Below are 57,671 nucleotides of genomic sequence, written 5' to 3' on the forward strand. Positions count from 1 at the left end.
AGCAAAGCAGCATAAAGCGTGCTCAGACGCTCAGAAACAAAAAACGGGGCTTATAGCCCCGTTTACCTACCAACGTAATCTTAGCGAGTACGTGGGCAGATTTCTTCTTCAGAGAAGAAGTAAGCAATTTCACGTGCTGCTGACTCAGGTGCGTCAGAACCGTGAACTGCGTTTTCGTCGATTGACGCAGCGTAGTCTGAACGTAGTGTACCTGCAGCTGCATCAGCTGGGTTAGTTGCGCCCATGATTTCACGGTTAGCTAGAACTGCGTTTTCGCCTTCTAGTACTTGAACCATAACAGGACCAGACGTCATGAAGTCTACAAGTGCGCCGAAGAAAGGACGCTCTTTGTGTTCTGCATAGAAGCCTTCTGCTTGCTCTTTGCTCATGTGGATCATCTTAGATGCCACGATGCGAAGACCTGCAGATTCGAAACGGTTGTAAATTGCACCGATTACGTTTTTAGCTACCGCATCAGGCTTGATAATCGAAAAAGTACGCTCAAGAGCCATGTTCTCTCTCCAAACAAATAGTGTGTGTATCTTTAAAATTTTGGCCGCGAATTATAGGCAATAAATAGCAGCTTGACCAGAGCCTTTATCAAATCAGATATAAAGCACTGTTTTTATGCGTAAATGTAGGGAAAGGATAGTCTGTTAGCGATGACAATATGATGACAGCGTACAGAATATTTTGCGCAGTACGTGGTTACCGGCAAATGTATCTGCACCCTGCCTTTCTATGAAACCCTAAAACGGCGTAAAGAAACCAACGCTTAAAAAGTTAAGCGTTGGCTTTTGCTAATTCTTGAATTTTACCCACGATAGCGCGTAAGCCATTACCGCGAGTTGGCGTTATATGACGCTCTAGGTCTAGTGCTTCAAAATAGCCGTCGATATCAAATGCTAAAATATCTGTTGGCGTTTTGTCATTATAAGCAGCAAGTACTAACGCAAGTAAGCCTTGAACGATAACGGCGTCGCTGTCCACGTCAAAGTTGATTTTATTGCCGTCATAAGACTCCACCAACCAAACGCTGCTCTGACACCCTTTGACCAAACGCTCGGGGGTTTTAGCATCTTCAGGCAAGCCCGGAATAGATTTCCCTAAATCAATGATGTACTGATAACGCTGTTCCCAATCGTCGAAGAACGCTAAATCATCAATAATTTCGTCACTGCTAGGTAGTTGCATTGCTATTTCCGCTTAATTTGTTTGAAAAGTTTTGTCATTAAATTTCACTGCGTGGATGATTAGAAGAACAGACCCGCTTCAAGCTGTGCTTCTTCACTCATCATATCACGGGACCATGCAGGGTCGAATACAAGCTCTACGTTAACGTTTTTAACATGGGGAACCATGGCAACGCGGTATTCAACATCACCAACCAATACTGGGCCCATACCACAGCCTGGTGCGGTCAGGGTCATATCAATATTAACGCTGCTTGTGCCTTGGTCAATTTCAACTTTGTAGATAAGACCAAGGGATACAAGGTTGATAGGGATCTCAGGGTCAAAGATAGTTTCTAACGCATCCCACACTTGCTGCTCACTAATGTTGCCATCTTCTGGCGCGTCAAAGCTTAATGTCATCGCCTTACGGCCAATAGCACCTGCATCAGTACCGTCGATGCGGTACATGTTGCCGCGCCACGTTACCGTATAGTTACCACCGAGCTCTTGGGTGATATTCACAAACTCGCCTTCAGGGATCACGGTAGGATTGCCCGCTGGAACCAAGCGCGCTTTACAATCGCGCTCGGTGGTCACCATTTTTTGCTTCATAAACTACTTAGTACTCTTTGTTCTACCACTGATGGCCTATTACGTGATACTTAGCCTACGTTAAAGCTTTCACCGCATCCGCATTCATCAACCACGTTGGGGTTGTTGTATTTAATGACACCGTTCACACCTTCTGTAACGTAATCAATTTCTGTATTACGCAGTAGGTCGGTGGCATCTGCAGCCACGGCTACGTTAAGTACTGGCGAAATTTCAACAATTTCGTCATCGGCTTGCGCACTATCTGCGAAATCAAGCACATAGGCGTAACCTGTACAGCCGCTTACTTTTGTCGATAAACGAATTAACTGACCAGGCTTGTCTTTAAGCTTACTTTCGAAATGCTTAACGGCACTGTCAGTTAGCGAAATGAGTTTTGTACTAGGTACGAAAGTTTCAACACTCATAATGCCTCCTTAGGCCAACATCATTTTTGCTTTTTTAAGCGCAGCAAATAGGCTGTCTACTTCTTCAAGCGTATTGTAAATTGAGAACGACGCACGGGCAGTACCCGGAATACCAAAGCGCTTCATTAGCGGCTGTGCACAGTTATCACCGGTACGGATCGCAACGCCTTGTCTATCGAGAATGAAGCCCACGTCCGCTGGGTGCGCACCTTCAAGTAGAAAGCTCAGCACGCCTACCTTGTTAGGTGCCGTACCGATTATCCGCATACCGTCAAACGCTTCGGCCTGCTCGGTAGCATAGGCAAGCAGCTTTTGTTCATGTTCATGCAAAGCATTGACATCAAGGGCACTAAACCAATCTACTGCAGCCCCCATACCAATGGCACCTGCGATGTTTGGCGTGCCGGCTTCTAAGCGATTTGGCAACGCCCCCCATGTGGCTTCATGGTAGGTCACGTCTTTAATCATCTCGCCGCCTACCTGCCAAACAGGCCAGGTTTCTAGCACCTCTTTTTTGCCCCACAGACAGCCAATGCCTGTTGGACCGAATAGCTTGTGTCCCGAAAATGCGTAAAAATCACAGCCAATGTCTTGTACGTCAACACTGCCGTGAGCAATGCCTTGTGCGCCATCAACCAGCACCCATGCGCCTACCGCTTTTGCTTTTTCAGTAAGCAGTTTAATTGGGTTCACCGTACCTAGTGCATTCGATACGTGAGGAAACGCCACCAGCTTAGTGTTTTCAGACAGCAGTCTATCGAAAGCGTCTACGTCTAACTCTCCGCTGTCGAAAATAGGTACAACATTTAGCGTTGCACCAGAACGGCGACACGCTTGTTGCCAAGTAACCAAGTTTGCGTGGTGCTCAAGTTCAGTCACCATCACTTCGTCACCTTCGCTAAGAAGTTGACCAAGGCCATTAGCCACAATATTAATGGCTTCTGTTGTGCCCGACGTCCAAATAACTTCTTCACGGGCATTTGCGTTAATGAACTTTGCAACGCTGGTACGTGCATTTTCGTAACGGCGCGTTGCTTCATCCGATAAATGGTGCGCACCGCGGTGCACGTTTGCATTCGTCCCCGTGTAAAAATCTACTAAGGCGTCGATAACGGCCTGAGGTTTTTGTGTTGTTGCCGCATTATCTAGGTAGACCAGCGGCTTGCCGTCTACCGTTTTAGATAAAATAGGAAACTGGGCACGAAGTGCTGCAACGTCTAAGCTCATTTCACCTCCATTTGGGCGAAGCGCTCACTTAAAATTGGTGCTAGCCATTCACGGACTGCCGCATTAGGCACGTCATTTATAAGCTCTTGAATGAAGCCAAAGTTGAGCATTACCAGTGCTTTACTACGAGAAACGCCGCGGGTAAGCATGTAATACAAGGCTTCTTCTTCAATTTCAGCAACCGTTGCACCGTGAGCACATTTTACGTCATCAGCATAAATTTCAAGCTCAGGCTTGGTGTTGATAACGCCGCGGCGAGATAGCAACAAGTTGCGGTTGTTAAGTTCAGCCAATGTCTTTTGCGCGTCACGATGAATATGAATACGACCATTAAACACGGCACGTGCTTTATCGCCTACAATCCCACGCGCGTTTTCTTCTGTTGTGCCATTAGGCATCGCGTGCTCAATGGTGGAGTGAAGGTCAAATAACTCGCCTTCCGCCAGAAGATAAATGGCATTCATTTTCGCATCGGCAAATTCGCCGGCGTGATGAATATCTACATCTAAACGGGAAAGCTCGCTTCCATAGCCCACCATGGTGCTGTTAAGCGTAGTGCGGTTATGAAGCTTAAAGTGGCTGCCGCCTAATTGCTTAGCTTTGCCAGTAAACATAGCAAAACGATAGTGTTCTAGATGTGCATCATCAGCTAGGTCATATTCAGCAAACGCTGTGGTTAAGCTTTCCGCATCGCCAAAACCTTGCTCGATAACCGTGGCGCTCGCGCCTTCAGCGACCTTCACCACCACACGCGTATGAGCATCAACATTTTGCGACGCCATGTTCACAATGCGCACTGGCGTGTCGATTTTCACGCCTGCTTCAACATTAATAAATATACCGTGTTGGCACAGCGCATCGTTAACTAGGCCAAACATATGACGGGTTGGTTTAACCTGACCGTATACACTGCTAATTGCTTGCTGCGTGGCAGTATCATCATTATTAAGTGACGTGATGCTCATGCCCGCTGGCACATTTAGCGTGTTAACCTGCGTGACCAAGACACCGTCTACAAATACAAGGTCGATAGCATTTAGGTTATCGATAGCAGGTACCGGTAAACTGTCTGCCTGAACCGCTTGCTTAGCTTCACGCTTTTCAACGGGTGTTAGCGGCGTAAAACGCCAGCTTTCGTTTCTACGGGCTGGCCAACCATCGGCTTTTAACTTTTCTAAGGCCTGCTGACGCACGGGCGCTAGGTAATCGGAGATTTGCGCCGCATCAATGACCTGTTCTAGCCATTGACTCATGCTTCAGCCTCCTCGTACGCTTTACCTAGGAATGCGTATCCGCTCTTCTCGACTTCTAGCGCAAGTGACGCGTCACCGCTTTTCACGATTTTGCCATCGGCAAGAATGTGAACAAAGTCAGGCTTGATGTAGTCTAGAAGACGCTGGTAGTGGGTAACAACAATGAAGCTACGCTCACCGTCGCGCTGGCTGTTAACGCCATCGGCAACAACCTGAAGTGCGTCAACGTCAAGGCCAGAGTCTGATTCATCAAGAATACAAAGTTTTGGCTCTAGCAAAATCATTTGCATGATTTCGTTACGCTTCTTCTCACCACCAGAGAAACCTTCGTTCACACCGCGTTTCAAGAAATCTAATGGAAGCTGTACTTGCTTACACGCTTCTTTTGCTTTCTTTAAAAACTCAGCAGCAGTTAATGGCGCTTCGCCGCGCTGTTCGCGCATAGCGTTAACTGACTCTTTCATGAATTCCATATTGCTTACGCCAGGAATCTCAACGGGGTATTGGAACGCAAGGAAAAGGCCTTCGCGGGCACGCTCTTCTACTTCAAGCTCTAGTAGATCTTTACCGTTAAGCGTTGCTTCGCCTTCGCTTACTTCGTAACCGTCACGACCAGATAGGACGTAGCCTAGTGTACTTTTACCGGCACCGTTGGGGCCCATGATAGCGTGTACTTCACCAGGTTTAACTTCAAGGTTAAGACCTTTAATGATGTTCTTCTCTTCCACGCTGGCATGTAAATTCTTGATACTAAGCATTGATTACCCCACTGAACCTTCAAGACTAATTTCGAGCAGCTTGCCGGCTTCTACGGCAAATTCCATTGGCAGCTCTTTGAATACTTCTTTACAGAAACCGTTAACAATCATAGAAACGGCCTTCTCTGTGTCTAAGCCACGCTGCTGACACAGGAATAATTGTTCGTCGCTCACCTTCGATGTTGTTGCTTCGTGTTCAACAATCGCAGAAGGGTTGCGGCTTTCGATATACGGGAACGTGTGCGCGCCACATTTGTCACCGATAAGTAGCGAGTCACACTCGGTGAAGTTACGTGCACCGTCTGCGCGAGAGCCCATTTGAACCAGCCCGCGATAGGCGTTATTGCTGTGACCCGCTGAGATACCTTTAGAGATGATGGTCGACTTGGTGTTTTTACCCACGTGGATCATCTTAGTACCGGTATCAGCCTGCTGGCGACCGCGAGTTAGCGCTACTGAGTAGAATTCACCTACACTATTGTCGCCTTTAAGTACACAGCTTGGGTACTTCCACGTAACCGCAGAGCCCGTTTCAACCTGCGTCCACGAGATTTTGGCATTAGTATGCGCTACACCACGTTTTGTCACGAAGTTGTAGATACCGCCTTTACCGTTCTCGTCACCTGGGTACCAGTTCTGTACCGTTGAGTATTTAATTTGCGCATCGTCCATTGCCACTAGCTCAACCACTGCCGCATGCAGCTGGTTTTCATCGCGCTGTGGAGCGGTACAACCTTCAAGGTAGCTTACATAGCTGCCTTCATCAGCAACAATCAAGGTACGCTCGAACTGACCGGTGTTCATTTCGTTAATACGGAAATAAGTAGAAAGCTCCATTGGGCAACGTGTGCCTTTTGGAATATAAACAAATGAACCGTCAGTAAATACAGCGCTGTTAAGCGCAGCAAAGTAGTTATCTGTGCGCGGCACTACCGAACCAATGTATTTCTTTACAAGGTCTGGGTACTTCTGAAGCGCTTCAGAAATTGGGCAAAAGATCACGCCCGCTTCTTCAAGCTTATCGCGGAACGTCGTAACAACCGATACCGAGTCGAATACCGCATCTACCGCAACACCTGCCAGCATTTCCTGCTCGTGTAGAGGAATGCCCAGCTTTTCATAGGTGCGAAGTAGCTCAGGATCAACTTCATCTAGCGACTTAGGCTTATCTTTCATACTCTTTGGTGCCGAGTAATAAGAAATGGCCTGATAATCGATTTTCGGATAGTCGACATGCGCCCAATCTGGCTCTTCCATTTCTAGCCATGCATGATAAGACTTCAAACGCCATTCAAGCATCCATTCAGGCTCGTTTTTCATTGCTGATATGCGGCGGATAACCGACTCGTCCAGGCCGCTTTCAAACGTTTCCGATTCGATTTCTGAATAGAAACCCGCATCGTACTTTCTTTCTAACGCCTGTTCGATCTGTTCACTCATGTTGGGATCTCACTTGTTTGCCTGCATTTGCTGCCACTAACCTTTCTACTTAACTGGCAAATAAATCACCCCACGGTCTTGGTAATTTATATAGACTTTCAACTTCAACAACGTCATTTATTTGGGTTTACGCCCAAAAGAGTTGCCAAAACTGCCAGTTACATTGCGGACAGCCTAAAATTTTGGTGCCGTAGTATATAATACCCGACTATTTCACTCAAATATTCAGCCATTAATTTATGGCCACTTACGCGTTTTAAACGCTGCTTGAAGGTCAATTTCCTTTAAACGCGCATTAATTTTCTTCCACATTCACTAAAATAAAAAAGAATGCGCTAACACTAACTACGCTTTGCCTACTACAAAAACCCGCGCTCAACGACGGTATAGGCGTTTATGCTGAAACCGCTTGGCGCAGTCTTGTGGTTACATCCACTACTTTTTGTATTACGTAATCGATGTCTTCTTGGGTCGTAAAACGCCCCACGCTGAATCTAATTCCTGCATGCGCCAATTCGTTGCTGCGGCCAATCGCTTTCAGCACATACGAAGGCTCTAGACTCGCTGACGTACATGCCGACCCAGAAGATACGGCAATATCATTTAAGCCCATCATCAAGCTTTCACCGTCCACACCCGCAAAGCTCACATTTAAAATACCCGGGATACGCTGTGTTGCGTGCCCATTTAAATAGATATCGTCGAGCTGTTGAAGGCCTTGCCACAGCGATTCACGCAGCGCTAATATGCGCGCACTATCCTCTTCTATTTTTGAAGAAGCTAGCGCGATGGCTTCACCCATTCCAACAATTTGGTGGGTGGCTAATGTACCCGACCGCATACCGCGCTCGTGGCCCCCGCCATGAATTTGTGCAACCAGATTGATTTTAGGACGGCGACGCACATATAGTGCCCCCATACCTTTCGGGCCGTATATCTTGTGCGCCGATATAGACAGCAAATCGATAGGAAGCTCAGCTAAATCAATGGCAATTTTGCCCACACTTTGCGCACCATCAACATGAAAAAGAACGCCTTTATCACGACAAAGCTGGCCAATAGCTTGAATGTCTTGGATAACGCCAAGTTCATTGTTCACATGCATCACCGACACCAGAATAGTGTCGTCGCGCAACGCGTTTTCGAGATCATTTAAATCAATTAAACCGTTTGGCAATACTTCAAGATAAGTAACTTCAAAGCCTTGGCTTTGTAAGAACTCACAGGTATCCAACACCGCTTTATGTTCGGTGTTAACGGTAATAATATGTTTGCCTTTATTGGCATAACCTTGGGCGACGCCTTTTATAGCAAGATTGTTCGATTCAGTGGCCCCCGAAGTAAAAACAATTTCTCTCGGGTCGCAATTAAGCGCGTCGCTGATTTGATTTCTAGCAACATCAACCGCCTCTTCTGCCATCCAGCCGAAGCGATAGCTACGAGAAGCTGGGTTACCAAAGTTGCCATCCAGCGTTAGGCATTTTGCCATTGCCTCGGCCACACTTGGGTCTACCGGTGTTGTTGCTGCGTAATCTAAATAAATGGGTGTTGATAAAGCCATGCGTTACTCAATACCAATTTAAAGTTGGATACTAACTTCAATATCTTTGGTGATATGACGAAGTGAGGCATTACCGTCTTGACGGTCGGCTACCTCTTGCACATCACGCTTTGCCATTAATTCGCCCAGCGTAATTGAATTTAAAAACGCCGCAATGCGATCACTTAGGTCTTGCCACAAGCTGTGCGTTAGACAGCGATCGCCGCCTTGGCAGTCTGCTTGTCCTTGACAACGTGTCGCATCAATGGACTCGTCAACGGCGCGAATGACTTCGCCTATCGCAATTTTACTTGCTTCACGGCCTAATAAATAGCCACCGCCAGGCCCGCGGACGCTGTCTACCAATTGCTCTTTACGCAATCGAGAAAAAAGTTGTTCAAGGTAAGATAAAGAAATTTCTTGTCGTTCTGAAATGTCGGCAAGAGGCACTGGACCACGCTTTGAATGCAAAGCGACATCAAGCATTGCGGTAACCGCATAGCGCCCTTTAGAAGTGAGTTTCATTGGATTCTCCCGCCGTTTTATAGTGCGAGAATTTTCACATACCCGACTAAAATGGTCAAGTATAAGACCCAGTAAATTAGTCAGGTATTATTGATTCGAGTAATCGCTTTTGTATATCAAGGCTTTCGTTTCAATTAAGCCCCATCCAAATAAGCACTAATAGACGCTAATAGACGCCAAATTTGCGTGGTCTACGCTAAATGCTTAGAAATCGTTTATTCTGCAGATAAATGATAACGTCGACTATAAGCCTATTTGTTCGCATTTAAGTGAATATGAGCAAGAATACTGTCTGCTATCCGATGTGATTGGACGGTATCTATTTGATGGCGCAACCCACGCAGTACTTGATGTTTAGCACCTGATATAGCTCTGGCTGTTGCTACACCGCCACTGGGATGCACCATGCGATCAACATCTCCGTGTATCACTAATGTTGGGGCTTTGACATTTTGAAGCATTGGCGTTCGGTCGCCGGATTTCATAATAGCACCGATTTGCCGGAACATCGCTTTTGCATCACTTTTGCCACCATTGCGCTGCCATGCCAAACGCGCATACTGATGCCATTGATTTACGGCTCCCTTTGCAGCTACATCGCCAATATGCGTCATCATTGCTTGGTAGTTTTTAACTGCGTCTTTTTCACTTGTTGGTGCTTTTGCTCTTGCTAAACGCCATAACGTTGAATACGACGGTTGACCGACTTTTCGACTCCCAGTGGTAGAAAAAATAGACGTCATAGATGTCACTTTTTCTGGGTGAAGGCTAGCGAGAGTTTGCGCAATCATCCCTCCCATAGACATTCCTGCGATATGTGCGCTTGTTAAATTTAACGCCTCTAACAACTCTGCAGTATCTTCAGCCATCCGTTCAAGTCCATATGCACCTTTCGGCGACCTTCCTCTTAACTGCTGTAATAGGCTGGGATGCGGTGTGTCGCTGCGTACTGACCTTCCTGCATCACGATTGTCAAAGCAAATAACGCGAAATCCACTAGCAACTAAACGCTCAATAAGCGCGTTTGGCCAATAAACCAACTGAAGACCTAAACCCACAATAAGTACAATGGTATCGGTATTTCCGACACCATGCTCGGCATAGCAAAACCTATCACCGCTTTTAAGCGTTACGTATTGCTCATGATGCTGGGCTAAACTCATTTAAAGCTCTCGTGATTTAATAAAAGTAAGTGTGCGTCTATTAAAATTTCTATTCAAACTTAAGCGCTGGGTCGTCTACACGGCCTTTCCGAAAAATTTTCACGTCTTGTGCATAATTGAACGACATAGACCAAGGAAACTGCATGCCTTGACGTGGCAATTGTTCTAAAGAGCGTTGGATGTAGCCAGCGCCAAAGTTTAGTAACGGTTGTGTTTCCATATTTGGGTCTGCTACAGGTGTACACTGTGTAAAGCCGTGCTCTTCCATATGATTGAGCAATCGCGTGAAATGTTCACATAAAAGGCCAATTTTTAGTGTCCACGATGAAGCTGTATAGCCCACCGCAATAGCAAAATTAGGCACGCCACTGAGTAACATACCTTTATACGTAACACATTCTGGCAGCGAAACAGCTTCACCATCAATTTTTGGCACTATCCCTCCTAGAGGCAGAAGGTTTAATCCAGTGGCTGTTACTATAATATCTGCTTCAATATGCTGGCCCGAATCAAGTTTAATGCCGGTTTCAGTAAACGTTTCTATAGTATCTGTTGCAACCGACGCCTTACCTTTCGAAATTGACTCGAATAAATCTCCACCCGGAACTGCACACAGTCGCTGCTCCCAAGGATTGTAAGGTGGGTTAAAATGTATATCTACTGGATACCCTTCGGGTAACATTTTTGCATTAAGACTGCGTATTATTTTGCGCGCACGATGCGGAAAGCGCTGACTAAATGCGTACACCCAACGCTGTTTCGCTATGTTAAACCAACGCGCAGCTTTAAACGCTGTATCCTCGCTAAACCACGCGCGTAAATGTTTTGCGATTGGATCATCTACGGGAACAGGTAATACGTAGGATGGCGTTCTTTGCAGCATAGTCACGTGCGATGCGCTTTTCGCTAGTGCGGGAACCAGCGTTACCGCCGTTGCACCGCTTCCGATTACCACTACGCGTTTGTTTTCGTAGTCCAGATCTTCAGGCCAATGCTGTGGATGTACAATCTGACCGTTAAATTGTGATCGCCCTTTGAAATGTGGTGCATAACCTTTATCGTATCGATAATAACCCGAAGCGTTAAATATCCATCTGGCGGCAATGTGCTCATGCTGCCCACTCTCTTCTGACTTTAACGTAACCCGCCAATAGTTTTTATCGCTTTGCCAATCTATATCTACCACACGAGTTAAAAAACGTATGCGCTCTTTAATACCGTTTTCAGCCGCGGTTTCTTCGACGTAAGCCTTTATTGAACGACCATCAGCAATGGCCTTTTGCTCTTTCCAAGGTTTAAATTCGTAGCCGAAGGTGAATAAATCAGAATCTGAGCGTATTCCCGGGTATTTAAATAAATCCCATGTGCCGCCCAAATCACCGCGGGCTTCTATAATAGTATATGAAAGGTCAGGACATTTTTTTTGAATGTGGTAGGCGCAGCCGATACCCGAAATTCCGGCTCCAACAATTAGTACGTCGAGTAACTGCACTGTATCTTGCATAACGTCCCTGAAAAGTGATGATCAACCTCTCATCTCAATGTAAGTTGGCGTTATGCACGAGTCAATGTGCTTGTTAATGTTTTGTAAAAACAAGCCTTTGTGAATTTTTACTATAAAAGGGTGAAGGTTCTCTGCCTTTTCACCCGAAAATAGTATGCGGAATTAGAGTTAAATAGCGGGGTCGAAAGAAGAATGAGCCTTCTCTCGCTCTTGGGTTTCCGTTAGGTCGAAACCCGTTTCTGCGAAATCTTCAGCGCTAATATTGTGTAAATTATCGGTACACACATCGCCACCTAGCGACTGAATGACCTTGCACATCTCTTCCACTTTGGTGTCCATTTGGTGCATATGCTCTAGCATTATGCCCATCGCATTGGCCACAGGATCAGGGTTATCTGGCGCGACAGCATAGGCATCAAAACCATATTTCTGGGCAATTTTATCTCGCTCAGAGTTTACCGACGCATTCATCTCTTTTTGCTTCGAGATAATGATACGACCGGGGATCCCCACCGCCGTAGCGCCATCAGGAATATCTTTTACGACCACAGAGTTAGACCCTACTTTAGCGTTTTCACCTATAATAATAGGCCCTAACACTTTGGCACCAGCCCCAACTACAGCGCCTTTTTTAAGGGTTGGGTGGCGCTTACCTGCTCTCCAGCTAGTTCCTCCAAGAGTAACGCCGTGGTAAAGGGTGACATCATCGCCAATTTCTGCGGTTTCACCAATGACCACACCCATACCGTGGTCGATAAATACCCGTCGCCCTAACGTGGCACCAGGGTGAATTTCAATCCCCGTAAGCCAGCGGCTAAAGGTTGATAAACTGCGTGCCAACCATTTCCATTCAGCCTTCCATAGTTTGTGACTAATGTGATGCAGCCACACTGCATGAAGGCCGGGATAGTTGGTTAGCACTTCAAAGGTGTTTCTGGCCGCTGGGTCGCGATGAAATACACCTTGAATATCATCTTTTATACGGGCGAACATAGTGTTTACTCTTTTTCTTCTATTGCTGGTGCAGGGTCTGCGTCGCCTGAGTTAGCATTCTTCACCGATTTATCGATAGACGCCAATATACCGCGCAATATATTAAGCTCTTGAGACTCAGGACGCGCTCGGTTAAACAAGCGGCGCAGCTTAGTCATAACCACACCCGGGTGACTTTTGCGAATGAACGAGGTGCCTTCCAGCGTGGTTTCCAAATGCGTATAAAAACGCTCTAAATCATCATTCAGTGGATATTCTTCCTCAACACTTGGATAGGTTTCGCGATTTAGATAGGCCATGCGAATTTCATAACAAAGGGTTTGCACTGCTGCTGCTAAATTAAGTGAGCTGTATTCGGGGTTGGCTGGAATACACATATGGAAGTGACACTGCTGCAGCTCTTCATTAGTTAAACCACTGTTCTCACGCCCAAATACCAAGGCTACCGGGTACTTTTCTACTTCTTGGACCAGCTTCTCTCCACAGTCGCGCGGGCCTAACATCGGCCATGAATGAGTGCGAGAGCGTGCAGACGTCCCTACTACCAAGCCACAGTCTTTAACTGCCTCTTCCAGCGTGCTTACAATTTTCGCATTAGCAAGTACATCGCCAGCCCCTGCCGCCAATGCACTGGCTTGGCCGTCTGGCTCATTTACTGGGTCGACAAGATATAAGCTGCTCAGCCCCATGGTTTTCATAGCTCTTGCTGTAGAGCCGATGTTTCCCGTGTGAGACGTGTTAACTAAAATAATGCGAATATTCTCGAGCATGCGTGTAATACCTACGTACTTATTTGGATAGCGTCTTTAATTCGATAATACGCGCTTTTGGCACACTATCTTACAGACATTAATACCGTGAAGTTTAACACAGCGGCAGTATAGATGGCTATTCACGCTATTGTGCTGGGATTTCATTTGCATCGCGCATGGATTCTGGTAGACTCCGCCCGTTTTCGAAAACAACTAGCTATTTTTTGTACAGTTAGTTTGTTTCATTGGTCTTTTACAATTGGTGGTTTATCTATGCATCCTATGCTGAATATTGCGGTGCGCGCTGCGCGTGCGGCTGGAACAGTTATTGTTCGTGGTTTTGAAAAACATAATGAAGTAGCAACAGAGTCAAAAGGCTTAAACGACTTCGTTACTCAAGTTGATAAAGAAGCAGAACAAGCAATTATTGCCAAAATTCAGCAGTCTTACCCGAACCATTGCTTCCTAGGTGAAGAATCGGGTGAAGTTTTGGGCACAGAAACTGATTATCAGTGGATCATCGATCCACTAGATGGCACCACTAACTTTGTAAAAGGCATTCCTCACTTTGCCGTTTCAATTGCACTTCTTCACAAAGGTCGCTTAGATCAAGCGGTTGTTTTCGACCCAATTCGCAGTGAACTATTCACCGCGAGCCGTGGTCAAGGCGCGCAGCTTAACGGTTATCGTATTCGTGCTTCTAAGCCTCGTGACCTTTCTGAAACCATTATTGCTACTGGCTTGCCGTTTAAGAACAAATCTCAATTTGGCGAGTATGCACTAAGCCTTAACAAAATTTTCCACGAAGTGGGCGACATTCGCCGCGCAGGTAGCGCAGCGCTAGACCTTGCTTACGTTGCAGCTGGCCGCCACGACGGTTACTGGGAGCGCGGCATTAAATCTTGGGATATCGCAGCAGGTGAGCTTATTGTTCGTGAAGCTGGCGGATTGGTAACAGACTTTAAAGGCGGAAACGACCCGCTTCACAAAGGCGAAATTGTTGCTGGTAGCGTGAAGGTTGTTCAAGGCCTAGTTAAGCATCTTAAGTAAATCGCTTTTGAGCAATTAAATAGTAGAGGCGCTATGTTTGTTTTCAATTAACGCCTCTTTTACCAATATATGCTATACGACTTTTCTTAACAAGAACCTACCTTTTAAATTTTTAAACGTGAAGTTTTTTCCGGCTTTAATTGCGGGCCTTTCAATAATCAAAAATGTGATTGTAGACACTGCCACAACAACAAGAGAAACTATTGGAAGGAATAAAGCATACTCACTTAAGGTTAAATTTGATATTTCAGTTGGTGACCAATAAGTGAAAATAAAGTACAACACTACTCCATGTAATAAATAGATACTGTAACTGATTTCACCGAGAAGTACTGAAGCTCTTAAGGATAGTATTCCAAATATGCTGTTACCGGAGGCGACTAATATGAATAAAATCGCCATTAAAAACACGTGAAAGGAATCAAGCGTATTGGGGTAAGTTAGCAGAATAGCTACTAACAAAAGGCTTACGGTTGAAACCAATACGTGATTGTATTTCGAGTTAGCATTAATATAAAGAGAGAGTGGATAGGCTACAGATCCTATAGCAAAGTATATTAAATATTCAGATGAAACATAACCTACACGAATTGGATTTATGTAAGTATAAACTGCAATCAACCCAAGAAAAGCAAGTCCTAACTTTCCTACAAAACGATTGAAACAAAAAATAACTGGCAGCAATAAATAAAACAACCATTCGTATTTTAACGTCCAATCAACACCAGCAATAATTGTCTTGGTATCTGAAATGTCGTTTATAGTTCCCCCTATAAAAAATATCCACTTAACATATTCTTTTAATAAATCTATAGCTGACACGTTGACTTCAAAGTTTGAAGCTAAAAATACGAATAACGATATAACGCATAGTGAAAATAAATACAGCGGGTATATCCTAAATATTCTTGATTTATATAGAGAGAACCAATTTATAGTGCGGTCTTGACTTATTATACGAGAGAAGAAAAGGAATCCCGTGATCATAAAAAATATCGCCACCCCTACTTTTCCTAAGTTTTGAAAAAAATTTTCAGGTGGGCGCTGCCACACTTGGTTCAATTTCCAATAATAGGTAATCACGTAATGGTGGAAAAAAACAGATAACGCGAGGTACCCCCGTATGCCATCGATGGCTCCAAATCGATTATCTCTATCAGAAAGGTAGGAAAATCTCTTCGTTTTACTTAATACAAAGCCAAGCACTATACATGCAAGGAAAGACAATATGGTTATTAGTAAAACTTTTAAACTCTCCATGCCTTATATTCCTTCGAGTTGAATGGTTCATCGATTAAAACTTAGGAATACATTAAAGTTTTAATAAAATAAAGTTGTATTTTCATACTTTTTAAAAGCTAAAAAAAACCGCACTCTACATAGTGCGGTTTTCTCTTTGTATATTTTTATTTAAGGCATAGGATCTAAATCTGCGCCTTCCTTTTCCACTTGTGGTGGCATTAGGTCTTCTTTACTAATACCCAATGCAAGTGCCACTGAACTTGCGATATACACCGATGAGTAAGTACCTACCACTACACCAAACAGCAATGCTGTTGCGAAACCGTGAATAAGCGCCCCCCCCTTGTAGAATAACGCAACCAATACCAACACCGTGGTTAATGAGGTGATAATAGTACGGTTTAGGGTTTGCGTTAGCGAGATGTTGATAATTTCAACAGGCTCACCTTTACGAATTTTGCGGAAGTTCTCACGAATACGGTCACACACAACGATGGTATCGTTAAGTGAATAACCAATTACCGCTAGTACCGCTGCAAGTACCGTAAGGTCAAATTCGATTTGAAGTACTGAAAACAAACCCAGCGTAAGTATAACGTCGTGAGCGAGCGCCGACACTGACCCTAGAGCGAATCGCCATTCAAATCGCATTGCGACATAAACCAGAATACACAAGAGTGCGACTAGCATCGCAAGGCCGCCCTGCTCAGTAAGCTCTTCACCTACGTTAGGACCTACGAACTCGATACGACGCATATCAACCTCAGTACCGTCAGCGCGCAGCGCTGCTAGTACCTGCTCACCAATAGTCACGGCTTTAACGCCATCACGAGGGGCAATGCGGATAAGTACATCCTGGCTGCTGCCAAAATTCTGTACTATGGCATCTTCAAAATTTGCTTCGTTTAGTTGGGCGCGAATGCCTTCTAAATTAGCGGCATCTTCATAGCCAACTTCAATTAGCGTACCGCCAGTGAAGTCTAGCCCCCAGTTAAGGCTATTAACGCCTAGCGACACGAACGAACCTAAAATGAGTACCGTTGATAACACCATCGCAGGAATGCGAAGGCGCATAAAATTGACGGTATCGGATAGTTTTAATAATTGCATGTTACTTCCTTAAATCGCCAATTTCTCTACGCGTCGACCGCCCCATACTGCGTTAACAATAACGCGCGTAACTAGGATTGCAGTAAACATCGACGTTGCTATACCAATCATCAGCGTAATCGAGAAGCCTTTAATTGGGCCTGTGCCCACGGCAAACAGAATTAAGCCTGCAATGAAAGTGGTAATATTAGCATCTAGAATGGTAGAAAAAGCACTGTCGTAACCCTGATGAATGGCATGCTGTGGGCTGCGGCCGTCACGTATCTCTTCTCGAATACGCTCAAAGATAAGAACGTTTGCATCTACTGCCATACCAACGGTCAGTACAATACCTGCCATACCTGGTAGCGTAAGCGTTGCGCCAGGGATCATCGACATAATGCCTACTATCATAACCAGGTTTGTAATCAGAGCGATGTTCGCTACCACACCAAAGGCTTTGTAATAAATCAACATGAAAACAAGTACCGCTGCCAGACCATACATAATAGCCTGCATGCCCAGCTCAATGTTTTCTTTACCCAAGCTTGGTCCAACCGTACGCTCTTCAACAATTTGAATTGGCGCAATCAGTGCACCTGCGCGAAGTAGCAACGCTAAGTCACGGGCTTCTTTCGGTGAATCAAGACCTGTAATTTGGAACTTGCTACCCAGCTGCGCACGAATAGTCGCAACCGAGATCACTTGCTCGTGTTTTTCAAATACTAGCTTGCCGTCTTTGTTACGTTCGCCGGTCGACTTGTATTCGATAAACACCGTAGCCATTGGTTTACCAATGTTCCCACGGGTTGAGCGAGACATCTTATTACCGCCTTCAGAATCAAGCGAGATGTTTACGTTCGGAAGCCCATATTCATCAACACCGCTATTCGCATCAATAATATGGCTACCGGTAAGCATAATGCGCTTTTCAAGCAGCTGAGGAATGCCTTGCTGATCTTCAATCACTTGAGAGCCAGGAGGAACGCGGCCGTTCAATGCATCACGGATGTCGTTCTTCTGGTCTAGCATGCGAAATTCTAGTGTTGCTGTGGCATTAAGAATCTCTTTCGCACGGGCGGTGTCTTGAATACCTGGAAGCTGCACAACGATGCGATCAGCACCTTGCTTTTGTACAAGCGGCTCAGCTACGCCAAGTTGGTTAACACGATTACGAATAATGGTAATGTTTTGCTTAACCGCGTTGTCGCGAATTTCTTGAAGCTTGCTTTCAGCAAAAACAGCGCGAAGCGTTAAGTCGTCCACTTGGTTAAAGGTAAGGTCGCGGCTTTGGTTACGCAAAAAGAACTCTGCCTTGTCTAGTGTATCTTCATCGCGGAAGCTAATGTCGATATGATCGTCAACCTGCTTTACACCGCGATAGCGAATGCCTTCTTCGCGTAATGAAGTACGAAAACCACCCTCTGCATCTTCAAGAGACTTGGTAATAACCTCGGTCATGTCCACTTCCATTAGGAAGTGAACACCACCGCGAAGGTCAAGACCTAGCTTCATTGGCGCGCCACCTAGGCCTTCAAGCCATTCTGGCGTGTCAGGGGCAAGGTTCATAGCCACGTAGTAGTCATCACCAAGCGCCTTTTCAAGCGTTTCACGCGTAACAAGCTGGGTGTCAGAATCCGAAACGCGAACTAATATTTGTTCGTTCTCAAACTCAACACGTTTTGGAGAGATATTCTTTTCACTTAGCGCGGCTTTTACTTGTTCCACAGTGGCGTCAGTTACCACAGCGTCACGGCCTGCTGAGATTTGTACGGCGTGATCTTCACCGTAAATGTTAGGAAGCGCATAAAGTGCACACATTGTAACCACAATGAGTGCACTCAGTACTTTCCAAATAGAGTTTTTGTTTAGCACTGGATAATCCTTTCGTGCCAGTACCGGGAAGCGTCCCGGCCCCGGCGATTGTTACTTACAGTGACTTCATTGTGCCTTTAGGCAGCACAGCAGTTACTGAAGACTTCTGAACAACGATGTTGTTTGAATCGTTAAGTGCAACTTCAATGAAGTCTTTTTCTTCTGACACTTTAGTGATTTTTCCAACCAAACCACCTTGTGTTAACACTTCATCGCCTTTGCCTAGTGAAGATACTAGGTTTTTATGCTCTTTTACGCGCTTAGCCTGTGGGCGGTAAAGCAAGAAGTAAAAGATTAAACCGAATACAGCTAGCATGATGATCATTTCCATGCCGCCACCTTGCGGCGCACCAGCAGACTGTGCGTAAGCGTTAGAGATAAATAGGCTCATAAAATTCCCCAAATATTATCGTTGTTATAGTGCCGGAACCGGCAACCCTTTTTGTTCATAAAATTCTTGTACAAACTCATCAAGCGTACCTGCGTCAATCGCATCGCGAAGACCCTGCATCACACGCTGATAGTAGCGAAGGTTATGGATGGTATTTAAGCGCGCACCCAAGATTTCGTTACACTTGTCCAAATGATGTAGATAAGAGCGAGAATAGTTTTTACAAGTGTAGCAATCACAATTCTCATCTAATGGCGAGGTGTCGTTTCTGTGTTTCGCATTGCGAATCTTCACTACGCCTTCAGTCACAAACAAGTGACCATTTCGCGCGTTGCGCGTGGGCATTACACAGTCAAACATATCGATACCGCGGCGCACAGACTCAACCAAATCTTCAGGTTTACCCACGCCCATTAAGTAGCGAGGTTTATCTTCCGGTATTTTAGGCGCGGTATGATCAATAATGCGGATCATATCTTCTTTCGGCTCACCGACTGAAAGACCACCAATGGCGTAACCGTCGAAGCCAATCGCTTCAAGGCCAGCAAGTGAAACGTCGCGCAGACCTTCGTACATACCGCCTTGAATGATACCAAACAGTGCTGCTGGGTTATCGCCATGGGCTTCTTTACTACGTTTGGCCCAACGTAGCGACATTTCCATTGAAACGCGCGCTTCTTGTTCAGTAGCGGGGTACGGCGTGCACTCATCAAAAATCATCACGATGTCAGAGCCCAAATCGCGCTGAACTTCCATCGATTTTTCAGGCGTAAGTAAGATCTTTTCGCCGTTTATCGGAGAGCGGAATGTTACACCTTCTTCGGTAATTTTACGCAAATCACCCAAGCTAAACACTTGGAAGCCGCCAGAATCCGTAAGGATTGGCTTGTCCCAATTCATGAAATCATGCAGGTCGCCGTGCTGGCGAATAATGCCTGTACCAGGACGAAGCATCAGGTGAAACGTATTTCCAAGACAGATGTGTGCACCGCTGTCTTTTAATTCTTCAGGGGTCATTCCCTTAACAGTACCGTATGTACCTACGGGCATGAACGCTGGCGTTTCAACAACACCGCGTTCAAACACCAAACGACCGCGTCGTGCTCGGCCTTCGGTTTTTAACAACTCAAATTGCATGTGAAAGCATTCCCACTTTGGTGCGCTTTTGCGCTGGGTATAAAAATAAATTGGCGGCGATTATACCAGTAATTCGGCTGAGATCATGCCCCGTATCTATGTTTATCTGTAACTAAGCTGGAAAGGCCTGCAAAATACCGATTTACATGCCCTGTATCGTGGACGAATGTGCTTAGGCGCGCTCAATAAACATAGAATCACCGTAGCTAAAGAATCGATATTCTTTCTCAATCGCTTCTTGATAGGCATTCATCACGTTGTCTTTACCTGCAAATGCGCTAATTAACATCATTAGCGTGGACTCTGGAAGGTGAAAATTGGTGAACATTGCGTCTACCACTTTAAACTCAAAACCAGGGTAGATAAAAATCTCAGTATCTTCGTTAAATGGCGCAATAACTTCCTCGTCACCGCGCTCTGCGCTTGCTTTTGCCGCTGATTCCAAAGAGCGTACAGAGGTTGTACCCACTGCAATAACGCGTTTACCGTTGGCTTTTGTGGCTAGAACAGCGTCAACGACGTCTTGCGGTACTTCGGCGAACTCTGCGTGCATCTTGTGCTCTTGAATATTATCAACGCGCACAGGCTGGAATGTACCCGCGCCGACGTGCAAAGTTACAAAGGCCAAATTCACGCCTTTTTCTTTTAACGCAGCCAGTATTGCATCGTCAAAGTGAAGCCCTGCAGTAGGCGCTGCAACCGCGCCCGGCTTTTGATTGTAAACGGTTTGATAGCGCTCTTTATCTGAATTTTCATCGGGACGGTCAATATAAGGAGGTAGCGGCATGTGGCCATGGGCTTCTAGCAGCGTTAATACGGTCTCATCGTGGTCAAACTGTAAAATAAATAGCGCATCGTCTCGCCCTGTCACTGTAACATTCACTTTTTCTTCAAGAATAAGCCTAGTTCCAGGTTTAGGTGCCTTACTCGCGCGAACATGTGCTAGCGCAGTATTATCCGACGTAATACGCTCAATAAGCACTTCTACTTGTCCGCCAGTTTCTTTTTTACCAAGTAATCGGGCAGGAATAACCCGCGTATTGTTGAACACCAAGAGGTCGCCTGGCTCTACAAATTTCAGCATGTCAGCGAACATCGTGTGCGCTACATTGCCAGTCTTCCCCTCTAAATGTAACAAGCGACTCGCTGTACGTTGCTGAGTTGGGTATTTGGCGATAAGTTTTTCGGGTAGCTCGAAGCTAAAATCTGATAGTTTCATAAATACGACTAAATTACGGCATAAAAGTTAGACAAAAGTAGAATATTAAGTACTATTTAAGTTGCAACTTAAGACTAATAAAAATAGATTTACAGCTTAAGACAGAGTTAAAATAAAAACAAAAAACATTACTTATCAATAAATTAAAAAATAACGTATATTATGGAATAACTTTATATTGAACAATATACGCACAATTCAATTTATTAAATAGCACTCAACACCTTAAACGGTTAAGATATCTGCAGATAGTGATGATGTTCTCCCATAAACATTCCTTATCATTCGTACCCAGCACTTGCTGGGTATTTTTTTATCTGCTTATTTTCCCTGCCTGCCTTCACTCATCGCAACGTTATTGCGAAGCTCCGATTCCTCTGCGCGACAGGTTAGTTGAATATCGATATCTTATAAACGGCGGTATTTTACGCTGTTTATTGCTGGAGATCAGTTAAGATTTCTTCTAAAAGCGCCGCATCTAATGGACGCGCCTTCAACACGTACAAAACTTGCAGAAGTAAATCGGCGCCCATAATACCTTTATTTACCTTATTTCTAAGGTTATCTGCGCTTTGCTCCACGCCAATCTCTTCCAGCCTTTGGCTTAGCGCTTGATATTTTACGCCGCGCACAGACATCTCAGATTTCACGACTCTTGCTACCGTTTGCCGCCACGCATTTTTAGCACCTTGCGTATTTCCCGTGTTCACACAGCCTCCAAAATCCACACAAATGTGATATATATTTTACAAAAACACACTTTTTTACACTTATAGCATGTATTTAATGTTGACGATTATGGCACAACAGGTCTACACTGCAAGTCTAGATATTGGCGAAGATGAAAATAGTCGTTACAGTAACTTCGGTTGTTCTTTTGGTAATGCTTGGTTTCAAGTTTTGTGTTTCAACACGGATTTAAGCGTAGCAATGCATTTTAAGACACCACATATATGACATTCGTTTTCAACATTATCGCTTTAATAACTAAAGGAGAAAGGTATGAGCTGGGAACTGGAAAGCATCGAAGCCTTATTTAAAGAGCATGATGACTTTGTGGTAACACGTGAGGAAAACTGCTTACTTATTGCTAATCAAGACGGCATAGATGCCTGGCTTGCTATCAGCGGAGAGCAGATTTTAGTAGAGAGTCTTTTGTTTGCAGCGTCGGAAGTAAAAGATAAGCCAGCGCTAGATCATGAAATATTGTCTACTCATATGGTGTTCCCTTTAACCACGGTAGGCATCTCAAACATTGGTGGTGAAGAGTACTACACTGCCTTTGGTGCGTTAAGTGCCCAGTCAAAAGCCGAAAGTATCGTTATTGAAGTGGAAACCCTGTTTCAGAATGTTGCATCTTTCTTAGATGCCTACGAAACACACCTTAACTAAAATTTACTTCTAAGGAGAAGCGAATGTCAGTGTGGAAAAAATTAGTAACTGCAGTAAAAGGTGGTGCAACCGAAGCTGCTCAATCTGTCGTAGACAGTCAGGCTATTCGAATTCTGGAACAAGAAATTAGAGAAGCCAAAGAAGAATTGCGTAAGTCAGACCATGCACGTACCCAAATCTTGGCAAAGTGTAAACTTTCTCAGCAAAAAGTGGATAGCTTCAATTCGTCAATTGCGGAATACGAAGCTCACGCGCGCAAGGCCATCGATAGCGACCGCCAACTCGCGCTAGACTGTGCTCAAAAGGTGTCTGAACTTAAAGAAGAACGAGACCAAGAACAAACATATCTTGATCAGTTCCAGCAGTCAGAAAAGCAACTGGCACAAAATATCCAACAGGCGAAAGCGAATTTACGCCGCTTAGAGCAGCAAGTGGATATGGTAAAAGCCACCGAAAGCGTTCAGAAGGCGCAAGTAGCGGTTTCTTCACGTCACATGGGTGCGAATAGCAAAATGAAAACGGCGACAGAGTCACTGTCACGTATTCAAGATAAGCAAAAGATGCGCAATGCTGAGCTACAAGCTGCAGAAGAGTTAGCAAACAATGAATCGAGCAGCGATCTAGAAAAACGTCTAGCCGAAGCGGGCATTAAAGGGGGTAAAACCTCGGCCGATGACGAGCTAGCGCGAATTCTAGGCAAGTAAGTTAGAAAAATGGGAGCTACGCGCTCCCATTTTTAATTCTTGTTACAATAATTTCCTGCGTAAATTACCGTTAAGTAAAGCGCTAACCTAGACAAATCAAGTACTTCAAGGCAGAGTAAAGGCACGCATAACAAGGGCTGTTTCTTTTATGTCTCCATGGATAAAACTGCGAAAAATCATGCTGCAATATTTTGCAGAATCACGCTGGTACACTATTGTCGGTGCCACCGCCTTTTACGCAGTAACAAGCTATTGGCTACTTTACGCTGCAGACGAGCACGATTTAATTGCCAACGCCGATTTTATTTACTGGCTGGCGGTCACCGCCTCTACAGTGGGCTATGGTGATTTATCTCCCGTCACGCCAGCGGGAAAGCTGGTTGTAGCGCTTTACGTCATACCGCTTGGTTTGAGTATCTTCGCCATGGTAATTGGCCGGATTGCAGCTTGGGTTTCATTAACGTGGAAGAAAGGATTGTTGGGTATGAACAGCTTGATGCTAGATGGACATATCTTAGTAATTGGGTGGAATGAGCAGCGTACTATGCTGCTGCTTGATTTAATACTTCAAGAACGCGATGCCATGCCAGAGCGCCCCGATATTGTGCTGTGCGTGAAGGCCGATATCACTAATCCCATGCCTGGCGTGATTGAGTTCGTGAAGGTAGATTCGTTTAACAAAGACGAAGATATGGATCGCGCCTGCGTGTCTACCGCCCGAACTATTCTTATCGATAACCCACAAGACGATGTCACCATGACTACCGCGCTGTATTGCACTAAGCGTAATCCTGATGCACATCAGGTGGCTTATTTTGATGATGATAGCCTAGTCAGCTTACTTCAGGATCACTGCCCTAAAGTGGAGTGTACACCGAGCGTGGCAATAGAAATGCTGGTTAAAGCCGCTTTTGATCCTGGTTCTAGTATGCTTCATCACGACTTACTGAGTATTGAAGAAGGCCAGGCGCAATTTTCAGTAAAAATCCCAGAAAGTAGCCACGCCATTTCTGTTGCTAAGTTATTTATTAATTTGAAACGTAAACACGATGCCATCTTTATTGGATATGCGCCAAATGGTCTTGTGAAAGAAATGGTGGTAAACCCACCGTTGGACGTTACGTTAAACCCGGGCGACACTTTGTTTTACATTGCTGAGCGCCGCATTAACGCAATTAACTGGTCTTCTCTAGACGCTGATTAAGAGGCGTAAACATGTTTAGTAAATTATTTAAAAAGTCAGAACCTAAAAAACCTAAGTCGCCAGAAATAATGGGGCTTTATTTAGGTGGGTCTTTCGAGTTAGATAACTTGAAACTTTCGCTATTAGAACCGGAGCTCACTATTGAAGGCGCAGCCCGTTCTCAATTAATTCAAGCGGTAGGCGAAGCGCCCTTAGATACAGGTGGCACTCTGCTTCGCTTTTACACCGACGACGATGGATTTTTACAGGTGGTCACCGACGGCGGCATGTCTGAGAATCATATTACCGATGTTAAGCTGTGGCACTTTTATGAAACGAAAACCATTGGTAATACTGCTCAGTGGAACGAATGCTTGAAAAACGTTATCAGCCAGCCCACCTATGAGCTTGACGGTAAGGTCTATACCCGCGTGTGGGGGGCAGTGGGCGATAAGTCACCGCCTGTTGCCGTCACTGAAACTACCTATGAAGAAGATGGTGATGTGAGTACTACTGATCAGTTTATGATGCTGTATGAACGCCCAATCAGTAATGACAGAGTTGAAACCCTGCTTGTTGTGGGTGAAGAAAAGCAAGTAGGTAATAATTTAGATAGATGTTTGGTGATTTCAACGGGGTTTGATGTTGAACCTGCAGATATCACTATAAACGGTTAATAAAAGGGAATAACTATGGATACGATCATGCAATCTTTGGCTGGCCTGGATAACTTTGCGCTTTACTTCGGCTTGTCGATTGTTTTTTTGTTTATCTTCAAATTGGTGTACGCCTTGGTCACACCTCACGATGAATGGAAGCTGGTAAAAGAAGAGAAAAACGTTGCCGCTGCCATCGGCTTTGGTGGCGCTATAATCGGTTTTGCTATCGCCCTTGGCAGCGCAGCTTCAAACTCGGTTGCTGTAGTAGATTTTGCTATTTGGGCGCTTGTTGCTGTGATTGCACAATCCCTAGCGTTTGCCATTTTACGTTTCAGCTTTATGCCAAAAATCGCCGAGCGCATAAACAATAACGAAGTTTCTGCGGGTGTTATGCTTGCCAGCATGTCTATTGCCGTAGGCTTACTCAATGCCGCTTGCATGACCTATTAAGGGGGCAGCGATGACTGATAAACGAAACACTCAGCTTGATGTTGTTGATAGCGTGCAAGGTGAGAAGCCCGCATTAAAACGCACCAAACATATTGACCTTGGTCGCATGCGCAAAGGTTTTAGCGTGAAGCCTTTAGCATTGGGTGTGGCCAGCGTTATTTTAAGTGGTTGTGGCGGCGAAAAAGAAGACGCCACCATTTACACCTCGCTAGAAGACTGTAAACAGGATTTTCCTGATGCAGTAGAGCGTTGTGAAGCTGCCTACCAGACAGCGGTCGACGAGGCCATGCGCACCAGTCCGCGCTTTAGCTCTGAGTATGACTGCGAACATGAATTTGGCCCTAACCAGTGCCAATATGTGAATAATAGTAGCGGCAGCTTTTTCATGCCGTTCATGGCAGGCTACATGGTGAGCTCTCTGCTATCGCCAAATCGCTATTACTCACAGCCCTTATATACTTCCTATTCATATAATTCACCGTTTCGTTCACGCTGGATAACGGCAGACGGCTATGTGTTCGACGGTGACATTCGCAAAAGAAAATATCGCGTAAACAAAGACGTTTATAAGCCTAAGCCTACCGTGAACCGCACAATGAAACGTGGCGGGTTTGGTAGCAGCGTTCGAGCAAAATCGTCTTGGGGTAGCAGCAGCCGTAAAGGCGGCTGGGGCGGATAACTATGTTTAGAATGCCTTGCCGGCCTCGCAAGGGCTGGCAGCAGTTGGCTAACGAGTTTGGTTTTCATTTCCACACCATGTATGGCGAGCCGTATTGGGATGAAAGTGCCTACTACCAATTCACGCTAGCGCAAATTGAAAACGACATTGAAGACCCCACAGCCGAACTACATCAAATGTGCTTGGCAGTGACCGAAGATGTGGTTAATAGTGAGGAATTACTTACTCGCTTTCGAATTCCAGAGCAACATTGGGACATAGTAAGAAACAGCTGGCAGGAAAGAGCCCCCAGTTTGTATTCACGCCTTGACCTTGTCTACAGCGGCAAAGGGCCAGCTAAGCTGCTAGAAAATAATGCAGATACACCCACCAGCTTGTATGAATCTGGCTTTTGGCAGTGGCTGTGGCTTTCACAAAACGTGGATGCCGGCAAACTCGCCCTGCACGCTGATCAGTTCAATAGCTTGCAAGAAAAACTAGTTCATCGCTTTCGCGAAATAGCATTGCACTACAACATTAATCAACTGCACATGGCGTGTTGTAAAGATACCGTAGAAGACCGCGGAACCGTGCAGTACCTACAAGACTGCGCTACAGAGGCCGGGCTTCTAGCTGACTTCGTTTTTATTGAAGACATTGGGTTAGCCGACACGGGCGTTTTTACCGATCTTCAAGACGCGCCCATTACAGACTGCTTCAAGCTTTATCCTTGGGAGTTTATGCTGCGCGAAGAGTTTGGCGATGTGTTAGAAGATGCCCAAGTTAATTGGATAGAGCCCCCATGGAAATCGATAATTTCCAATAAAGCCTTGCTTCCTCAGCTTTGGAAGAAATTTGAAGGCCACCCTAACCTGCTTCCCGCTTATTTTTCAGATGAAGTAAACACAAACACACTATCAGGAAAGTGGATTAAAAAGCCTCTGTTTTCTAGGGAAGGCGCGAATGTTTCTATCATTGAAGGTGGAATTGAGAATAAGCTTAGTGATGGTCCTTACGGCGAAGAAGGCTTTATTGTTCAAGCATTTGAACCTTTACCCGTTTTTGAAGGTAACCATACACTTATAGGTAGTTGGTTGGTAGATGACATGCCAGCAGGTATTTCAGTAAGAGAAGATGCATCTGCTATTACCCAAGATCTCTCTCGCTACCTTCCCCATATTATTTTGTAATCTATTTAAGGGGGCCTTTTTATGAAGCCGCTTTCTTTTCAAATTCGCGTTCTGCTAACGTTAGGTGCACTATTAATCGTAATAGAAGTAGCAAACTTACTTACCGGCAATGCACTAAATCAGTTTGGTGTAGTGCCTCGCACACTGTCAACCTTGCCAAATATATTCACAGCCCCGTTCCTTCACGGTACACCCACCCATTTAATGGCTAACTTGGTGCCTCTTTTGCTGTTCATGTGGCTTACTATGCAGTGGGGAAAACGCACGTTTCTCATCGCTACGCTAAGCGCACTGCTTATAGGTGGTTTGGGCGTGTGGCTGTTCGGTAGAAGCGCTACGCATATTGGCGCGAGCGGCATGGTATATGGCTATTTTGGTTTCCTTGTATTAGCAGGTTTTCGAAGTAACAAAGTGCGGTATTTACTTATTTCACTAGTAGTTGCAGCGCTGTACGGAGGAATGCTGGTTGGTGTGCTTCCCACATCCAAATTTATTTCCTTTGAATATCATCTGTTTGGCTTTATTGGTGGCTTATTTGCCGCATGGCACTGGGCACGCTAATTAGTTTACGTATAATTAGCCTCAAGATAAGACGTTTTAGTTAGATATGTCAGCAGTACAAGAACCTACACAAAAGAACCAAGGCTTTTTCGGCAACCTCGCGTTTAACATTGTTATTCCTGTGGTGCTAATGAGCTATGCAAGTTCAGAAGATTACCTAGGCCCTGCGTGGAGCATTGTGGCGGCACTCAGCTTTCCTATTGGTTATGGCCTTTGGGATTTAAAAGAGTCGGGAAAGGTCAATGGCTTTTCCATTTTAGGCATTATCAGCGTACTGCTTACCGGCGGGTTTAGCTTACTTAAACTGCCTGCCGAGTATATTGCGATAAAAGAAGCCGCTATTCCGGGCATTATTGGTATTGCTGTACTGGTAACCCAATACTCTAATAAACCCTTGGTCAAAATGCTTATTTTGAACGACCAAATCATAAACTGGCCACACCTAAACCAAGTTCTTGATGCGAAAGGCAAGCAACCAGAATTTAAAAAGAAAGTCGCGGTTAGCTCTTACATCGTAGCGAGTTCGTTTTTCCTCTCTTCTGCACTAAATTATATCTTGGCAAAAATGATATTGGTCAGTGAGCCTGGCACTACGGCATACACTGAAGAGCTTGGCCGAATGACTGCGCTTAGCTATCCAGTCATTGTGATCCCGAGCATGATTTTGCTTATTGCAGCGCTCTGGTATTTATTCGCTCAAATCAAAAAAATTACTGGCGAAGAACTCGATAACTTTATTAATCAGTAAAAAGACAATCGATAAGGGGCTTAACGCCCCTTTAACATGCCCTTCCCTACGACTGAAGCTATTACATATCTTGTAATTTAGGCGACTAAAGCATTTTCCTGAAACGCAGAAGAATACTAGCCATCAAATTTTCGCACCGCTTTTAACCAAAATGCGTGGGTATTACGTATACTCTCAAATATAAAAATAACCCGCTCTATTAGAACATGTAGGCGCTAATTGAAGGCGCGCATAGCACCTCTAGCATTACGCCATAAGCGCTGAATATTGTGTATTGCGCGCATTCTCGCTTCTTCATGTTCACACTAAGACGGTTCAATACAAAACGGCGAATTATGCTGACCATAAAAGACTTAAAAAAATCTTTTTCACAGACAGGGGCTACGCTCATCAACAACCTTAACCTTACCGTAAAGACAGGTGAATCGGTGAGTATTCAGGGGGCTTCTGGCTGCGGTAAATCTACCTTGCTGTCGCTTATTGCTGGGTTTGAGACGCCCGACGGTGGAGATATTTCGGTAAATGGATTGTCGATTGCTGGCAGTAGCAAACTCGATAATACATTTAAAGCGAAGGATATTGATAATTTTCGCAAACAGCATTTAGGTATTGTGTTTCAAAGCTTCAATCTATTCGACTGCTTTAATGCGTGGGACAACATTGCCTTTACTGCAAGGCTAAAAGGTAATGTAGATAACGACTACCAATTAGCGTTAATGGAGCTGCTTGGGATATTACCCCTAGCGCAAAAGCCGCTAAGTCAGTTATCTGGCGGTGAACAGCAGCGCTGTGCCATTGCTAGAGCGCTTGTACATCGCCCCTCGCTTATCTTGGCCGATGAGCCCACCGGCAATTTAGACGAAACCACCAGCGAAACCGTGTCTGACTTACTCTTTCAAACCTGTAAAGAGGCCAACACTTCTCTTGTTGTGGTAACTCATAGCCAAGACGTCGCGATAAAAGCAGACGCCGCTTTGCGACTACAGAAAGGGATATTAGAGAGTGTGAAATATAAAACTACAGAACAAACCTTATCTTCACCAGTAGCAGCAAGCTAATTACCGGTGAAAAACGTTAGCGATATGCGCCCTGTGAAAAAGACACCGAAAACAGCAAGTAGGAAGATAACGTGCTACGCACTTTACTGTTAACACTCTCTAGCTTATTTGCAATGGCAAGGCACAGGCCGTGGGAGCCTTTGCTCATTATGGCCGCAATTATACTGGCCAACGCTGGATTGGTTACCGTTTTGCTTATAAACGAAGGCGCCACACAAGGTGAACTGTTACAGTCGAAGCAAGGGCTTACCTTGGGCAGTATCATCACTCCAGCAGACAGCAGAGCTCGCTTTACACAAAGCGATTATGCCACACTTCGCAAGCAGGGTTTTACCCAGCTTGTTGCGATAGCTGAACGAGACGTTACCCTATCGTGCAATGGCAGCGAGCCCACAGCAACAACTCTCACATTACTTGGTGTTGATACTCAGCCTCTTTTAGGAAGTGCATTTAGAACGAGAGGTTTTGAGGCGCCTGCCCAAAACGATAGCGCTGTTTCACTATCCTATTTATCGCAAATTGCGGGGAAATCTAGTGAAATGGAAAACCAGCAGACGTCAGCAGGAATTGTATTACGCTCAAATTCTGGGGTCGACTTCGCTGTAAATGGGCTTATTCACCCCTTAACGAGCGCAAAACTAACCTGTCACGACACGCTCAATGAAACCGATAGAAAATCCGCGCCCAGTCCCTATTGGCCTGCAACGGTAAGCGCGTATGTGAGCAGCTTTGCTCCGCAAAATACAATTTTGATCTCTATCGATGAGTTTTACAGAGGCGGCGTAACGATTGAGAATGATGAACCTGCTTTACCTGCGAATCCAGACAAAGCTATGCGCGCGCAAGAGCAACAAGCAAAGCAACAGAGAGCTTACGTCCCACTTTCCGGATTTATTGCACTTTCACCGCTATCACATCAGCATTTAACCCAAATAGAAACCCTACTTGGAACACCTGTAAAGCAAACCACTCGGAATACAGACAATGACACCGGTTCGTTGCCAGATAGTTTTAGATTAAATCTTTGGGCGATGAGTGGACTGATGGGCGTTGTGGCGCTTTTTATAGTACTTAACGCGCTAAACTTGATGTACCGCACGCGGCTACCCAATATCATTCGTTTACGGCAGTTGGGCATATCTCAGCGAATTTTAAGCATTGCCCTATTCACCGAGTTGCTTGTTTACTGCGTAATAAGTATTCCAATTGGCATGTTCATCGGTTTTCAAGCGGCGTCATGGTTGTCACCTGTGATAAACGGTACATTTACGTCGTTGTTTAACGCTGTATTTGTTAACCCAGACGTTAATCTGCTTTTCACCTTCGGCTTCGCATTAACAACGACCTTTATATCTCTAGTTGTTTTTTCGTTAGTTTCTATAGTTAAGCTTTCGAATGCCCTTACCGTAGCGCCAGTCAAAAAAGAAAACGCGTTAGGCCAATTTGCCGTAGGTCTTATCTCATTATGTGCCCTACTACTGTTATTTATCGCTGAGAAGTTCGTATCTTCTACTGCTTCAGCACTTTCCTTTGTTGCATTGTTACTTCTTACCAGCTGCGCGCTTGTTCTTCTTTGGTTACCTATTTTCTCTAAGCTACTGACTAGATTTGTACCAAGACAGTGGCCCGTGTTTCACTACGTCATTGCTAATATGCATTTACTGTCTGGCAAAACCCGTCTCGCCGTTTGTGCATTCTTTATCGCGCTAACCGCAAATATTGGTATGAACACCATGACGGACAGCTTTAGAGACGCCACTGAACAATGGTTAACGCAAAGGCTTTACGCGCCTTTCTATCTGTACACCGACGCGCCACTTAGTCGTATCGAAACGTTATCTACCAAATCGTTACCGCTACTTGATTTAACTCCTTTACTTAAGGCCGAGGGAGCTGTTATTGGCTCACATGCTCAAGAAGAGACACATAATGAGATACATAAAGAGACACGTGAAGTCAGTAACAGCTCGCCCACTTACGTTTCTATCAATAGCTACCCCGTTCACCAAAACGGTAAAAAGGCGCTTGTCCTCGATGATGTAATAAACAACGACCTCAACACAGCGTGGCGTGAGTTTACAGAAGGGAAAGGGGTATTCATCAATCAGCAATTAGCGTTTGCCCTTAGCGCTAAGTTAGGACACACGCTAGATATAGAAAATATTCGCCTTCGTAAAACTGCGAATTCAAGTTCTTCGGCGGTTAATACATCTAACGAGGCGTATAGCTCGCCACAAGATAAAACTACTGACCCAACACAAGGCTCACAAAGCAGTTCGTCGAACTCAAACGTATTTGCAGCGACGCCTCAATGGAAAGTACTGGGTATTTATCCCGACTACGGTAACCTGAACGGGCAAATATTAGTGCCTCTTCCCTCGTTTAATCGAAACAATCCCCTAATCAGGGACCAACTTTTTTCCGGTGTAATGGCTATTTACCCAGAGCCTTCTATTGAGGCTAACGTGATAGGCGACAACAAACAAAGCACCTATGGAAAGGACATCCTCGAACAGCAGCTAAAATCACAGTTAGGGGAACACCGCGAAATTGCCCTTTATACCCGACAGGCGCTGTTAGATACCTCTATGCAGACCTTTGATCGCACCTTTGTATTAACTGACGGCCTTAATATTACCACCCTATTGGTGGCGGGCGTCGCCTTCGCTGTTTCGCTGACGGTACTTAGCATAGGCAGCGCAGCGCAGTTATCTGTATTGCGTGCCCTTGGCGTTAGTCAGCTTAAAGTAAAAGCTTCTCTGTTTGCGCAATATCTGTTGCTTTGTTTTATTTCGGCCTTGCTCGCCATTCCTTTTGGCGTGTATTTGGCCTATGTCTTTATTCAACAAGTAAACCGGCATGCTTTTAACTGGGTGTACCCACTTTCACTTAATGCACAGGTTATTCTCTCTAGCGTAGGGTTATCGCTGTTTATCGTTTCACTGGTGCTGTTGTTACCTTTAGGAAAACTTAAGCCGAAAATTGATTTAAGGCAGGAAGTTCAGCTATGAAAAACTATTTAGGTAGTGCCAACACCACGTTTTTGCGATTTAAAGCCAACACCTTTTTAGTGCTTGTAGCTGCTTGTTTCACGTTGAGCGCATGTACTGAAAACCCAAAAGATGAAAACGAAACTCTGGGAACCTCCACGCCAAACGGCTTTTTTGGAAACATGCAGTCGAGCGACGCCTTTACGCCAGTAAAGCGGGGCAATATTGTTGAATTACCGCGCGATCACATGAGTCATCCCGATTTTCAGTTAGAGTGGTGGTACCTCACGTTTGTGTTAAGCGCTGAAGACGGGCAAGAGTTCGGCCTTCAATATACGCTTTTTCGTTTCAATACTGAGCAAGATGCTCCTTCAAGCGCTAAGGCTAATGCTAAAAATAGTGCTGAAGGTAGCGCCGAAAGTAATGCCAAGAGTAATTACAATAGTAGCGCCGAAAGTAGTGCTAATCATAGTTCTGAAGATAACCGCCATACTAACGCTAATAGCCATATCGCAAGAAACTGGACCGATGGCCAGCAGTGGATGGGACATGCTTCGCTACACACCGCTGAACAGCATTATTTCGAAGAACGATTTGCAAGCGGTGGCGTAGGTAATGCCTATGTGAATCAACAACCCTTTACGACAGTTATTGACGATTGGGTTTGGAAAGCGGCACAGGCGGAGGTCCAAACAGGTGCAGAGAGCAAAGCCATGTTCCCGTCCGTGTTAACTTTCGCTTTCGGGCAAAGCAGTACACATCATCCGCTTAAAACACGTGAAAAAATCCCCGCTCCCACTGCAGACAGCTTATCAGAATTAAATAATGCGCCAGGCGTTAGCGCCGTCAAAGTCGCGCTTAACCTAAACACCTCTGGGCCTTTCATCAAACAGGGGGACAATGGCTACAGCAAAAAAACACAGGACGAACGCCTTCGCTCCTACTATTACAGCCAGCCGTTCATTAACGCGGAGGGTACGTTAAACATAGAGGGCAATAGCGTAAAAGTTACGGGTAAAGGCTGGTTTGATCACGAATGGACGAGCCACCTAGCCAATAGTGAAGCCATGGGATGGGATTGGTTCTCGCTGCATTTAGACGATGGAAGTAAATTGATGGCGTTTCGCATGCACGCCATGAATGAAAACATGAAAAATAGCAAAAGCAAACACAGCGAAATATTCACAACGGCTAGCTTTATAGCGGGAAATGGCACGAAAGAAACCATCGAGCAAGCCAACATATCAATTACGCCAACGGCCTATGAAACAATCAACGAGGGAGAGTCACCTCGCTCTGTTCCCACTGCTTGGCGTATTAAAATACCAATAAAAGATATCGACGTATCCATTAGCCCGTTCAAGGAAAACCAATGGAATAACAGCTTATTTCCTTATTATGAAGGGCGAGTGGAAATAAAAGGCTCCCATTCAGGGATCGGCTTTATGGAATTGACAGGCTACTAAAGCCTGTTGACCTTCGATATACAACGAACCGCAAAAGCCTCTAATAAATAGACCAATTAATGCGTTCACTTAGCGATGTCAAAGCCGCCACACCTAGCTGAGAATTACCCACGCTATTAAGCGCTGGCGAAAATACGCATATTGAAAAGCGTCCTGGTACAACAGCCACTATGCCTCCGCCTACGCCACTTTTACCCGGCAGACCCACTTTGAACGCGAAGCTCCCCGCTTCATCATACATACCGCTGGTTGCCAAGAGCGCATTCACCTGCTTAGTTTGATAAGGCGTTAACACCTGCTCATTTGCGCAGGTTGAGAAGCCGGCGTTAGCAAGAAAACTGGTAGACCGAGCTAGGTCTTCACAGCTCATTTCTAACGCACAGTTGTGAAAGTAATTACGAAGTACACCTTCCACTTCATTTTCAAAATTTCCGTAGGCCTTCATCAAATATGCCATTGCCGCATTGCGAGAGCGGTGCTCGTATTCAGACTCCGCCACCACCTTATTTACCACGATATCGCCGTTACAGCTTAAGCGTCTTACGAAATCTCGCATGGCAATATGAGGGGAAGCGAACCGAGACTGAACCATGTCACTGACCACCAGCGCACCGGCATTAATGAAGGGGTTGCGGGGAATACCGTTTTCATATTCCAACTGTACAAGAGAGTTAAACGGCAGGCCGGATGGCTCGCATCCAACTCGCTCCCACATGGTTTCACCGTAGTGATTGATGGCTAAAACAAGATTAAAGACTTTTGAGATACTTTGAATAGAAAAAGGAACACTCGCATCGCCTATCGACGTTATTTGACCGTTTGTGTTGCAAATTGAAATGCCAAACTGCCTTGGATTAACTGTAGCCAACGCAGGGATGTAGTCAGCAACTTTTCCCATGCCCAACATGGGTTCAACTTCATCATAGATATCTTGAAGTAGTGCCAGCATTTCGTTTTTCATAGTTCCCCTTTCCTGCTTACCACAGATAAAAATAAAGCGCCTTGTTATAAAAACGCTGACGCTTTAATTTCTATACAAACAATGTAGCGATTAGTTACAGCGCCAATCTTCCTTAAAGTCACACAAGCCATCATCATCTTCGTCTGACGTAAGCTCAATGTTGGTCGATACCTTTTCTGATACTTTATTTGAATCGGAATCGATTATTACTGGCTGTTTTTTATCGATAAAACTGAAGATTGTTTTTGCAATATCCGTGTTATCAATTTGCCCCATAAGCGATTGATAACCAGCACCAAAAGCAAATACTTCAACATCTACACCAGTGTGACCGCCTGTTGTCCACCCCGTGTTTGTTTTGGTGTCTAAGAAGGTTTTTACTGCCATGAAGCGAGTTTCATCATCTTGGTTTGATACGCTATCTAGCGTGGCAAGCTCTTCTTCACTCAACGACAAGCCAAGCTTCTGCGCCACAAATTCGCCAGGGTTCTCTTCATTTGCCATCTCTAAAGCAATTGTCATTACTGAGGCTGACATTGACTTAAGATGTTCAGGGCTCCAGCGGTAGTCGCCGTTTGCGCCAATGGTTAAGCCACCTGTACTGTGATCTGCAGTCAAAATAACAAGAGTGTCTGGGTTGGCTTTCACATAGTCGCGCAAGTACTCCATAGTTAACGCAAGGTCGTGCATCTCAGCCATGGCAGACGCGATATCGTTTGCGTGACCCGCCCAATCTACTTGGCTCGCTTCAACAAGAAGAAAGAACCCGTTGTCATTTTCTAAGTGTTTAATTGCATGTTGAGTTAAATACTCAAGGCGATTTTTTCGCTTGTCGTCCAGTACCGCAGGCAGCGCTACCGGAGCAAACAGACCGAGAACATTACTTCCCGCAGGCACCGAAGCCAAGCGGTTATATGAATCGGCATATTCGTAGCCAGCATCAATAAATTGCGCCAAGATATCTCTGTCGTCGCGTTCAAAGTAAGACGTTCCACCGCCCAGCATCACGTCAGCGACAAACTTGTCGTCTACGCGAACATCAAAGAAATCTTCAGCTATTTCGTTGTAGTTCTTACGGCTCTCGTTATGGGCGATGTATGACGCGGGTGTCGCATGAACAATTTGAGAGGTTACTGCCAAACCAGTACGCATGCCTTTACTCTTCGCATGGTGCATAACAGAGTTTACTGGTTGTTTGTTTACATCTACACCTATTGCACCGTTGTATGACTTAACGCCTGTAGCAAGCGCTGTTGCAGCAGCGGCTGAATCGGTAACATAACCCGATACACGAGCGGGGTATGTCGACGCGTTACCCACCAAAATGTCGTCAAATACAACTGTCTCAACTTCCGGAGTTGACGGATCATCTACATAATTACGATAAGCGGTGGTGTAGGCAGGCCCCATACCGTCGGCAACAACCATAATGATATTTTTGGGCACGCCTTTACTTTGCGTACCGGTTGCACTTGCTGATTCGGTTATAGATTCTGTGATACCACAACCCGCAAGAACAGCAATAGACGCACAACTTAGTAGTGATGTGCGAACAAATTGTTTAATCATTTAAACTTCCCTGAGTAAGTAAGGTATCTACCGGCCTGGTTACCCGAAGATACAACAACAATAAAGAAACTATCGCGAATGATTCTTTGGTGATCATAAAGGTGTTAGCAAAGCGATAATATGCAATAGTGTAAAGCAGGCTGACTAGATGCTCAAAGCTTTTGGATAAAATAACGCAAGCATGAGATGACCAGATGGTCATCTCATCAAATTAGCAACTTTTAAGAAGGAAGCGACTACTTATTTTGTGATGAGAGGTATTCGCGCATGCGCTGTTGTGCCACGTCAACGAGCATGTCGGGCTGGAACTTGGAGATAAACCTGTCACACCCCACTTTTTCTACCATGGCGTCGTTGAAGCTTCCGCTTAATGATGTGTTGAGTGCTATAAATAAGTTGCTCATACGCGGGTCGTTACGCACTTCTGAAGTAAGTCGATAGCCGTCCATTTCTGGCATTTCTGCGTCGGTGAACATAAGCAGAATTTCGTCGGTAGGATTTTTACCTTCATCTGCCCACTTTTTGAGTAATGCTAACGCTTCAGCGCCGTTTTTTCGTTCGATAATCGTGATGCCAAGCTGCTCTAACGTATCCTTTATTTGTTTTCTTGCCGTGCTTGAGTCGTCCACTATCAACACTTTCTTACCTAAAAAGTGGTTAACTATCTCTTTATCTAACACTTCTTCAGAGATAGATGTGTCGTAATCGATGATTTCCGCGAGCACTTTTTCAACATCAATGATTTCTACCAGCTCTTGTTTACCCTCAACATTCACCTGAGTTATGGCGGTTAAATAATTGGATTTTCCAATGCCGCTAGGGGGGGGTTGAATGGTACCCCAGGATGTATTCACTATGTTTTTTACCTCACCAATAATGAAGCCCTGCACGCTTCTATTGTACTCAGTGATGATAACGTTCTTGGCTGTTGCCTGTGTGGCTGCACCGCGCATTTTGATTGCCTGACGCAAGTCTATAATGGGAATGGAGCTTCCTCGGTAGTTCATCACCCCTTTCAGATTGTGATGTGAACCAGGCATTATATTGAGCTTAGGTACGTTTATAACTTCTTTAATTTTAAAGACGTTCATGGCAAATATGTGTCGTGTTCCCAGTTGAAACATCAAAAGTTCAAGCCTGTTCTCGCCTACAAGCTTGGTTCTTTGATCAACTGACGACAATACACCGCTACTCATAACACCTACTTTTACAATTAATAATCAACAACCTAGCGCCAACTTAGCGCCTTTCGCCTATCAAACCGCGTTGTTGTGCCCCTTTAGGCTAACGCTACCCTGACCACAGGTATAAAGCTATTACCCATTTAGCTAATAGACATTTGAAAAAACCAACACTATTAGGAATTTACCGACCGCATACCAAACAGGCTGAAGACAAAGATCCGGCCAAACAACCATAATTAGTATTTTCACCAATGCCCATTATTTGAAGGCTTCCCTACCACTTACGCTGCCATAGTTCAGCGAAACTATTTGCTAAGCGAAATCATTTCTTAAATATAGGCGAACATTTCAGTGCGCGCTTGCAATTTAAGTTTGTCCCTACAACTCGACTGACTCCCACACAATCTACATTCATAAAATAAATGACCGCAATGCAAAATATATATTTCTATTATTCCAAATCCGGCACTAGGATGAAATGGAATCAACGGGAACGCCCTACAGCGTAAACATAAACAACGTTAAGTATTTTAATTATAGTCGGGAGAGACGCTCATGTCGCAATATCAACAAGACATTGATAACTTCGCCACATTAAAGGCAGCACAAAACGGAACTTGGGAAGGTATCAACCCAGAATTCGCTGCACGCATGAAGGTTCAAAACCGTTTTAAAACAGGTTTAGACATTGCTCGCTATACTGCAAGCATTATGCGCAAAGACATGGCTGAATACGACGCAGATTCGTCTCAGTACACACAGTCACTAGGCTGCTGGCATGGCTTTGTAGGCCAACAGAAAATGCTTTCAGTTAAAAAGCATCAAGGCACAACAAATAAAAGCTACCTATACCTTTCAGGCTGGATGGTAGCAGCACTTCGCTCTGAGTTTGGTCCTCTACCTGACCAATCAATGCACGAGAAAACATCAGTTTCTGCACTTATTGAAGAGCTTTACACTTTTCTTCGTCAAGCAGATGCGCGTGAATTAGGCGACCTTTTCCACAAACTAGACGACGCGAAGAAAAACGGTGGCGATGTAGCTGCAATTCAAGCTGAAATCGATAACTACGAAACGCACGTAGTACCAATTATCGCTGATATCGATGCAGGTTTTGGTAACGAAGAAGCGACTTACCTTCTAGCTAAGCAAATGATTGAAGCTGGCGCGTGCTGTATTCAAATCGAAAACCAAGTGTCAGATGCGAAGCAATGTGGTCACCAAGACGGTAAAGTAACGGTTCCACACGAAGACTTCCTAGCTAAAATCAACGCAGTTCGCTATGCGTTCTTAGAACTTGGCGTAGATGAAGGTGTTATTGTTGCACGTACCGATTCACTGGGTGCAGGCCTTACTCAAAAGATCCCAGTATCTACATCAGAAGGTGACTTAGCCGCCCAGTACAACGCATTCCTTAAAACGACTGAAGTTGCAGGTGTTGAAGACCTAAGTGAAGGTGACTTAGTACTTAAGCAAGGCGGCAAACTGGTTAAACCAGAGCGTTTACCAAACGGTCTATTCCGCTTCAAAGAAGGTACAGGTTTTGACCGCGTAGTACTTGACTGTGTGACTTCACTTAAGCACGGCGCTGACTTGCTTTGGATTGAAACTGAAAAGCCACACGTTGGCCAAATTGCTGAAATGGTTAACGCTATTCGCGAACAAGTACCGAACGCAAAGCTGGTTTATAACAACTCTCCATCATTCAACTGGACGCTTAACTTCCGTCAGCAAGTATTTGATGCCTGGACAGAAGAAGGCAAAGACGTTTCTGGATATGACCGCGCGAAACTTATGTCTGCTGACTATGATGACAGCGAACTTGCAGCAGCGGCGGACGAGAAGATTAAGAGCTTCCAGGCTGACGCAGCACGTGAAGCGGGTATCTTCCATCACCTTATCACGCTTCCGACTTATCACACTGCAGCACTGTCTACTGACAACCTTGCAAAAGGTTACTTCGGTGAAGAAGGTATGCTTGCTTATGTACGCGGTGTTCAGCGTCAAGAAATTCGCCAAGGTCTAGCGTGCGTTAAGCACCAAGCGATGGCAGGTTCTGACCTAGGTGATACGCACAAAGAGTACTTCTCAGGTGAAGGTGCACTTAAAGCGTCTGGTGAAGATAACACCATGAACCAGTTCGACGTATAACGCGAACAGGCAATGAGTTAAACGGAAAGTATCCCAACCTTTCCTACAGGGCACCTTCGGGTGCCCTTTTTTGTGCACGCTATTCATTTCATTTATATTTTCTACGAAAAATAAAAGAAGCCATATTTTTCAAAACCCCATAAAAAAATTATATACACCATATTTTTCAATTACTTATTGTTATAAAAGTGCTTAAGTTAAGACTAAACGCTTATCTGACAATCAAATAAAAAAGCTTTATAATATCTATGTTTAATTAGGTTTAAAAAGAGCATTAGAATAATGAATATAGCGAAGGTCGACCTGAATTTATTGGTTTATTTAGATGTGCTGTTGCGCGAAGGAAGTGTAACCAAAGCTGCAAACCAGCTAAGCATTACTCAGCCAGCAATGAGTAATGGCTTAAAGCGCCTTCGCGATCTGTTTAAAGATCCCCTATTAGTTCGCACTAGCGATGGGATGACTCCCACCAAGCGTGCCCTTGAGCTGCAACCTATTATTCGCGATGTTCTTAGCCGATTAGAAAGCTCTATTCAGCCCGAAACTGATTTTGACCCGTTAACCAGCGACAGAACCTTCCGCATTATGACCAGTGACTATGCAGAAAGTACCTTGTTACTTGAACTCGTTGGAAGACTGGCGGATTTAGCGCCCAATATTACGCTTGACCTTATTACGCCGAGTGACGTGACGTTTCACGATGTCGAGCAAGGTAAAGTGGATATGGCAATTAACCGCTTTGATGAACTGCCTTTGTCGTTTCACCAAAAAGTTATCTGGTATGACACCTTTAGCTGTGTAATGAGTTCCGACCATCCGCTAGTAGAAAAATGCAACCTAGAAGGCTACTTGAGTGCCCAGCATATTTGGGTGAGTAAAACTGGGTTTGGCGTGGGTGTAGGTATTGATCCAAATGAAGTACAAAAATTGGGTTGGGTTGACGCAGAGCTTACAAAAATCGGAAAACAGCGTGCTATTCGCGTATTTACTCGTCATTACCACGCAGCGCTTCAGATTGCGAAAAAGCAAAAACTTATTGCTACCCTACCAAGCAAAGCGGCGCGTTTATTCAAACACGACCCAGATGTCGTAATTAAAGAGCCGCCTTTCGACATACCACCTATTGCGCTAAAAATGGCGTGGAGTGCCCTACTTCACCATGACGCAGGTCACATTTGGTTGCGCCGCTTAATCAGCGATGTAGCTAGCGAAATGAATGCGGGCTAAACATTCACAGAATATATGGCAGAAATACAAACCATAAATTAAAAAACTATCTCTATACACACTACACTGGGTGAACAGACAAATGTATAGAGGTAGTTATGCAAGGATATATTACTAGAGGCCGACTACAGGTTGCCGAACAACTCGATAACTTTATTAATGAACAGGCACTTCCTGGCACAGGCGTAGATAAAGACACCTTTTGGCAAGGTGCACAAACCCTCTTCGAAAAATTCATTCCTCAAAATCGCGCACTATTAGAAAAGCGAGAACAGCTTCAGCGCGCTATCGACGATTATCATAAAGCTGGCAACCCAGTAAATGGAAACGAATACACCGACTTCCTAAAAAGCATTGGTTACCTTGTTGAGCAGCCATCTCAAGTGAGTGCACAAACACAAAACGTAGATGCTGAAATAGCGACAATGGCAGGCCCTCAGCTAGTCGTGCCAATCAACAACGCTCGCTATGCACTTAACGCGGTAAACGCCCGTTGGGGAAGTTTGTACGACGCACTATACGGTACTGACGTCATCAGCAATGAAGGTGGAGCAGAAGCAGGAAAAAGCTACAACCCCGTACGCGGCGCCAAAGTCGTTGCGAAAGCGAAAGACTATCTAGATAGCATGATACCACTGGCAAAAGGCAGCCACGCTGACGTTACAGAGTATAAGGTTGAATCGGGTAAGCTGGCGATCACTCTTGTCGACGGCGATGAAACCACCTTAGCAAACACAGAGCAATGGCAAGGGTACCAAGGTGACATTAGCGCACCGTCAAGCCTGTTATTTGCCCACAACGGTCTACATTTTGAAATTCAACTAGACCCGACTCACCCTATTGGCGAGAGCGATGCCGCAAACGTAAAAGACGTACTGGTTGAAGCTGCATTAACCACCATTATGGACTGCGAAGATTCCGTTGCTGCTGTTGACGCTGAAGACAAAACCTTGGTGTATAGCAACTGGCTAGGCTTAATGAAAGGCTCGCTGAGCATTGAAATGACAAAAGGTGGTAAACAGTTAGTTCGTGCTATGCATGAAGATAGAAGCTATCAGCCGTCTAAACACGCTTCACAAGACAAGCTAAAAGACGGCGAATTAGTACTTTCTGGTCGAAGCCTTATGTTTGTTAGAAACGTGGGCCACCTTATGACTAACAATGCTATGCTCTTTGACGGCGAAGAAGTGCCAGAGGGGATCATGGACGGTTTAGTCACTTCACTTATCGCAAAGCATGATCTTTTAGGTAACAGCAAATTTAAAAACAGCCGCGAGGGCAGTATTTATATTGTTAAACCTAAAATGCACGGGCCAGAAGAAGTCGCATTCTCTAACGCACTGTTTGGTGCGATCGAAACAATTATCGATGTGCCAGCCAACACCCTTAAGATGGGTATAATGGATGAAGAACGCCGCACAAGTATCAACCTTCAGGCTTGTATTGCTGAGGCCACCTCACGCGTTGTGTTTATCAACACGGGTTTCTTAGACAGAACCGGTGATGAAATTCATACCTCAATGCTTGCAGGTCCTTTCGCAGAAAAAGCCGAGCTTAAGTCGATGGCCTGGATTAAGGCTTATGAAACCGCAAATGTGGCTGTAGGCCTTCGCTGCGGCCTTTCTGGCAAAGCGCAAATTGGTAAAGGCATGTGGCCAATTCCTGATGAAATGCAAAATATGATGACCGCCAAAATAGGTCACCCCAAGGCCGGTGCTAATACTGCTTGGGTTCCCTCACCTACTGCAGCGACACTGCACGCGCTTCATTACCACGATGTAAATGTGTTTGACGTTCAAAAGTCACTAGATGAAAACTTTGATGGCCTTGCTGACATACTTACCATTCCATTGTTAGAAGACGCGTCTACGCTGACTCGCGAAAGCATTAAGCGTGAAATCGACAATAACGTTCAAGGTATTTTAGGCTACGTTGTACGCTGGGTACACCAAGGTGTAGGCTGCTCGAAGGTTCCTGACATCAACGATGTTGGCTTAATGGAAGACCGCGCGACCTTGCGCATTTCATCGCAACATATCGCTAACTGGCTAGAGCACGGCATTGTAAGTGTAGATCAGGTAAAAGAGTCTTTGGCTCGTATGGCTGTCTTGGTAGATGAGCAAAATGCGGGAGACCCTGAATATATCCCAATGACACCTGATTTAGACAGCTCAATTGGCTTCTTAGCCGCAAGTGACCTTATCTTCAAAGGTAAAGAGCAACCTAGCGGTTACACTGAACCTTTATTACACGCCCGTCGCCGCGAGATGAAAGCGAAGCTTGCGGCGAGTTAATGTCAGACGTGTATTTGTTGGTTAGAATCTTAGGTTTATAATCAAGGTCACAAAGCGCGTTAGCGACACAAATGCATATAAATATGGCTCACTCTGTTAACCCAGAAGTGAGCCTTTTTTTATGGGTCGTTCCACGTTGTTCAAACAATTGCAAAGTGTGAAGGGCCAGTTGAGCTTACAGTTAAGGACACAGAACATCATTCAATGTAGCGATATAGCAACACCTTAGACTAAAGATATCGCTCTTCTTCCTTTTCAAACTTTACTGATAGTGCGCCATTAAACTACGCTTTTACTATGAGGCACTGCGTTTCGTTTTACCGCTCATTTAAAACCTTGTTCGCAACGCCTCCCTAGTTTGGAGTATGCATATGCACATAACCTCGGCAGGAATACCGAATAACCTTTTACAGGCGAACACGACACAAATTGTGCCCATCTTTTCAGGTGGAAGAACAAGGTTGAGCGCCCATATCGGCATCATAAAAGCGCTGTACGATATGAATGTTGGCTTCGATACTTTGGTTGGCGTATCTGGAGGCTCTATTATCGCGTCACTTTATGCCAAAGGTTACACAGTGGAGCAAATGCGAGAGCTCGCACTGGTTACTGATTTCAAGCAATTCACTGAATTTTCACTCGTAAGGTTGCTTCGGGAAGGCGGTCTTTCTTCTGGCGACGTATTTCAACGATGGATTGACGAACAGTTGGAAGGCGCAGTGTTTGCCGACCTACCACTCAACCTGCATATTCTGGCTACCGACGTAAACGGCGGCGGACCAGTTTTGTTCAACAAACAAACCTCTCCAGATATGAAAGTGTCAGAAGCAGTGCGGTACTCTATGTCTATACCGCTCATCTTCTCGTTCAAACCCTTTAAAGAGCACTTGCTAGTAGACGGCGCTATATTGTCTGAAGATGCGTTGTTTGAAGATTGGCGAGGCGATGGCACGCCATCAGTGTGTTTCAGGCTACAAAGCACCGAACAAAAACGCAAAGCCATTAAAAAGAATTTACTTCAACTGCCGCAATATGTCAGCATGCTTATTCGCACGTTTATGACGGCAATTTCCAGGGAGTACGTCAATGCGAAGTATTGGCACAACACGGTCGTGGTAAATACCGGGGAGATTTCCGCGGTGGATTTTTCGCTTACACCTGAAATTAAAAACACACTTTTTGAGCTCGGTTATGCAACCACGAAAGAGTTCTTGCCCAAAAAGTGTGCGGGATTTATGAGAAGCAGTGCACTTTAACGGTTTCAGAAAGTAATTATAAGTCGCTTAGTGCTTATACTTTATAAAAGTCGCGATACCAATCGACAAACGCTTTTACGCCTGTTTCAACATCGGTAGATGGCTGGTACCCAGTATCTTCAACGAGCGACGACACATCAGCATAGGTGTCTGGCACATCGCCCGGCTGCATAGGAAGAAGTTCTTTCTTCGCCTCAACCCCCAATGCACTTTCCAGCGTTTCAATGAACTTCAGAAGATGAACTGGTGTCTGCGCACCAATATTGTATACCTTATAGGGCGCCTTACTCGTACTTGGATCTGGATTGCCGCCGTCCCAATTCTCGTTAGGTTTAGCCACATTATCCAATGAGCGAATTACGCCTTCAACGATATCATCGATATAAGTGAAGTCACGACGGTGGTTACCATAGTTGTAAACCTGTATTGTTTTACCTTCCAAAATAGCTTTAGTGAACTTGAAAAGCGCCATGTCTGGACGGCCCCAAGGCCCGTAAACAGTGAAAAAGCGCAGCCCCGTTGTAGGCAAGTTGTACAGGTGACTATAAGTATGAGCCATCAGCTCGTTTGCTTTTTTAGAAGCGGCATACAAGCTAACTTGGTGATCCACATTATGCTGCTCTGAGAAAGGCATTGTTTCATTAGCGCCATAAACTGAGCTAGATGACGCATACACCAAGTGCTCGACTTTATTATGGCGACACCCTTCAAGAATATTTACAAAACCAACAATATTTGAGTCGACGTAAGCGTTAGGATTTTCAAGAGAATATCGCACACCAGCTTGAGCAGCCAAATGCACCACTCTATCAAATTTGTGCACTTCAAAAAGCGCAGCCATTTTATCGCGCTCTTCAACACCCATTTCTACGAAAGAAAACAAATCAGCAGCAGTTGATGATTTAATTTCGTCTAGACGAGCGTGCTTTAAATTCACATCGTAATAATCGTTAATGTTGTCAATCCCGACAACTTGGTCACCACGATTGATAAGGTATTGCGATACAGCTGCACCAATGAAACCAGCTGCTCCGGTGACTAAGATTTTCATTCGATTTCCTTTTTATTCGAAGTGGTAGCGACCATAAACGGTTTTAATAACTCCACGATAAACTTTTACACTCATATGAGGTATCAGGATTTTTAAGGGCATTTTTTTAATATGGCCCCGTATCATCATAACAAAAGACGAAAATTTCGTTAAAAACGAATCTAATTTGGGATGGCGTGGAATTGCCATATTCACAACAATTAGATTGAAGAAAATAGTTTCAATTTTCGAAAGCTTTGTATCGTTACCATCAAGATTTGTTCCAAATTTTTCTTTAAAGCTGCAAAAGTTGAGCTCAACTAACCTAACCGCATAAATTGCTTCCGTACGGAATCCGAGAGCTGTTGCGAATGATAAGAATTTTTCTAAATGTTCTTTATCATTCAGTGAGCAGAACAAGCATTTTAAATCCCAGAGATCTCTGAAAGGTTTTTCGTAATCCTCGTTAAAGAAAAAGTGAATGATGCAGTGTAACAATCGCCACTCTAAAGAGAGAGTTTGGCGTACACCGTCTACTCTTGCACTTTCTGCAAGTACACTTTCTATGGGTATCGATTTACCAGTGATCGGAGGAATGAGAGTGTGGTGGATATCTAATGTCGTACCTGAGGTTATGTGCCTGAAAGGAGGTAGTTCGTGTGACCATTTTCGATAATATTGCTCATCGTAATTATCTAACCTCTTTTCTCTCCATCCGTTACTTTTAAGAATACTCTCAACTTCATGAAGACATTTTTTATCGACCAAAATGTCTATATCTGACATCAATCTACCATGTGAGTTCTCGTCACTTGCGAGGATGTACGCTGCACCTTTTAAGAATATGGGGTTCACTTCTGCGTTAGATAAGAGCTTTTTCAAGCTATAGCTCTCATTCCGGACTTGCTGTGCTTGCCTTTGAGCATATATAGAAGACGAATCAAGGTGCTTTAGCGCAAAGTGCGAGCGGAGCGCAATATTATTTACAGACAAAATGTTGGCTAGAGTAGCTGTCATATCATTGAAGCGGAGCACTCTTAAAATGTCCTGCCATTTGTCATCATCGATGTCTAGCGCAAGTCGAGGACTTTCGAAAAGGTTAATAATTTCTTGAGGAGTAATATTGAGCTTCATCTAATTATCTTATGTAGGGTAGACTCAATATCGTCAAAATCAGAATAGGTTATTGCATACGCTTCGGCATCACTCGCAATAGTACATAATTTCTTGAACGCGATATCTCCCAAAATACTATAGTTGAAACTATTTCTGATCAAAATCGATAAGGCTTGCGTCATGTTAAGACTAAGGATTTCAACTTCTGAATCTTTTCTGTATTTTGGCGTAACAACACCAGCAATCTTTGCTGGCTGTAAAGAGTTAAAATGTAGTCTATTCATCGTTTTGACGTGCGCTATATCTCCTTTTTGTGTCCCTTTAGTAACACAAGAAAACATCGCATTTGGAAAAGCCGAGCGGATAATATCAATAGAGTTATTTTTTAATGATGCAGGCCTAAAGAGCGGCGAAACAAAGCCACTAGCTATATCGATAACTGCAAATTCATCTGAGAACAAATTCCAAGACTTTAATCCTAAATAGGCCGAAAGTGTGCTTTTTCCCGAGCCTTGGGAAGCAGGGAAAATAATAGCTTTTCCATTCTTCTCTACAACGGACGCATGAATCAAAATTTTACTGTGATCATAGCTTCCGATACACCAATTCATTGCCCATTCAACGGATGGCAGGCACTTGTCATAAGCGACTGGATTAAAAATTCGCTGCCCATCTAGCATAAAGATTTTCTGACGTCGAAAAAACCTTCTTATAAAACTGCTAGTTTCTAAATCAATAGTAAAGTCTATGCTCTCATTAACTTCCGAACGATGTTCACTTTCATAGAGCTTGTACAGCTCTCTCTTTACATAATTAGGCAAGTTAAAAAATTGAAAGTTAAAGTCACCGATATTAACTATCAAGAAGTTGCCTCTTTAAATATCCATTTGATGACAATGCTTCGAGAATTACACTTACTGTGTCATCTTTCGAAGAGCGCTGAAAACTCTTCACCCAATCAACTTGGCCTTCCAAGAAGACTAAACATGAAAGATTAGGGTGAGTAAAAAAGCTTGTTTCGCCTGTTGTTAATTCAAAAAAAGCGATGCCAGAAAAATCTGGCATCGCGTAATGAATATATTGCTCTTTTAACATTTATCGCAATTTAGCGATTAACAGTTTAACGAAGTTATGCCAACCGGTATTTTCGATGTGTCACCTGAAGCAATACCTGATGAAGAATCTGACCAATATTGATTACCGATTTCAGTGGACAACGCGCTATCAAGAGGTTTCGACCAGCGAGGTGACGACATTTTATTTTCCAAACCATGTTCTACACACATCGAGCCCCAGAAATCTTCCACAAGAAGCTCTGCTGAAGAGTTTAATATTTTGTCCCAATCGGCTAGTCCGAAATAGATGTTCAGATACATCGCAGCCAAATCCATTTTACTATCACCCGTGTCATCTTTGTCAAAGACTTCAGCAATATTAAAACTAATTTGTTCCACCGTAGAGCCATCTCCAAATGTCACTTGGGTGGTTGATAAGAAATGTGCCATACCTTTGACATAACTATTTAGAGTAGAGCTCGAATGGTGTGAGCCAAAGATTTTTTTAATTTTCTTTTTTGCTTTCCAATGACTACTACAAGCAGATGATTTTGTTAATTTTTTCCAGGTACCAGGGGACCAGCCGCCGGTAATCTCAGGAACGGAACAAGTAACATTTATGACTTTCGAGCCACCAGATATACCAGAAGCGTTACAGGCCCCCCAAACTGAAGTAGATGGAAGAACAGTGATACCCGCGACCGCTCCTGTGGTCTTAATAAATTTGCGTCGACTATTGTTAGCTTGATTGTTCACAAATTACTCCAAAAATTCAGTGACTTCTGCTTATTTCATTACAGGAAAGCAAGAATCGCTCCATAAAAAAAGCACTTATTATTTAGCTGGTTACATCCGCACTGTGTCATTATTGTTAAAAAAGCTGACACAAGTTTACTCTGTACACTTTTACAAAACTAACACGCAAATCATAATACATTTGCTTTCAGCAAAGCTATACTTACTCTACATAATTATAATCTTACAGGTTCATCAGTGCTAATTGAAGAGTTAAAAAGTCTTGTTAAAGAAAATGCCGACGTACTTCCTTACTCAGAATCAAATACTTCGGGAACTGAAGGCTTCAAGAGGGATGTGGCTTGTATAGTCCGGCCCATCACATTGGGTGTTATTCAAGAACTCATCAAGTTTGCAGGCAGCGTAGTTAATACTCCGAACCAGTTTTCATTGTACCCGATTAGTTCTGGGAAAAACTGGGGTTATGGCTCTCTATGCCGAGTACAGTTGAAGAAAAAGTGGTGCTTCTAGACCTTTGTGCACTAAACGACATTACTTATTTCGACGAAGAGAATGGTGTCATTTCTATTCAGCCTGGCGTTACTCAAAGCGCTCTATTTGAATACTTGTCCTCCAAACAAACTTCATACATGGTTCCGGTTACGGGCGCTGGTCCAACGACAAGTATTTTAAGTAACGCTCTCGAGCGTGGCTATGGTATTACGCCGATCGCTGACCACTTCACCTCAGTGATGTCGATAAAAGGATTTTTGGCAGATGGAAGCTTCTACCAGTCCTCTCTCCAATGCATGAGCGATATGGCCAATGGTGATAATAGTGAATGTTATGTAGATAAAACATTTAAATGGAAACACGGCCCTTATCTCGACGGAATTTTCACTCAATCTGGAAACATGATTGTAACCGAAATAACCCTTTCATTAGCTCGTGTAAAACCTGCGTTTGACTCTTTTTATATGCGCTTTTTCGATAAAGAAAGTTTCAATAACGCTTATGCGGTTGTGAAAGAAATTTTCCACAATTTAGAAGGCGTTGTAGGGTCAATAAATTTGATGGATAAAAGGCGTGTCGCCGCGATGGTCGCAGACAACCCCCAAGGCTGTGGTAACCATAAAGTAATGACAGATGAACAAGTAGACGCAATTTCTAAATATTACGATGTACCTGAATGGACATTAGTAGGAACGGTCTACGGCACACATTCGGTAGCAAAGGCTGCAAAAAGTGATATCAAAAAAATTGCAAAAGAAAAAGCCGATCAAGTTCTGTTCTCTAGCGACCTATTGGTTAGATTAGGTCAAGTTGTTACTAAAAGGCTTAGCCTTCCGATATTAGATAGTGCAAGAGAGCAACTTGAAAAGCTCTCTGCGGGAATGGAGGTAATGCAAGGCAAGCCCAGTCAGGTTGCTTTACCTCTAGCTTATTGGCGCAACCCTAGAGTTCGACCAGATAAGTCACGATTGATGAACCCCGCAAAAGACGGTTGTGGTCTGCTTTGGTACGCCCCTCTCGTACCAGCTAAAGTAAGCTCAATGAAAGCTTTTATTGAAATGGTTCGAAGTATTACCCCCAAATATAATATTGAACCCATGATAACCTTTACAAACCTTAGTGGGATTACGACTGACAGCACTATCCCAATTGTGTTTGATTTAGAAAATCCGCAAGCAGTAGAAGATGCACACGCATGCTTACAGGCATTGTTTGATGAGGGCTTGAAACAGGGGTTCATCCCTTACCGATTAAACATTCAACAGCAATTAGAACTAAATGCTAACAGTACGTTTTGGAAAACGGCCGGGAAAATCGCTCACGCATTAGATCCTGCTGGCATTATAAGTCCAGACAGATACAACCCTTATAAACCCTAATACTTTACGTCATTTTTATTAAGTATTGCCATAACGTGTTTAACTGGGATTGCGTAACTAATTCCACTTGGAGATGAAAGAGCTGCTTCTTTGCCCTGGCTTACAAAGACTTTATTAATCACACCCACCAAATGCCCTGTCTCTATATTATAAACAGGGCTACCTGAATTACCTGGAAATGCTGTGGCGTCGAGTTGATATACGAGTTCAGGCTTTTTTAGTCTCTTGAGCATTGAGACTGTCAACTGATCTGCATTCCTCGCAGGTATCGCATCAGGCGTAATAGCTGATATTAGTCCTTTGTGCGTAGCAGGATAAAGTCCAATTGCAGCACCTAATGGAAACCCAGTAAAAGCAATTTCATTGCCTGGCTTCAATAAAGTTTCGCTTCCCATTTTTAATGGCTTTAGTTCATTACTGATTTTCAATAGCGCTAAATCATGAACAGGATCGATATCGACAATTTCTGCTTTTTGAGCAGTGACGTTTCGACCTTCACCGTGAATAGCAACATAGTGTTGCACAATTTGGGGATCTAGAATTTTTGAAACCACATGATAATTGGTTATGACCCATTTACCGTTGCCAACTACAAAGCCAGTACCAAGAACTTGATTACCATCACTTTCCAGTGGTGTATACAAACCGATAGCAACGACAGAATCCGTTGTCTCAGACACTATATCAACAAACGAATAACTTGCATTTGCACTTAAAAAAGGTGAAAAAAATAGAGATGTAAAAACCAGTAATACGTTGGAATAGTGCGATAAATAGGACATGATTGACGAATCTCTTTTTTTACAAGGTAGCAACATGGAATTGTTAAAGCATATAGTGCTTTTCTTTATATCTCCATTAAACTTAGCTATTTCATTCTTCGCAATTGGAATGCTTCTATCACGAAGAAAACCATACTTCGGCAAGACTTTTAAATTAATGTCACTCGCTACCTTTTTCCTTTTCTCTCAACCATATGTGAGTGACTTACTTCTCTACCCTCTAGAGCACAAGCATCACTACCCGAACACACAATCCGACGGAGACAAACCAGACTATATTTTAGTTCTTGCATGTTACTATAGCACTTTTGGAAACGTCCCTGATACGAGTAGATGGACTGAATGCTCATTGCAGCGAAACATAGAGGCTTTAAAGCTTCATAGAAAGTCAGGTGCTCCAATTTTAATTACCGGAGGCAACTTTCTTCACGATTCAAACGTTAATTATTCTGAAAAAGCCAGAGAGTTTTTCGAGGAATTGGGCGTTAGTAAAGATAAGATAATTATCACCAAGTTAGGCACTGATACGGAAGAAGAGGTTTTGTCGGCCCTTCCCTATATCGCTGGCGCAAAAACTTGGGTAGTCTCGTCAGCAACACATATTTATCGTTTAGAAAACTTGTTTAGCTTTTACAATTGTGTCGGTGAATTTTTTCCAGTCAACCACCATTCTAAAGGACTTCTAACCCCATACCTTGCATTTCCTTCCGCCTCAGCGCTATCAAAAAGCGAACTCGCTTTTTATGAATACCTAGCTCTCATGAAGCAAAAACTAATTTCTAATACAGTGAATTAGTATTACGTATAAAGTCTATGTAATTTAATGTTAAAACTCTGCTAGACTGAATAAAAAGTATCGGATATCGCTTCATCTATGGTTAAAAGTAAAAAACAAACCCTGCTCGAGAAGTTAGGGACTATAGTTGGTGAGAAAAGTAAAATTGGAAAGCTGATTTCAGGGTATAGGAAGCTGGAAGAGGCTAACTACATTTCAAGTCATTTTTCGGCATATTTGGCGCCTGTTGTTGCGAGTTCTAAAGAGTTGAAAAATGATGTTTTTACGATAAGACATGAAGTGTATTGTGAAGAACTTGGATTTGAGCCAATAAAAGAGAGTGGTTTAGAGTTTGATGAATTCGACAGCTTTTCACTTCACTGCTTAATACAGCACCATAAAAGTAAGCATTTTGCGGGCACTGTAAGAATGGTGAGGCCCATGGAGCCCGATGAACAACTTCCAATAGAAAAGTATTGCCTAAACTCCATCACGCGAAAAGATTTAGACCCCTCTCAGTTTGACCGCAAAGATATTTGTGAAATATCGCGATTAGCTGTTCCTAAAGAGTTTCGTCGACGTGTAATGGATAAATTCGCAGGGGCTGGAGTGGCAGTTATCAACGAGCACACATACTCTGAAAAAGAAGTTCGCTGCTTTCCTTTTATTGCAGTTGGGCTTTACCTCGCTGCTGCAGCGCTCGCAATCGAAGAAGATATCAAACACGCTTATGTAATGATGGAGCCGCGTCTAGCGCGAAGTATGAAGTTCATTGGTATTAAGTTCGAACAAATTGGCCCAGTAGTCGAATATCACGGTAAACGCGCACCTTATTATATCAATCAAAACTTGCTTAGAAAGAGCCTTCGCCCTGGCTTTGCAAAGATGCTTGCAGATATATTGAATTCAATAGAAAAGCAAGATTTTTGATTTGTGGGGGTGCCCACTTTCCATAAATTGAGACAAACTTAATTGGAGTTTTCTGCGATGATTAATGCAGGAGACAACTTTGAAAAAATCACGCTACCAGCAGTGCTGACCCACCATAGTTGAGAATCCAAATACGGTGATATAGAAGAGTCTGGCTTCAAACGATTGAACAAGCTTTAAGCAGAAAATGCCAGATTTATTGAATCTGAGGCGCAGAGCTAAACAAGCACTACCCAAACGAATAGCCAAGTCGTATACGTGTTAAAGCAGTTAAGGGCTGAACATGGACTGCCAACTCAGCTGCGTATGGACAGCCACATCTAAGCTTTGGAATGAAAACACCTAATTAAGTGCATAACGAAAAAAGCCAGTGAGCTGAGTCACTGGCTTTTGAAAAACCGTCAACATATTTTCGGACGGGACAGCTATGTCTGCTATTACTTGCGACGGCGAAGGAAACCCATACCTACAAGCGCTAGACCAAAAACACCTAACGTTGCAGGCGCTGGTACAACATTAGTGCTCAAATTACCTGCGTTACCTTGCGCAATTGTAATAATGTCACCGTTAACCGCTTGGAAAGTTGAAGATAGGCTGAACGCGACAGCATCAAAGAAATCAGTTAAGCCTTCTTGAGTTACCTTGTTACTAACAATATTGCCGTTTGCAATACCTTCACCTGGTGCTGGGTCCGCAATGTCTATACCAGCAACCAATTCACCATCTAAGAGACCACCGTAACTTAGGTTTTGCACAGTAATTTCTGGAGAATATTCAAGTTCGCTAAACGAGCCAGACATGAAAAGTGTGTCGTTAATTTCATCAATAAAACCCGCTGCACCAGCAGTTAGGCTCATACGGTCTGTAGATGCAAAGTCGCCAGGAAGAGAGCCTGAATACGCATCAATGATGTAAAGATCAAAAAACGAACCATCTGGGTCCAATGTCAAAGACTGCTGAGGTTGACCTGTGAAAGGGTTTAAGATTGTAGTTTCAATAACCGACAAGCCGCCAAAGTTAAATGCCAGTGTACAAGATGGGCATAAAAACTCGCCTGCACTTCCTGAACTTAGCGTACCGAAACCCGTAAGTTGAAGACCAACAAAATCAGTGAAATCACCAGTATATGCTGTTCCCAAATTAACCAAATTACCCGATTGGTCTTGGAAATACTGTAGGAAGTTAAGGGTAGTAACTACGTTACCTGTACCGTTAACTGCACTTGGCTCTACTGGCTCTGGAACCGAAACACCACCTGGAAGTAGAATTGGATCGGCCGCTGCTGTAAATGACATTGCTAACGTTGCTGCTACTGCTAATTTCTTAAACATGATGTTCTCCATTGTTTAACCGCTTTTCGGTTTCCCTTGTACTTGCTAGTTACGTGCCAATTTTTAAGACATTGATTTAATGTACTTTTTTCTCATGGAGAAATTTACCACTGTAATCTTGTAAAAAAACCAGACACTTAATTAAGTAGGCTTAACAACGAAGACTTCCTATCCGTAAGATCTTTATCAACAGTCTTAGTCTGCTCAAGAATTTTTCGAGCCTCCTCAATTTTGTTGAGTCTGATCTTTGCCTCGGCCAGATTTAAAAGTGAACCCGCAAAGACTCTAGCCCCCATTTCAAGCCCTTTCTCAAAAGTACTCTCTAACTTTTTATATTGATGAGTCGCAAGGTATATACTGCTGGCGGTCGACAGCACATTTCCATTTTTGTATCCATTTTCTAACTTTAGAGCATCTTGGATATATTTTTCTGCCATCTCAAAACTCTCTGCCTCAAAATATAACCAGGCTAAATTGTTAAAAACGACAACATCTTTTACACCGCTATCTATAAGTGCCTTATATTGGTTTATAGCTTCGGTAGCGTTCACTGAAAGTAAGGCATCAGCATAGTAACGCTTTAGGATAGAATCTGATGGGGTCAACTCTAGTGAGGATTTGAGGTAGTCTAATGCCTCGCTTTCTTTTCCCATAGCTTTTAATGCCGCCAACCTGTTGCTAAGCAATTTTGCACTGGGCGCTAACTGATAAGCTTTTTCAAATAACTCCAAGGCTTTGGCAAAATTATCATTCTGAAGTTCTAGACGAGCCATTGAATTCCAATAGCCTGATGAGGATACGAAATCCTGTTCATTAATGCCACTTAGAAGGACTTTTGCATTGGTCGAATTGCCTACTGCCAATTCAAAATGAGAACGAAGCAATTTTGCATCAGCACTATTGGCAAATTTTTGATGTGCTTTTCTCGAGACAGTCAACGCTGAACCGATATTCTTTTCCAGCTCAAGAATATTGCATAATTGGACATACGCCTCTAATGGCGCATCAAACGAATTGATCCAATCATTTAAATCATTTTTGGCCTGACTAAAATCACCGACCCTAAGATTGATACTTGAGCGTGATAGGTAGAAAAAGTCATCTTTATTTTCTTTCGTTATACGATTAAGCTCTTTCAACGCTGCTCTGTAATCACCTTTATCAATTAAAGACGATAAGTAAAGTTTCCAGCCACTCTCTGCAGGTTTGTTTTCATATAACCTTGAAAAGTACTGAATGTTGCTGTCCGTATCACCGATTTCGCGGTTTAAAACATATAGAATAGGCTCAAACTCAGATTGTTCATTGAATGACTCTATAAAGTTTTTCACCTCATTTCTCGCATTCTCATATTCATTTTTCTGAAGGTGAAAGGCGACAGATAGAACTACTGGAACTCTATGGTCAGATTTGATGGTTCTCAAAAGTTTTGCCGCTTCTAGTGATTCATCGAACTTTCCTTGTTTAAATAGCGATTGCGCTAAAACTGAAAGCAAAGCCGTGTTGTTCGGTTCGCTTTTTAACCCCTCTTTAGCGACCTCCTCTGCTTGCTCAAGCTCGTTACTTCTGAAGTGAGCGAAAGCTAAAAGATATGTAGCATCGGCTGGTTGATTGTTGAGCCGAAGATTTTCCGTAAGTTGAGATTTAACAATTTCTTCGTTTCCGAATTTTAGATTCCAATAAGCGCTTTCAGCACTGGTAAGATCTTCGCTTTCATTGACTTTACTAAGAATACTCTCTTTAAGTTCAGCCATTAAACCGCTGTAACTGGCGCCTGAGAAAGTTTCAGCAAGAGCTTTCTTTTCATCAAATGAGAACTTTTCTACATCATAGTCCCCGAGGTCAATATCGTAACCAAGCTTAGCTCTTGTAAGCATTTCTATTTGTTGAATTTGCCCAGTCTTTCTATAGGAGTTAGGTAACTTTTCTAGGGCACGAAAAGCCGCTTCAAACGCCCCCTCTTTAAAAGAGGCAACGGCATATACATAATTCAATCGGCTTGACTCAAGACGCTCTTTAATTGCTGCTTCAGCATGTTTCTTTGCACTACTGTAATCCGCTTTAGCTAGTGCAACTTCTGCGTCCAATAAAGAAATTACGGGGTGACTATTAACCTTAGTTTTTAGATTTGTGAGTTCTTTCGCTGCATGTTCTATTTCATTTGAAAGGACGAGACTATTTATTAAATAAACTTCAACCTTAAAAGTTGAAGGTTTTACATATAGATATGACTCAAAATTTTTTGAGGCTTCTTGAAAATCACGCTTTAAAAAGGCTAACCTCCCCTTTAAAAGCAGGGCGCTAGGCTGAAGTGAGTCTTGGTTTAATTTATTGATAAGGGCGTATGCATCTTCATATTTACCTTTCGAGGCCAGTCGATAAGACTCAAATGTAGTCACTAAATCAACGTCAGTTACCTTGTTTTTAACCATTGTGTTTGCGTTTACAGACTCGCCTAACTCAATGTAACTCAACGCAATGTTTAAGGCAGTTTTTTCATCAACTTTATCTACAAGTGTTTCATGCAAATCTACTAATAGTATAACCCCTTCGAAATCAAATTGGCTGAATAAGCTATTTATCATGCCCTCTAACGCTTTACCACTTTCAGGGTCAAGCTCTACTGCTTTTGAATATTCTTTTTCTGCTGTGGCATAATCACCAAGAATCATATATAGGTCAGCAACTTTGCGACGCAAATCGCTATCACTCGGCTGCATTGATATCGCACTTTTATACTCTAAAACTGCTTCTCTAAAGTCACCCTTTGCAGTTAAGGTTTCTGCTTCGGTAATGATTTCTTCAACAGCTTTTGGCGAACAAGCTAAAAGACCGGTTATGGTTATCGCTAAAAAGCACTTCCTACGAATATCTCTGCGCATGCCTACTGTCCTCAATCCTGAATTTTTTTGTTTGAATATGAAACATATTAACCATTCCCAGACTAAATTAATATACAATCCAGTGCTTGT

The 57,671-nt window shown here is 43.8% G+C and carries 52 protein-coding genes; 20 read left to right on the plus strand and 32 right to left on the minus strand.

Annotated elements, in window-relative coordinates:
* Nucleotides 1-80 precede the first annotated feature (80 nt).
* The 14 genes from ndk to trmJ form a co-directional block, all read right to left on the minus strand.
* Nucleotides 81-512, minus strand: a complete 432-nt coding sequence (gene ndk, locus ACX5KA_RS02420) for a nucleoside-diphosphate kinase (protein ID WP_012519000.1) — start codon at nt 510-512, stop codon at nt 81-83.
* 271 nt (nt 513-783) lie between these two features.
* Nucleotides 784-1,194: a SufE family protein gene (locus ACX5KA_RS02425; protein WP_014950170.1), complete on the minus strand. Its 411-nt coding sequence runs from the start codon at nt 1,192-1,194 to the stop codon at nt 784-786.
* 59 nt (nt 1,195-1,253) lie between these two features.
* A complete protein-coding gene (gene sufT / locus ACX5KA_RS02430; protein WP_039218147.1) occupies nt 1,254-1,787 on the minus strand; it encodes a putative Fe-S cluster assembly protein SufT in 534 nt (177 codons plus the stop codon).
* Between the two features lie 50 nt (nt 1,788-1,837).
* Nucleotides 1,838-2,194 carry a HesB/IscA family protein gene (locus tag ACX5KA_RS02435; protein WP_014979828.1) on the minus strand — a complete coding sequence of 119 codons (357 nt, stop codon included), beginning with the start codon at nt 2,192-2,194 and terminating at the stop codon, nt 1,838-1,840.
* 9 nt (nt 2,195-2,203) lie between these two features.
* Nucleotides 2,204-3,421, minus strand: coding sequence for an aminotransferase class V-fold PLP-dependent enzyme (locus ACX5KA_RS02440; protein ID WP_039218149.1), 1,218 nt, complete (start codon nt 3,419-3,421; stop codon nt 2,204-2,206).
* Entirely contained in the window at nt 3,418-4,674 is a 1,257-nt protein-coding gene (sufD, locus tag ACX5KA_RS02445) for a Fe-S cluster assembly protein SufD (RefSeq protein WP_039218152.1), read from the minus strand. Before sufD ends, ACX5KA_RS02440 begins: the two co-directional genes overlap by 4 nt.
* The gene (gene sufC, locus ACX5KA_RS02450; RefSeq protein WP_014979831.1) at nt 4,671-5,432 is read right to left on the minus strand and encodes a Fe-S cluster assembly ATPase SufC; all 762 of its coding nucleotides are present in this window, start codon (nt 5,430-5,432) and stop codon (nt 4,671-4,673) included. The genes sufD and sufC overlap by 4 nt, the downstream gene beginning before the upstream one ends.
* Before the next feature lie 3 nt (nt 5,433-5,435).
* Nucleotides 5,436-6,872 carry a Fe-S cluster assembly protein SufB gene (gene sufB / locus ACX5KA_RS02455; protein ID WP_039218155.1) on the minus strand — a complete coding sequence of 479 codons (1,437 nt, stop codon included), beginning with the start codon at nt 6,870-6,872 and terminating at the stop codon, nt 5,436-5,438.
* 394 nt (nt 6,873-7,266) lie between these two features.
* Nucleotides 7,267-8,433, minus strand: a complete 1,167-nt coding sequence (locus ACX5KA_RS02460; protein WP_458730321.1) for an IscS subfamily cysteine desulfurase — start codon at nt 8,431-8,433, stop codon at nt 7,267-7,269.
* Nucleotides 8,434-8,451: 18 nt separating this feature from the next.
* Nucleotides 8,452-8,937 (minus strand): Fe-S cluster assembly transcriptional regulator IscR, encoded by a 486-nt coding sequence (gene iscR / locus ACX5KA_RS02465; protein WP_014950178.1) that lies wholly within the window; start codon nt 8,935-8,937, stop codon nt 8,452-8,454.
* 251 nt (nt 8,938-9,188) lie between these two features.
* Nucleotides 9,189-10,100 (minus strand): alpha/beta fold hydrolase, encoded by a 912-nt coding sequence (locus ACX5KA_RS02470; protein WP_458730322.1) that lies wholly within the window; start codon nt 10,098-10,100, stop codon nt 9,189-9,191.
* 49 nt (nt 10,101-10,149) lie between these two features.
* Entirely contained in the window at nt 10,150-11,604 is a 1,455-nt protein-coding gene (locus ACX5KA_RS02475) for a flavin-containing monooxygenase (protein WP_039218166.1), read from the minus strand.
* A gap of 168 nt (nt 11,605-11,772) precedes the next feature.
* Nucleotides 11,773-12,597: a serine O-acetyltransferase gene (cysE, locus tag ACX5KA_RS02480; protein WP_338851872.1), complete on the minus strand. Its 825-nt coding sequence runs from the start codon at nt 12,595-12,597 to the stop codon at nt 11,773-11,775.
* Between the two features lie 5 nt (nt 12,598-12,602).
* Complete coding sequence (trmJ, locus tag ACX5KA_RS02485) at nt 12,603-13,367, minus strand: tRNA (cytosine(32)/uridine(32)-2'-O)-methyltransferase TrmJ (protein WP_014950182.1); 765 nt, start codon at nt 13,365-13,367, stop codon at nt 12,603-12,605.
* 255 nt (nt 13,368-13,622) lie between these two features.
* Between trmJ and suhB the strand changes: the two genes are divergently transcribed.
* Nucleotides 13,623-14,399, plus strand: coding sequence for an inositol-1-monophosphatase (gene suhB, locus ACX5KA_RS02490; protein WP_014950183.1), 777 nt, complete (start codon nt 13,623-13,625; stop codon nt 14,397-14,399).
* A 72-nt stretch (nt 14,400-14,471) separates the two neighbouring features.
* On the opposite strand, the gene ACX5KA_RS02495 is transcribed toward suhB, so the two are convergent.
* From ACX5KA_RS02495 to ACX5KA_RS02525, 7 genes are all read right to left on the minus strand, one after another.
* A complete protein-coding gene (locus tag ACX5KA_RS02495; RefSeq protein WP_458730323.1) occupies nt 14,472-15,659 on the minus strand; it encodes an acyltransferase family protein in 1,188 nt (395 codons plus the stop codon).
* Nucleotides 15,660-15,809: 150 nt separating this feature from the next.
* Nucleotides 15,810-16,751 (minus strand): protein translocase subunit SecF, encoded by a 942-nt coding sequence (secF, locus tag ACX5KA_RS02500; protein ID WP_014977044.1) that lies wholly within the window; start codon nt 16,749-16,751, stop codon nt 15,810-15,812.
* A 9-nt stretch (nt 16,752-16,760) separates the two neighbouring features.
* Nucleotides 16,761-18,605 carry a protein translocase subunit SecD gene (secD, locus tag ACX5KA_RS02505; protein ID WP_039218178.1) on the minus strand — a complete coding sequence of 615 codons (1,845 nt, stop codon included), beginning with the start codon at nt 18,603-18,605 and terminating at the stop codon, nt 16,761-16,763.
* Nucleotides 18,606-18,660: 55 nt separating this feature from the next.
* Entirely contained in the window at nt 18,661-18,996 is a 336-nt protein-coding gene (gene yajC, locus ACX5KA_RS02510; protein WP_025255932.1) for a preprotein translocase subunit YajC, read from the minus strand.
* Nucleotides 18,997-19,020: 24 nt separating this feature from the next.
* The gene (gene tgt, locus ACX5KA_RS02515; protein WP_014950189.1) at nt 19,021-20,133 is read right to left on the minus strand and encodes a tRNA guanosine(34) transglycosylase Tgt; all 1,113 of its coding nucleotides are present in this window, start codon (nt 20,131-20,133) and stop codon (nt 19,021-19,023) included.
* 172 nt (nt 20,134-20,305) lie between these two features.
* Nucleotides 20,306-21,352 (minus strand): tRNA preQ1(34) S-adenosylmethionine ribosyltransferase-isomerase QueA, encoded by a 1,047-nt coding sequence (gene queA / locus ACX5KA_RS02520; RefSeq protein ID WP_039218191.1) that lies wholly within the window; start codon nt 21,350-21,352, stop codon nt 20,306-20,308.
* Nucleotides 21,353-21,786: 434 nt separating this feature from the next.
* Entirely contained in the window at nt 21,787-22,062 is a 276-nt protein-coding gene (locus ACX5KA_RS02525; protein WP_342340427.1) for a DUF6471 domain-containing protein, read from the minus strand.
* Between the two features lie 292 nt (nt 22,063-22,354).
* On the opposite strand from ACX5KA_RS02525, the gene ACX5KA_RS02530 reads away from it, so the two are divergent.
* The 12 genes from ACX5KA_RS02530 to ACX5KA_RS02585 all read left to right on the plus strand — a co-directional run bounded on the left by ACX5KA_RS02530 (nt 22,355) and on the right by ACX5KA_RS02585 (nt 34,411).
* Nucleotides 22,355-22,744: a DUF2170 family protein gene (locus ACX5KA_RS02530; protein ID WP_014950192.1), complete on the plus strand. Its 390-nt coding sequence runs from the start codon at nt 22,355-22,357 to the stop codon at nt 22,742-22,744.
* 23 nt (nt 22,745-22,767) lie between these two features.
* Nucleotides 22,768-23,448, plus strand: a complete 681-nt coding sequence (locus tag ACX5KA_RS02535; protein ID WP_014950193.1) for a PspA/IM30 family protein — start codon at nt 22,768-22,770, stop codon at nt 23,446-23,448.
* A gap of 148 nt (nt 23,449-23,596) precedes the next feature.
* Nucleotides 23,597-24,652, plus strand: a complete 1,056-nt coding sequence (locus ACX5KA_RS02540; protein ID WP_198286191.1) for a potassium channel family protein — start codon at nt 23,597-23,599, stop codon at nt 24,650-24,652.
* A gap of 11 nt (nt 24,653-24,663) precedes the next feature.
* On the plus strand, nt 24,664-25,308 hold the full coding sequence (locus ACX5KA_RS02545; protein WP_458730324.1) for a YjfK family protein: 645 nt from the start codon (nt 24,664-24,666) through the stop codon (nt 25,306-25,308).
* A 15-nt stretch (nt 25,309-25,323) separates the two neighbouring features.
* On the plus strand, nt 25,324-25,740 hold the full coding sequence (locus tag ACX5KA_RS02550) for a DUF350 domain-containing protein (RefSeq protein ID WP_014950196.1): 417 nt from the start codon (nt 25,324-25,326) through the stop codon (nt 25,738-25,740).
* Between the two features lie 10 nt (nt 25,741-25,750).
* A complete protein-coding gene (locus tag ACX5KA_RS02555; RefSeq protein WP_014977050.1) occupies nt 25,751-26,419 on the plus strand; it encodes a DUF1190 family protein in 669 nt (222 codons plus the stop codon).
* Between the two features lie 2 nt (nt 26,420-26,421).
* Nucleotides 26,422-27,588: a glutathionylspermidine synthase family protein gene (locus ACX5KA_RS02560; RefSeq protein ID WP_458730325.1), complete on the plus strand. Its 1,167-nt coding sequence runs from the start codon at nt 26,422-26,424 to the stop codon at nt 27,586-27,588.
* Between the two features lie 21 nt (nt 27,589-27,609).
* A complete protein-coding gene (locus tag ACX5KA_RS02565; RefSeq protein WP_458730326.1) occupies nt 27,610-28,149 on the plus strand; it encodes a rhomboid family intramembrane serine protease in 540 nt (179 codons plus the stop codon).
* Nucleotides 28,150-28,195: 46 nt separating this feature from the next.
* A complete protein-coding gene (locus ACX5KA_RS02570; protein WP_039218203.1) occupies nt 28,196-28,897 on the plus strand; it encodes a VC0807 family protein in 702 nt (233 codons plus the stop codon).
* Nucleotides 28,898-29,232: 335 nt separating this feature from the next.
* Nucleotides 29,233-29,955, plus strand: coding sequence for an ABC transporter ATP-binding protein (locus ACX5KA_RS02575; RefSeq protein ID WP_458730327.1), 723 nt, complete (start codon nt 29,233-29,235; stop codon nt 29,953-29,955).
* A gap of 71 nt (nt 29,956-30,026) precedes the next feature.
* The gene (locus ACX5KA_RS02580) at nt 30,027-32,966 is read left to right on the plus strand and encodes an ABC transporter permease (protein WP_458730328.1); all 2,940 of its coding nucleotides are present in this window, start codon (nt 30,027-30,029) and stop codon (nt 32,964-32,966) included.
* On the plus strand, nt 32,963-34,411 hold the full coding sequence (locus ACX5KA_RS02585) for a lipocalin-like domain-containing protein (RefSeq protein WP_458730329.1): 1,449 nt from the start codon (nt 32,963-32,965) through the stop codon (nt 34,409-34,411). Before ACX5KA_RS02580 ends, ACX5KA_RS02585 begins: the two co-directional genes overlap by 4 nt.
* Nucleotides 34,412-34,451: 40 nt before the next feature.
* On the opposite strand, the gene glsB is transcribed toward ACX5KA_RS02585, so the two are convergent.
* The 3 genes from glsB to ACX5KA_RS02600 form a co-directional block, all read right to left on the minus strand.
* Nucleotides 34,452-35,360, minus strand: a complete 909-nt coding sequence (gene glsB, locus ACX5KA_RS02590; protein WP_458730359.1) for a glutaminase B — start codon at nt 35,358-35,360, stop codon at nt 34,452-34,454.
* 102 nt (nt 35,361-35,462) lie between these two features.
* Nucleotides 35,463-36,941, minus strand: a complete 1,479-nt coding sequence (locus ACX5KA_RS02595) for an alkaline phosphatase (protein ID WP_458730330.1) — start codon at nt 36,939-36,941, stop codon at nt 35,463-35,465.
* Between the two features lie 236 nt (nt 36,942-37,177).
* Nucleotides 37,178-38,137: a chemotaxis protein CheV gene (locus ACX5KA_RS02600; protein ID WP_039218214.1), complete on the minus strand. Its 960-nt coding sequence runs from the start codon at nt 38,135-38,137 to the stop codon at nt 37,178-37,180.
* A 543-nt stretch (nt 38,138-38,680) separates the two neighbouring features.
* Here ACX5KA_RS02600 and ACX5KA_RS02605 point away from each other — a divergent pair.
* The 4 genes from ACX5KA_RS02605 (at nt 38,681) to ACX5KA_RS02620 (ending at nt 45,053) form a co-directional block, all read left to right on the plus strand.
* Nucleotides 38,681-40,276 carry an isocitrate lyase gene (locus ACX5KA_RS02605; RefSeq protein ID WP_458730331.1) on the plus strand — a complete coding sequence of 532 codons (1,596 nt, stop codon included), beginning with the start codon at nt 38,681-38,683 and terminating at the stop codon, nt 40,274-40,276.
* Nucleotides 40,277-40,558: 282 nt separating this feature from the next.
* The gene (locus ACX5KA_RS02610; RefSeq protein ID WP_014950208.1) at nt 40,559-41,503 is read left to right on the plus strand and encodes a LysR family transcriptional regulator; all 945 of its coding nucleotides are present in this window, start codon (nt 40,559-40,561) and stop codon (nt 41,501-41,503) included.
* A gap of 98 nt (nt 41,504-41,601) precedes the next feature.
* Nucleotides 41,602-43,797: a malate synthase G gene (locus ACX5KA_RS02615; protein WP_458730332.1), complete on the plus strand. Its 2,196-nt coding sequence runs from the start codon at nt 41,602-41,604 to the stop codon at nt 43,795-43,797.
* 371 nt (nt 43,798-44,168) lie between these two features.
* Nucleotides 44,169-45,053 carry a patatin-like phospholipase family protein gene (locus tag ACX5KA_RS02620; RefSeq protein ID WP_458730333.1) on the plus strand — a complete coding sequence of 295 codons (885 nt, stop codon included), beginning with the start codon at nt 44,169-44,171 and terminating at the stop codon, nt 45,051-45,053.
* Nucleotides 45,054-45,087: 34 nt separating this feature from the next.
* On the opposite strand, the gene ACX5KA_RS02625 is transcribed toward ACX5KA_RS02620, so the two are convergent.
* The 5 genes from ACX5KA_RS02625 to ACX5KA_RS02645 are packed head-to-tail and all read right to left on the minus strand — an operon-like array spanning nt 45,088 to nt 49,010.
* The gene (locus tag ACX5KA_RS02625; protein ID WP_458730334.1) at nt 45,088-46,104 is read right to left on the minus strand and encodes an NAD-dependent epimerase; all 1,017 of its coding nucleotides are present in this window, start codon (nt 46,102-46,104) and stop codon (nt 45,088-45,090) included.
* Nucleotides 46,105-46,116: 12 nt separating this feature from the next.
* The gene (locus tag ACX5KA_RS02630; protein ID WP_458730335.1) at nt 46,117-47,217 is read right to left on the minus strand and encodes a nucleotidyltransferase family protein; all 1,101 of its coding nucleotides are present in this window, start codon (nt 47,215-47,217) and stop codon (nt 46,117-46,119) included.
* Nucleotides 47,214-48,062 (minus strand): HprK-related kinase A, encoded by an 849-nt coding sequence (locus tag ACX5KA_RS02635; RefSeq protein WP_458730336.1) that lies wholly within the window; start codon nt 48,060-48,062, stop codon nt 47,214-47,216. The genes ACX5KA_RS02630 and ACX5KA_RS02635 overlap by 4 nt, the downstream gene beginning before the upstream one ends.
* On the minus strand, nt 48,052-48,294 hold the full coding sequence (locus ACX5KA_RS02640) for a hypothetical protein (RefSeq protein ID WP_014977063.1): 243 nt from the start codon (nt 48,292-48,294) through the stop codon (nt 48,052-48,054). The genes ACX5KA_RS02635 and ACX5KA_RS02640 overlap by 11 nt, the downstream gene beginning before the upstream one ends.
* A 17-nt stretch (nt 48,295-48,311) precedes the next feature.
* Nucleotides 48,312-49,010: a hypothetical protein gene (locus tag ACX5KA_RS02645; RefSeq protein WP_014977064.1), complete on the minus strand. Its 699-nt coding sequence runs from the start codon at nt 49,008-49,010 to the stop codon at nt 48,312-48,314.
* Nucleotides 49,011-49,483: 473 nt separating this feature from the next.
* Here ACX5KA_RS02645 and ACX5KA_RS02650 point away from each other — a divergent pair, with 473 nt between their 5' ends.
* Complete coding sequence (locus tag ACX5KA_RS02650; protein WP_458730337.1) at nt 49,484-50,881, plus strand: FAD-binding protein; 1,398 nt, start codon at nt 49,484-49,486, stop codon at nt 50,879-50,881.
* On the opposite strand, the gene ACX5KA_RS02655 is transcribed toward ACX5KA_RS02650, so the two are convergent.
* On the minus strand, nt 50,878-51,663 hold the full coding sequence (locus ACX5KA_RS02655; protein WP_014950216.1) for a S1 family peptidase: 786 nt from the start codon (nt 51,661-51,663) through the stop codon (nt 50,878-50,880). The genes ACX5KA_RS02650 and ACX5KA_RS02655 overlap by 4 nt on opposite strands.
* Before the next feature lie 34 nt (nt 51,664-51,697).
* Between ACX5KA_RS02655 and ACX5KA_RS02660 the strand changes: the two genes are divergently transcribed.
* Together ACX5KA_RS02660 and ACX5KA_RS02665 are read left to right on the plus strand one after the other, a co-directional pair.
* Nucleotides 51,698-52,459, plus strand: coding sequence for a YdcF family protein (locus ACX5KA_RS02660; protein ID WP_283625612.1), 762 nt, complete (start codon nt 51,698-51,700; stop codon nt 52,457-52,459).
* A gap of 78 nt (nt 52,460-52,537) precedes the next feature.
* A complete protein-coding gene (locus ACX5KA_RS02665) occupies nt 52,538-53,368 on the plus strand; it encodes a PEP-CTERM/exosortase system-associated acyltransferase (protein ID WP_061486215.1) in 831 nt (276 codons plus the stop codon).
* 437 nt (nt 53,369-53,805) lie between these two features.
* Here ACX5KA_RS02665 and ACX5KA_RS02670 read toward each other — a convergent pair whose 3' ends face one another.
* Both ACX5KA_RS02670 and ACX5KA_RS02675 read right to left on the minus strand, forming a co-directional pair.
* Entirely contained in the window at nt 53,806-54,699 is an 894-nt protein-coding gene (locus tag ACX5KA_RS02670; protein ID WP_190322192.1) for a PEP-CTERM sorting domain-containing protein, read from the minus strand.
* A 137-nt stretch (nt 54,700-54,836) separates the two neighbouring features.
* A complete protein-coding gene (locus ACX5KA_RS02675) occupies nt 54,837-57,581 on the minus strand; it encodes a tetratricopeptide repeat protein (RefSeq protein WP_150140916.1) in 2,745 nt (914 codons plus the stop codon).
* Nucleotides 57,582-57,671: the final 90 nt, after the last annotated feature.

This window comes from Alteromonas alvinellae, assembly GCF_902705805.1.

What these genes read in the sequence shown, in the direction of transcription:
- ndk (WP_012519000.1), bottom strand. Translation starts at nt 512, where the DNA reads ATGGCTCTTGAGCGTACTTTTTCGATTATCAAGCCTGATGCGGTAGCT.
- ACX5KA_RS02425 (WP_014950170.1), bottom strand. Translation starts at nt 1,194, where the DNA reads ATGCAACTACCTAGCAGTGACGAAATTATTGATGATTTAGCGTTCTTC.
- sufT (WP_039218147.1), bottom strand. Translation starts at nt 1,787, where the DNA reads ATGAAGCAAAAAATGGTGACCACCGAGCGCGATTGTAAAGCGCGCTTG.
- ACX5KA_RS02435 (WP_014979828.1), bottom strand. Translation starts at nt 2,194, where the DNA reads ATGAGTGTTGAAACTTTCGTACCTAGTACAAAACTCATTTCGCTAACT.
- ACX5KA_RS02440 (WP_039218149.1), bottom strand. Translation starts at nt 3,421, where the DNA reads ATGAGCTTAGACGTTGCAGCACTTCGTGCCCAGTTTCCTATTTTATCT.
- sufD (WP_039218152.1), bottom strand. Translation starts at nt 4,674, where the DNA reads ATGAGTCAATGGCTAGAACAGGTCATTGATGCGGCGCAAATCTCCGAT.
- sufC (WP_014979831.1), bottom strand. Translation starts at nt 5,432, where the DNA reads ATGCTTAGTATCAAGAATTTACATGCCAGCGTGGAAGAGAAGAACATC.
- sufB (WP_039218155.1), bottom strand. Translation starts at nt 6,872, where the DNA reads ATGAGTGAACAGATCGAACAGGCGTTAGAAAGAAAGTACGATGCGGGT.
- ACX5KA_RS02460 (WP_458730321.1), bottom strand. Translation starts at nt 8,433, where the DNA reads ATGGCTTTATCAACACCCATTTATTTAGATTACGCAGCAACAACACCG.
- iscR (WP_014950178.1), bottom strand. Translation starts at nt 8,937, where the DNA reads ATGAAACTCACTTCTAAAGGGCGCTATGCGGTTACCGCAATGCTTGAT.
- ACX5KA_RS02470 (WP_458730322.1), bottom strand. Translation starts at nt 10,100, where the DNA reads ATGAGTTTAGCCCAGCATCATGAGCAATACGTAACGCTTAAAAGCGGT.
- ACX5KA_RS02475 (WP_039218166.1), bottom strand. Translation starts at nt 11,604, where the DNA reads ATGCAAGATACAGTGCAGTTACTCGACGTACTAATTGTTGGAGCCGGA.
- cysE (WP_338851872.1), bottom strand. Translation starts at nt 12,597, where the DNA reads ATGTTCGCCCGTATAAAAGATGATATTCAAGGTGTATTTCATCGCGAC.
- trmJ (WP_014950182.1), bottom strand. Translation starts at nt 13,367, where the DNA reads ATGCTCGAGAATATTCGCATTATTTTAGTTAACACGTCTCACACGGGA.
- suhB (WP_014950183.1), top strand. Translation starts at nt 13,623, where the DNA reads ATGCATCCTATGCTGAATATTGCGGTGCGCGCTGCGCGTGCGGCTGGA.
- ACX5KA_RS02495 (WP_458730323.1), bottom strand. Translation starts at nt 15,659, where the DNA reads ATGGAGAGTTTAAAAGTTTTACTAATAACCATATTGTCTTTCCTTGCA.
- secF (WP_014977044.1), bottom strand. Translation starts at nt 16,751, where the DNA reads ATGCAATTATTAAAACTATCCGATACCGTCAATTTTATGCGCCTTCGC.
- yajC (WP_025255932.1), bottom strand. Translation starts at nt 18,996, where the DNA reads ATGAGCCTATTTATCTCTAACGCTTACGCACAGTCTGCTGGTGCGCCG.
- tgt (WP_014950189.1), bottom strand. Translation starts at nt 20,133, where the DNA reads ATGCAATTTGAGTTGTTAAAAACCGAAGGCCGAGCACGACGCGGTCGT.
- queA (WP_039218191.1), bottom strand. Translation starts at nt 21,352, where the DNA reads ATGAAACTATCAGATTTTAGCTTCGAGCTACCCGAAAAACTTATCGCC.
- ACX5KA_RS02530 (WP_014950192.1), top strand. Translation starts at nt 22,355, where the DNA reads ATGAGCTGGGAACTGGAAAGCATCGAAGCCTTATTTAAAGAGCATGAT.
- ACX5KA_RS02535 (WP_014950193.1), top strand. Translation starts at nt 22,768, where the DNA reads ATGTCAGTGTGGAAAAAATTAGTAACTGCAGTAAAAGGTGGTGCAACC.
- ACX5KA_RS02540 (WP_198286191.1), top strand. Translation starts at nt 23,597, where the DNA reads ATGTCTCCATGGATAAAACTGCGAAAAATCATGCTGCAATATTTTGCA.
- ACX5KA_RS02545 (WP_458730324.1), top strand. Translation starts at nt 24,664, where the DNA reads ATGTTTAGTAAATTATTTAAAAAGTCAGAACCTAAAAAACCTAAGTCG.
- ACX5KA_RS02550 (WP_014950196.1), top strand. Translation starts at nt 25,324, where the DNA reads ATGGATACGATCATGCAATCTTTGGCTGGCCTGGATAACTTTGCGCTT.
- ACX5KA_RS02555 (WP_014977050.1), top strand. Translation starts at nt 25,751, where the DNA reads ATGACTGATAAACGAAACACTCAGCTTGATGTTGTTGATAGCGTGCAA.
- ACX5KA_RS02560 (WP_458730325.1), top strand. Translation starts at nt 26,422, where the DNA reads ATGTTTAGAATGCCTTGCCGGCCTCGCAAGGGCTGGCAGCAGTTGGCT.
- ACX5KA_RS02565 (WP_458730326.1), top strand. Translation starts at nt 27,610, where the DNA reads ATGAAGCCGCTTTCTTTTCAAATTCGCGTTCTGCTAACGTTAGGTGCA.
- ACX5KA_RS02570 (WP_039218203.1), top strand. Translation starts at nt 28,196, where the DNA reads ATGTCAGCAGTACAAGAACCTACACAAAAGAACCAAGGCTTTTTCGGC.
- ACX5KA_RS02575 (WP_458730327.1), top strand. Translation starts at nt 29,233, where the DNA reads ATGCTGACCATAAAAGACTTAAAAAAATCTTTTTCACAGACAGGGGCT.
- ACX5KA_RS02585 (WP_458730329.1), top strand. Translation starts at nt 32,963, where the DNA reads ATGAAAAACTATTTAGGTAGTGCCAACACCACGTTTTTGCGATTTAAA.
- glsB (WP_458730359.1), bottom strand. Translation starts at nt 35,360, where the DNA reads ATGCTGGCACTACTTCAAGATATCTATGATGAAGTTGAACCCATGTTG.
- ACX5KA_RS02595 (WP_458730330.1), bottom strand. Translation starts at nt 36,941, where the DNA reads ATGATTAAACAATTTGTTCGCACATCACTACTAAGTTGTGCGTCTATT.
- ACX5KA_RS02600 (WP_039218214.1), bottom strand. Translation starts at nt 38,137, where the DNA reads ATGAGTAGCGGTGTATTGTCGTCAGTTGATCAAAGAACCAAGCTTGTA.
- ACX5KA_RS02605 (WP_458730331.1), top strand. Translation starts at nt 38,681, where the DNA reads ATGTCGCAATATCAACAAGACATTGATAACTTCGCCACATTAAAGGCA.
- ACX5KA_RS02610 (WP_014950208.1), top strand. Translation starts at nt 40,559, where the DNA reads ATGAATATAGCGAAGGTCGACCTGAATTTATTGGTTTATTTAGATGTG.
- ACX5KA_RS02615 (WP_458730332.1), top strand. Translation starts at nt 41,602, where the DNA reads ATGCAAGGATATATTACTAGAGGCCGACTACAGGTTGCCGAACAACTC.
- ACX5KA_RS02620 (WP_458730333.1), top strand. Translation starts at nt 44,169, where the DNA reads ATGCACATAACCTCGGCAGGAATACCGAATAACCTTTTACAGGCGAAC.
- ACX5KA_RS02625 (WP_458730334.1), bottom strand. Translation starts at nt 46,104, where the DNA reads ATGAAAATCTTAGTCACCGGAGCAGCTGGTTTCATTGGTGCAGCTGTA.
- ACX5KA_RS02630 (WP_458730335.1), bottom strand. Translation starts at nt 47,217, where the DNA reads ATGAAGCTCAATATTACTCCTCAAGAAATTATTAACCTTTTCGAAAGT.
- ACX5KA_RS02640 (WP_014977063.1), bottom strand. Translation starts at nt 48,294, where the DNA reads ATGTTAAAAGAGCAATATATTCATTACGCGATGCCAGATTTTTCTGGC.
- ACX5KA_RS02650 (WP_458730337.1), top strand. Translation starts at nt 49,484, where the DNA reads ATGCCGAGTACAGTTGAAGAAAAAGTGGTGCTTCTAGACCTTTGTGCA.
- ACX5KA_RS02655 (WP_014950216.1), bottom strand. Translation starts at nt 51,663, where the DNA reads ATGTCCTATTTATCGCACTATTCCAACGTATTACTGGTTTTTACATCT.
- ACX5KA_RS02660 (WP_283625612.1), top strand. Translation starts at nt 51,698, where the DNA reads ATGGAATTGTTAAAGCATATAGTGCTTTTCTTTATATCTCCATTAAAC.
- ACX5KA_RS02665 (WP_061486215.1), top strand. Translation starts at nt 52,538, where the DNA reads ATGGTTAAAAGTAAAAAACAAACCCTGCTCGAGAAGTTAGGGACTATA.
- ACX5KA_RS02670 (WP_190322192.1), bottom strand. Translation starts at nt 54,699, where the DNA reads ATGTTTAAGAAATTAGCAGTAGCAGCAACGTTAGCAATGTCATTTACA.
- ACX5KA_RS02675 (WP_150140916.1), bottom strand. Translation starts at nt 57,581, where the DNA reads ATGCGCAGAGATATTCGTAGGAAGTGCTTTTTAGCGATAACCATAACC.